The organism is Burkholderia sp. AU33423, from assembly GCF_002223135.1.
In the GTDB taxonomy this organism is placed as follows: Bacteria; Pseudomonadota; Gammaproteobacteria; order Burkholderiales; family Burkholderiaceae; genus Burkholderia; species Burkholderia lata_D.
On sequence record NZ_NKFH01000008.1, the window covers coordinates 113360 to 168794 of the forward strand.

58 protein-coding genes (2 of these 58 cut by a window edge) are annotated in these 55435 nt (G+C 67.2%); 36 read left to right on the forward strand and 22 right to left on the reverse strand.

What is annotated here, in order from left to right; genetic code table 11:
• From CFB50_RS31805 to CFB50_RS31820, 4 genes are all read right to left on the reverse strand, one after another.
• On the reverse strand, window positions 1-166 hold the beginning of the coding sequence (locus CFB50_RS31805; RefSeq protein WP_089448529.1) for an MFS transporter. 1214 nt of this gene lie to the left of the window's left edge; 166 of the gene's 1380 nt are visible here — the first part of the coding sequence; its start codon is at window positions 164-166; its stop codon lies beyond the left edge, outside the window.
• 86 nt (window positions 167-252) lie between these two features.
• Window positions 253-1182 carry an SMP-30/gluconolactonase/LRE family protein gene (locus CFB50_RS31810; RefSeq protein ID WP_089448530.1) on the reverse strand — a complete coding sequence of 310 codons (930 nt, stop codon included), beginning with the start codon at window positions 1180-1182 and terminating at the stop codon, window positions 253-255.
• A 21-nt stretch (window positions 1183-1203) separates the two neighbouring features.
• Window positions 1204-2151, reverse strand: coding sequence for an NAD(P)-dependent oxidoreductase (locus CFB50_RS31815; RefSeq protein ID WP_089448531.1), 948 nt, complete (start codon window positions 2149-2151; stop codon window positions 1204-1206).
• A complete protein-coding gene (locus CFB50_RS31820) occupies window positions 2151-2849 on the reverse strand; it encodes a methyltransferase (RefSeq protein ID WP_069252606.1) in 699 nt (232 codons plus the stop codon). The genes CFB50_RS31815 and CFB50_RS31820 overlap by 1 nt, the downstream gene beginning before the upstream one ends.
• Before the next feature lie 165 nt (window positions 2850-3014).
• On the opposite strand from CFB50_RS31820, the gene CFB50_RS31825 reads away from it, so the two are divergent.
• The 4 genes from CFB50_RS31825 to CFB50_RS31840 all read left to right on the forward strand — a co-directional run bounded on the left by CFB50_RS31825 (window position 3015) and on the right by CFB50_RS31840 (window position 6245).
• Window positions 3015-3725 carry an IclR family transcriptional regulator gene (locus CFB50_RS31825; RefSeq protein ID WP_069252607.1) on the forward strand — a complete coding sequence of 237 codons (711 nt, stop codon included), beginning with the start codon at window positions 3015-3017 and terminating at the stop codon, window positions 3723-3725.
• 187 nt (window positions 3726-3912) lie between these two features.
• Complete coding sequence (acuR, locus tag CFB50_RS31830; RefSeq protein WP_069252608.1) at window positions 3913-4551, forward strand: acrylate utilization transcriptional regulator AcuR; 639 nt, start codon at window positions 3913-3915, stop codon at window positions 4549-4551.
• A 46-nt stretch (window positions 4552-4597) separates the two neighbouring features.
• Window positions 4598-5581, forward strand: coding sequence for an acrylyl-CoA reductase (NADPH) (gene acuI / locus CFB50_RS31835; protein WP_089448532.1), 984 nt, complete (start codon window positions 4598-4600; stop codon window positions 5579-5581).
• Window positions 5582-5666: 85 nt separating this feature from the next.
• Window positions 5667-6245 carry a peroxidase-related enzyme gene (locus tag CFB50_RS31840; RefSeq protein ID WP_089448533.1) on the forward strand — a complete coding sequence of 193 codons (579 nt, stop codon included), beginning with the start codon at window positions 5667-5669 and terminating at the stop codon, window positions 6243-6245.
• Between the two features lie 52 nt (window positions 6246-6297).
• Here the strand turns inward: CFB50_RS31840 and CFB50_RS31845 are convergent, their stop codons facing one another.
• Entirely contained in the window at window positions 6298-6732 is a 435-nt protein-coding gene (locus CFB50_RS31845; protein WP_373452985.1) for a winged helix-turn-helix transcriptional regulator, read from the reverse strand.
• A 111-nt stretch (window positions 6733-6843) separates the two neighbouring features.
• Here CFB50_RS31845 and CFB50_RS31850 point away from each other — a divergent pair, with 111 nt between their 5' ends.
• Entirely contained in the window at window positions 6844-7464 is a 621-nt protein-coding gene (locus CFB50_RS31850; protein WP_089448535.1) for an FMN-dependent NADH-azoreductase, read from the forward strand.
• Window positions 7465-7576: 112 nt separating this feature from the next.
• Here CFB50_RS31850 and CFB50_RS31855 read toward each other — a convergent pair whose 3' ends face one another.
• Complete coding sequence (locus CFB50_RS31855; protein WP_089448536.1) at window positions 7577-8452, reverse strand: SDR family NAD(P)-dependent oxidoreductase; 876 nt, start codon at window positions 8450-8452, stop codon at window positions 7577-7579.
• A gap of 173 nt (window positions 8453-8625) precedes the next feature.
• Complete coding sequence (locus CFB50_RS31860; RefSeq protein ID WP_089448537.1) at window positions 8626-9204, reverse strand: TetR/AcrR family transcriptional regulator; 579 nt, start codon at window positions 9202-9204, stop codon at window positions 8626-8628.
• Window positions 9205-9406: 202 nt separating this feature from the next.
• On the opposite strand from CFB50_RS31860, the gene zwf reads away from it, so the two are divergent.
• Window positions 9407-10882: a glucose-6-phosphate dehydrogenase gene (gene zwf, locus CFB50_RS31865; protein ID WP_069252613.1), complete on the forward strand. Its 1476-nt coding sequence runs from the start codon at window positions 9407-9409 to the stop codon at window positions 10880-10882.
• 101 nt (window positions 10883-10983) lie between these two features.
• Here the strand turns inward: zwf and CFB50_RS31870 are convergent, their stop codons facing one another.
• A complete protein-coding gene (locus CFB50_RS31870; protein WP_089448538.1) occupies window positions 10984-11925 on the reverse strand; it encodes a LysR family transcriptional regulator in 942 nt (313 codons plus the stop codon).
• 111 nt (window positions 11926-12036) lie between these two features.
• On the opposite strand from CFB50_RS31870, the gene CFB50_RS31875 reads away from it, so the two are divergent.
• The 7 genes from CFB50_RS31875 to CFB50_RS31905 all read left to right on the forward strand — a co-directional run bounded on the left by CFB50_RS31875 (window position 12037) and on the right by CFB50_RS31905 (window position 18433).
• Entirely contained in the window at window positions 12037-13239 is a 1203-nt protein-coding gene (locus tag CFB50_RS31875; RefSeq protein ID WP_089448539.1) for an MFS transporter, read from the forward strand.
• 29 nt (window positions 13240-13268) lie between these two features.
• Window positions 13269-13592, forward strand: coding sequence for a MoaF-related domain-containing protein (locus CFB50_RS31880; RefSeq protein ID WP_089448540.1), 324 nt, complete (start codon window positions 13269-13271; stop codon window positions 13590-13592).
• A 13-nt stretch (window positions 13593-13605) separates the two neighbouring features.
• Complete coding sequence (locus tag CFB50_RS31885) at window positions 13606-14565, forward strand: TIGR03571 family LLM class oxidoreductase (protein ID WP_089448541.1); 960 nt, start codon at window positions 13606-13608, stop codon at window positions 14563-14565.
• Window positions 14566-14698: 133 nt separating this feature from the next.
• The gene (gene dkgB, locus CFB50_RS31890) at window positions 14699-15505 is read left to right on the forward strand and encodes a 2,5-didehydrogluconate reductase DkgB (protein ID WP_089448712.1); all 807 of its coding nucleotides are present in this window, start codon (window positions 14699-14701) and stop codon (window positions 15503-15505) included.
• Between the two features lie 71 nt (window positions 15506-15576).
• A complete protein-coding gene (locus CFB50_RS31895) occupies window positions 15577-16692 on the forward strand; it encodes an alkene reductase (protein ID WP_089448542.1) in 1116 nt (371 codons plus the stop codon).
• 22 nt (window positions 16693-16714) lie between these two features.
• On the forward strand, window positions 16715-17725 hold the full coding sequence (locus tag CFB50_RS31900; RefSeq protein ID WP_089448543.1) for an aldo/keto reductase: 1011 nt from the start codon (window positions 16715-16717) through the stop codon (window positions 17723-17725).
• A 171-nt stretch (window positions 17726-17896) separates the two neighbouring features.
• Window positions 17897-18433 carry a DUF3455 domain-containing protein gene (locus CFB50_RS31905; RefSeq protein ID WP_089448544.1) on the forward strand — a complete coding sequence of 179 codons (537 nt, stop codon included), beginning with the start codon at window positions 17897-17899 and terminating at the stop codon, window positions 18431-18433.
• A 120-nt stretch (window positions 18434-18553) separates the two neighbouring features.
• Here the strand turns inward: CFB50_RS31905 and CFB50_RS31910 are convergent, their stop codons facing one another.
• A complete protein-coding gene (locus CFB50_RS31910) occupies window positions 18554-19219 on the reverse strand; it encodes an O-methyltransferase (RefSeq protein ID WP_089448545.1) in 666 nt (221 codons plus the stop codon).
• Between the two features lie 48 nt (window positions 19220-19267).
• Here CFB50_RS31910 and CFB50_RS31915 point away from each other — a divergent pair, with 48 nt between their 5' ends.
• From CFB50_RS31915 to CFB50_RS31925, 3 genes are all read left to right on the forward strand, one after another.
• A complete protein-coding gene (locus CFB50_RS31915) occupies window positions 19268-19945 on the forward strand; it encodes a TetR family transcriptional regulator (protein WP_089448546.1) in 678 nt (225 codons plus the stop codon).
• 529 nt (window positions 19946-20474) lie between these two features.
• On the forward strand, window positions 20475-21863 hold the full coding sequence (locus tag CFB50_RS31920) for an NCS2 family permease (RefSeq protein ID WP_089448547.1): 1389 nt from the start codon (window positions 20475-20477) through the stop codon (window positions 21861-21863).
• A gap of 214 nt (window positions 21864-22077) precedes the next feature.
• The gene (locus CFB50_RS31925; RefSeq protein ID WP_089448548.1) at window positions 22078-22671 is read left to right on the forward strand and encodes a hypothetical protein; all 594 of its coding nucleotides are present in this window, start codon (window positions 22078-22080) and stop codon (window positions 22669-22671) included.
• Between the two features lie 44 nt (window positions 22672-22715).
• Here CFB50_RS31925 and CFB50_RS31930 read toward each other — a convergent pair whose 3' ends face one another.
• Together CFB50_RS31930 and CFB50_RS31935 are read right to left on the reverse strand one after the other, a co-directional pair.
• Window positions 22716-23117: a CopD family protein gene (locus tag CFB50_RS31930; protein ID WP_089448713.1), complete on the reverse strand. Its 402-nt coding sequence runs from the start codon at window positions 23115-23117 to the stop codon at window positions 22716-22718.
• Window positions 23114-23422: a DUF3817 domain-containing protein gene (locus CFB50_RS31935; protein WP_069252625.1), complete on the reverse strand. Its 309-nt coding sequence runs from the start codon at window positions 23420-23422 to the stop codon at window positions 23114-23116. Before CFB50_RS31935 ends, CFB50_RS31930 begins: the two co-directional genes overlap by 4 nt.
• A gap of 106 nt (window positions 23423-23528) precedes the next feature.
• On the opposite strand from CFB50_RS31935, the gene CFB50_RS31940 reads away from it, so the two are divergent.
• From CFB50_RS31940 to CFB50_RS31960, 5 genes are all read left to right on the forward strand, one after another.
• On the forward strand, window positions 23529-24476 hold the full coding sequence (locus CFB50_RS31940; protein WP_089448549.1) for a GlxA family transcriptional regulator: 948 nt from the start codon (window positions 23529-23531) through the stop codon (window positions 24474-24476).
• Between the two features lie 245 nt (window positions 24477-24721).
• The gene (locus tag CFB50_RS31945) at window positions 24722-25927 is read left to right on the forward strand and encodes an IS110 family transposase (RefSeq protein ID WP_069247589.1); all 1206 of its coding nucleotides are present in this window, start codon (window positions 24722-24724) and stop codon (window positions 25925-25927) included.
• A 151-nt stretch (window positions 25928-26078) separates the two neighbouring features.
• Window positions 26079-26999 carry a LysR substrate-binding domain-containing protein gene (locus tag CFB50_RS31950; protein WP_179254256.1) on the forward strand — a complete coding sequence of 307 codons (921 nt, stop codon included), beginning with the start codon at window positions 26079-26081 and terminating at the stop codon, window positions 26997-26999.
• A gap of 226 nt (window positions 27000-27225) precedes the next feature.
• On the forward strand, window positions 27226-28008 hold the full coding sequence (locus CFB50_RS31955) for an ABC transporter substrate-binding protein (RefSeq protein ID WP_089448550.1): 783 nt from the start codon (window positions 27226-27228) through the stop codon (window positions 28006-28008).
• A gap of 225 nt (window positions 28009-28233) precedes the next feature.
• A complete protein-coding gene (locus CFB50_RS31960; protein WP_069252629.1) occupies window positions 28234-29349 on the forward strand; it encodes a succinylglutamate desuccinylase/aspartoacylase family protein in 1116 nt (371 codons plus the stop codon).
• 129 nt (window positions 29350-29478) lie between these two features.
• Here CFB50_RS31960 and CFB50_RS31965 read toward each other — a convergent pair whose 3' ends face one another.
• Window positions 29479-30285, reverse strand: a complete 807-nt coding sequence (locus CFB50_RS31965) for a MetQ/NlpA family ABC transporter substrate-binding protein (protein WP_089448551.1) — start codon at window positions 30283-30285, stop codon at window positions 29479-29481.
• Between the two features lie 307 nt (window positions 30286-30592).
• Between CFB50_RS31965 and CFB50_RS31970 the strand changes: the two genes are divergently transcribed.
• The 10 genes from CFB50_RS31970 to CFB50_RS32015 all read left to right on the forward strand — a co-directional run bounded on the left by CFB50_RS31970 (window position 30593) and on the right by CFB50_RS32015 (window position 40162).
• Window positions 30593-31750, forward strand: a complete 1158-nt coding sequence (locus CFB50_RS31970; protein ID WP_069252631.1) for a porin — start codon at window positions 30593-30595, stop codon at window positions 31748-31750.
• A gap of 212 nt (window positions 31751-31962) precedes the next feature.
• Window positions 31963-32223 carry a DUF2866 domain-containing protein gene (locus CFB50_RS31975; protein WP_011353838.1) on the forward strand — a complete coding sequence of 87 codons (261 nt, stop codon included), beginning with the start codon at window positions 31963-31965 and terminating at the stop codon, window positions 32221-32223.
• 124 nt (window positions 32224-32347) lie between these two features.
• Window positions 32348-32731, forward strand: a complete 384-nt coding sequence (locus CFB50_RS31980; protein WP_089448552.1) for a DUF6232 family protein — start codon at window positions 32348-32350, stop codon at window positions 32729-32731.
• A gap of 199 nt (window positions 32732-32930) precedes the next feature.
• Complete coding sequence (locus CFB50_RS31985) at window positions 32931-33158, forward strand: hypothetical protein (RefSeq protein WP_089448553.1); 228 nt, start codon at window positions 32931-32933, stop codon at window positions 33156-33158.
• Between the two features lie 238 nt (window positions 33159-33396).
• Window positions 33397-35664, forward strand: a complete 2268-nt coding sequence (locus CFB50_RS31990) for a TonB-dependent hemoglobin/transferrin/lactoferrin family receptor (RefSeq protein WP_089448554.1) — start codon at window positions 33397-33399, stop codon at window positions 35662-35664.
• A gap of 49 nt (window positions 35665-35713) precedes the next feature.
• Window positions 35714-36805, forward strand: a complete 1092-nt coding sequence (locus CFB50_RS31995; protein ID WP_089448555.1) for a hemin-degrading factor — start codon at window positions 35714-35716, stop codon at window positions 36803-36805.
• On the forward strand, window positions 36802-37719 hold the full coding sequence (locus CFB50_RS32000; RefSeq protein ID WP_089448556.1) for a heme/hemin ABC transporter substrate-binding protein: 918 nt from the start codon (window positions 36802-36804) through the stop codon (window positions 37717-37719). The genes CFB50_RS31995 and CFB50_RS32000 overlap by 4 nt, the downstream gene beginning before the upstream one ends.
• Window positions 37720-37734: 15 nt before the next feature.
• Window positions 37735-38823 carry a FecCD family ABC transporter permease gene (locus CFB50_RS32005; RefSeq protein ID WP_089448557.1) on the forward strand — a complete coding sequence of 363 codons (1089 nt, stop codon included), beginning with the start codon at window positions 37735-37737 and terminating at the stop codon, window positions 38821-38823.
• 19 nt (window positions 38824-38842) lie between these two features.
• A complete protein-coding gene (locus CFB50_RS32010; RefSeq protein ID WP_069252637.1) occupies window positions 38843-39664 on the forward strand; it encodes a heme ABC transporter ATP-binding protein in 822 nt (273 codons plus the stop codon).
• A gap of 111 nt (window positions 39665-39775) precedes the next feature.
• Complete coding sequence (locus tag CFB50_RS32015; protein WP_089448715.1) at window positions 39776-40162, forward strand: VOC family protein; 387 nt, start codon at window positions 39776-39778, stop codon at window positions 40160-40162.
• A gap of 85 nt (window positions 40163-40247) precedes the next feature.
• Here the strand turns inward: CFB50_RS32015 and CFB50_RS32020 are convergent, their stop codons facing one another.
• Both CFB50_RS32020 and CFB50_RS32025 read right to left on the reverse strand, forming a co-directional pair.
• Window positions 40248-40859, reverse strand: coding sequence for a trimeric intracellular cation channel family protein (locus CFB50_RS32020; protein ID WP_089448558.1), 612 nt, complete (start codon window positions 40857-40859; stop codon window positions 40248-40250).
• 8 nt (window positions 40860-40867) lie between these two features.
• Window positions 40868-43000: a penicillin-binding protein 1A gene (locus tag CFB50_RS32025; protein WP_089448559.1), complete on the reverse strand. Its 2133-nt coding sequence runs from the start codon at window positions 42998-43000 to the stop codon at window positions 40868-40870.
• Window positions 43001-43238: 238 nt separating this feature from the next.
• On the opposite strand from CFB50_RS32025, the gene CFB50_RS32030 reads away from it, so the two are divergent.
• The 3 genes from CFB50_RS32030 (at window position 43239) to CFB50_RS32035 (ending at window position 45587) form a co-directional block, all read left to right on the forward strand.
• Window positions 43239-44033 (forward strand): aminoglycoside phosphotransferase family protein, encoded by a 795-nt coding sequence (locus CFB50_RS32030; protein WP_089448560.1) that lies wholly within the window; start codon window positions 43239-43241, stop codon window positions 44031-44033.
• A 246-nt stretch (window positions 44034-44279) separates the two neighbouring features.
• Window positions 44280-44456, forward strand: a complete 177-nt coding sequence (locus CFB50_RS39705; RefSeq protein WP_179254257.1) for a hypothetical protein — start codon at window positions 44280-44282, stop codon at window positions 44454-44456.
• A gap of 528 nt (window positions 44457-44984) precedes the next feature.
• Window positions 44985-45587, forward strand: a complete 603-nt coding sequence (locus tag CFB50_RS32035; protein WP_069252642.1) for a hypothetical protein — start codon at window positions 44985-44987, stop codon at window positions 45585-45587.
• 276 nt (window positions 45588-45863) lie between these two features.
• Here CFB50_RS32035 and CFB50_RS32040 read toward each other — a convergent pair whose 3' ends face one another.
• From CFB50_RS32040 to CFB50_RS32055, 5 genes are all read right to left on the reverse strand, one after another.
• Window positions 45864-46700 carry a bifunctional allantoicase/(S)-ureidoglycine aminohydrolase gene (locus CFB50_RS32040; protein WP_089448561.1) on the reverse strand — a complete coding sequence of 279 codons (837 nt, stop codon included), beginning with the start codon at window positions 46698-46700 and terminating at the stop codon, window positions 45864-45866.
• A gap of 874 nt (window positions 46701-47574) precedes the next feature.
• Window positions 47575-48021, reverse strand: a complete 447-nt coding sequence (locus CFB50_RS32045; protein WP_043181055.1) for a hypothetical protein — start codon at window positions 48019-48021, stop codon at window positions 47575-47577.
• 378 nt (window positions 48022-48399) lie between these two features.
• Complete coding sequence (locus tag CFB50_RS32050; protein ID WP_089448562.1) at window positions 48400-49059, reverse strand: methyltransferase family protein; 660 nt, start codon at window positions 49057-49059, stop codon at window positions 48400-48402.
• Window positions 49060-49221: 162 nt separating this feature from the next.
• Window positions 49222-49386: a hypothetical protein gene (locus CFB50_RS39710; protein ID WP_011353821.1), complete on the reverse strand. Its 165-nt coding sequence runs from the start codon at window positions 49384-49386 to the stop codon at window positions 49222-49224.
• 255 nt (window positions 49387-49641) lie between these two features.
• A complete protein-coding gene (locus tag CFB50_RS32055; RefSeq protein WP_059238668.1) occupies window positions 49642-50061 on the reverse strand; it encodes an HIT family protein in 420 nt (139 codons plus the stop codon).
• Window positions 50062-50356: 295 nt separating this feature from the next.
• Between CFB50_RS32055 and CFB50_RS32060 the strand changes: the two genes are divergently transcribed.
• Both CFB50_RS32060 and CFB50_RS32065 read left to right on the forward strand, forming a co-directional pair.
• Window positions 50357-51532 carry a hypothetical protein gene (locus tag CFB50_RS32060; RefSeq protein WP_179254258.1) on the forward strand — a complete coding sequence of 392 codons (1176 nt, stop codon included), beginning with the start codon at window positions 50357-50359 and terminating at the stop codon, window positions 51530-51532.
• Between the two features lie 192 nt (window positions 51533-51724).
• Window positions 51725-53125 (forward strand): serine hydrolase domain-containing protein, encoded by a 1401-nt coding sequence (locus tag CFB50_RS32065; RefSeq protein WP_089448563.1) that lies wholly within the window; start codon window positions 51725-51727, stop codon window positions 53123-53125.
• 89 nt (window positions 53126-53214) lie between these two features.
• On the opposite strand, the gene CFB50_RS32070 is transcribed toward CFB50_RS32065, so the two are convergent.
• From CFB50_RS32070 to CFB50_RS32080, 3 genes are all read right to left on the reverse strand, one after another.
• A complete protein-coding gene (locus CFB50_RS32070; RefSeq protein ID WP_069252645.1) occupies window positions 53215-53838 on the reverse strand; it encodes a glutathione S-transferase family protein in 624 nt (207 codons plus the stop codon).
• A gap of 72 nt (window positions 53839-53910) precedes the next feature.
• Window positions 53911-55410, reverse strand: a complete 1500-nt coding sequence (locus CFB50_RS32075) for a TIGR01777 family oxidoreductase (RefSeq protein ID WP_089448564.1) — start codon at window positions 55408-55410, stop codon at window positions 53911-53913.
• Window positions 55407-55435, reverse strand: the 3' end of a protein-coding gene (locus CFB50_RS32080) for a thiol-disulfide oxidoreductase DCC family protein (RefSeq protein WP_089448565.1). Its footprint extends 844 nt past the window's final position; only the last 29 of its 873 coding nucleotides appear in the window; its start codon lies off the right edge, out of view; it ends in the stop codon at window positions 55407-55409. The genes CFB50_RS32075 and CFB50_RS32080 overlap by 4 nt, the downstream gene beginning before the upstream one ends.

The window sequence follows — 55435 nt, forward strand, 5'->3', positions numbered from 1 at the left end:
GATAGCTGATCACGTAGCAGACGAAGATGAACGGCAGAATGCGCCGGAACGCCTTCGCGAGCGTGCGCTCGCTGGCCGCGTAATCGTCGCCGGCCAGGCGCTCCGCGGACGATGCGTCGGCACGCGGTACGTCATCGCCGGCACGCAGCGCGTGCGAAATGGTCATGCTTGTCTCCTTCGTCGCGCGACTGGCGGCGCGATCTTTCGGCATACGGGCGGGAAACCGGCGAGCGGCTTCCCGGTTCGCGGGTTTCAGTCCTTCTTCGCTGCCTGTTTCGGCAGCGGGCCGGCAATGCTCATGTCCGCTTTCAGGACCGAACCGGACGTCGATTCGGTGATGAAGAGCGTCTTCATGTCGGCGCCGCCGAAGCACACGCTCGTGAGCGACGCCCCTTTCGGTCCGGTCAGGATCTCGACGGGCTCCGCGCAGTGGTTGAGCACCCATACGCGGCCGAGCCCCGGATTCGCGACGAACAGGCGGCCTTCGAGATCGACGGTGAGGCCATCGGGGCCGCTCGGTCCGTATGACGTGAAGAACGGGCTGACCTTGGTGACGGAGCCGTCGGCCTGCAGCGGCATGCGCCACACCGCATTGCCGCGCGTCATCGCGACGAACAGCACCTTCTCGTCGCGTGACAGGACGAGCCCGTTCGGGCTCGGGCAGGTACCGAGCAGCATGTCGAGCTTGCCGTCGGGCGAGAGCCGATACACGCGGCCCGTCGGATCGTGCAGCCCGGTCTGCCCCTGGTCGGTGAAATAAATGTTGCCGGCCGAGTCGAACGTCAGGTCGTTCACGCCCTTGAAGCGCTCGGTGTTGCGGCGCTCGAGATACGGACGCACTTCACCGCGCTCGATATCGAGCAGCATCAGGCCGTTGCGGTAGTCGGTGATGATCAGGTGCGATGCGTCGAAGCGCTTCATCCCGTTGGGCTCGCCGTCGTATTCGACGACGAGATCCCAGTCGCCCGACGGCGAAATGCGGAAGATGCGCCCGTGCGGAATGTCGGTCACGAACAGATAGCCGTCCGGATCCCAGACCGGCCCTTCGAGAAAGGAGTCCGTGACCATTCCACCGCGATTCGCGCGCGCCCATTCCGTGCGGACGTCCGGCTTGCGAAACTTTTCCGGCATGCGCGTGAACACTTCGGCTTCGCGCACGTCGGGGTTCGTCAGATAAAACATGCGTACCTCGATGTCCAGGGTTCAAGCCGCGCTGTGCGCGCGTTCGTCGAGCACCGCGAGGATGTTGGCGGCCGCGCCCTTGCCCATGTTCACGTACGCGGCATCGCTCACGCCGCCGATATGCGGAGACAGAATCACGTTGGGAATCTGCTGGAACGGGTGCGGCACCGTCATCGGCTCGATGTCGAAGCTGTCGAGCCCGGCCGCACGCACGTGGCCGCTCGCCAGCGCGTCGGCAAGCGCGGCTTCGTCGATCAGACCGCCGCGCGCGGTATTGACGAGAATCGCGCCGCGCTTGAAACGCGCGAGCGTGTCGCGGTCGAGCATCCGGCGGTTATCGGCCGTCAACGGACAATGCAGCGACACGACGTCCGACTCGGCGTACAGCATGTCGAGCGGCACGAGCTTCACGCCGGCGGGCGCTTCCTTCGCGAACGGATCGAACGCGAGAACCTTCATGCCGAACGCGGCGCCGATCGCGGCCACGCGCCGGCCGATCGAACCGAGCCCGACGAGGCCGAGCGTGCGCCCGTCGAGTTCGACGGACTTGTGCGTCGACTTGTCCCAATGGCCTTCGCGCATGCGGATATCGAGCTGCGGAACCGACTTCGCACACGCGAGCAGCAGCGCCCATGCGTGCTCGGCGACGGCGGCCGCATTCGCGCCGACCGCGGCGCGCACCGCGATGCCGCGCACGGCAGCTGCGTCCTGATCGATCACGTCGATGCCGCTGCCGTGCTTCGAAATCACCTGCAGGTTTTCGGCGGCGTCCATGATGCGGGCGTTGATCTTGCCGTACCGGACGACGATCGCGACCGGCTTGTGCCTGGCGCAGAGCGCCACGATGTCGTCCTCGGTCGGTTGCTTGCCGGCGAACACGACGTCGAACTGCGCGAGCATCTCGAGCGCTTGCGGCGCAAGGTCGGCGGCGGTCACGAGGACCACGGGCTTGTGCAAAGCGGTCTGCATCACAGTGCCTCGCCTTCGGCCAGCATGCCGGCTGCGCGCAACTCCTTCTCGATCCAGCCCGGACGAAGGTCTCCCTTGTGAATCGCTGCGATACGCGCGGTTTCGACGTCGAGCTTCTTCTGCGCCAGATCGACGATACGCGCGACGTCGGCGCGCGCAATGACGACGACGCCGTCGGCGTCGCCGACCACCAGGTCGCCCGGATTCACCGCCGTGCCGCCCAGCGAGATCGGCGCATTCACGCGCCCCGCGATGCTTTTGGTCGGGCCGCACGGATTGAGGCCGGCCGAGAAGATCGGATAGTCGCCGTTGGCCAGTTCGTGCGCGTCGCGCACCGCGCCGTCGATGACGATGCCGGCGATGCCGCTCGCCTTCGCCTGCGCCGCCATGATTTCGCCGAGCAGCGCGCACGAGATGTCGCCCTTGCCGTCGACCACGACGACGTCGCCCGGTTTCGCAACGGCGAGCGCCGCATGGATCGCCAGGTTGTCGCCCGCGCGGACTTCGACCGTGACCGCGGGGCCGGCGACCTTCATCGTCGGCGACAACGGCCGCACGCGGCCATGCACCGTGCCGCGGCGGCCCGCGACGTCGGCCAGGATCGCGGCCTGGTAGCGCGCGGCAGCCTGAACGAGTTCCGGCGCGACGCGTTCGATGTCGCGCGTGATCGGAGAAGTGCTGGCGGATGTGTTGCTCATGATTCGACCTCGGGTTGAGTGTTGTACTATGTACAACGATGGTGTACATGGTGAAATCACTATAGCCAGAGGACACGTGTCATGGCACTGGCGTTTACCCTTTTACGTGGTAAACCAGCGTTTTACTCTGTACAATTCCGAGTGAATGTCGACGGGAGAGAAGAAATGGGAAACGACGGGGTCGTTGCCGTGGAAAAGGCACTTTCGCTGCTGGACTGCTTCAAGCCCGGCGCCGAATCGCAATCGCTCGCGACGCTGTCGCAGGCATCCGGCATGCACAAGACGACGGTCTATCGGCTGATGAACTCGCTGGAGCGAATGGGCTATGTCGTGCGCGCGCAGTCCGGCAACTATTCGCTCGGACATCGCGTGCTGTACCTCGGCAAGCTGTACGAGCAGTCCTTCCATCTGTCCACGGTGGTCGAACCGGCGCTGCATGCGCTGGCCGCGCTGACGAAAGAAAGCGCATCGTACTACGTGCACGACAACGGGCAGCGGCTCTGTCTGTTTCGGGCCGAGCCGTCCGAAGGCCTGCGTGAAACGCGGCTCGCGGGGACGATGCTGCCGCTCGATGACACGGCCATCAGCCAAGTGATCCGTTTCTGGGGACTCGGCGAACCGATCTATGACAAGCCGCCGGCACTGCCCCTCTTCACCGCGGGTGCGCGCGATGTGCACACGGCAGCGTTCGCGGTGCCGGTCTTCGGCGCCGGCGACAAGTTCATGGCGGCGCTGACGCTTTCCGGTCCTGCATCCCGCCTCAGTGTCGCGCACGAGTCGGGCGAGCTGGATCGACCGCAACTGGATGCGGCCGCCGATCTCTCCCGGAAGCTGGGGGCGAGTGTTGCGCTCTGCGAGAACGTCTACGGCACCTGATCGCTGCTTTGACACAGGCAGGGTCCAGGTCGACGCGCCGTTCGTCGCCTGACCGCGGACACGTTCGCACGACGCCACGCGCGGGCCGGGGCGTGACACCTGCAGCGCAGCACCGACGCGACGGCCCGTCCGACCGGCTCGGCACACGGGCCATTGATTTTCGAGACGAACGGTCTATTATTCGCACATGGACGTTCGAACTGATCCGCCTCGCCGTCGCGGCAGGCCACCAAAACAGCACGAGGACCTCGTCGCCACGCGGGACATGCTGTTGCGCACCGGGCTGGAAGTGCTCACCGAAAAGGGCTTCTCGGCCACCGGGCTCGACGAGATCCTCGGGCGCGCCGGCGTGCCCAAGGGCTCCTTCTATCACTACTTCGACAGCAAGGAAGCGTTCGGCCTCGAACTGATCGACCGCTACGCCGAGTTCTTCGCGCGCAAGCTGGACCGGCATTTCAGCGATCCGGCACGCTCGCCGCTGCAGCGTGTACGCGCGTTCGTCGACGATGCGCGGGACGGCATGGCCCGCTACGCGTACAGCCGCGGCTGCCTGATTGGCAATCTCGGGCAGGAAATGGGCGCGTTGCCCGAAAGCTTCCGCGAACGCCTGCGCATGACGTTCGAGGACTGGCAACGCCGCCTCGCCGAATGCCTGGCCGCCGCGCAGCAAGCCGGCGAACTGGCCGGGTCGGCCGATCCCGCCGAGCTGGCCGCATTCTTCTGGATCGGCTGGGAAGGCGCCGTGCTGCGCGCGAAGCTGGAGCGCAGCGACACGCCGCTGACCCTGTTCGCGCAGTTTTTCTTCAATGGACTACCGCGACGCTGAATTTTTTTTGCCATTAACTAGACGATCGGTCTAGAAAGGAGGACACATGTTTCAAGGCATCGTGATCGACAGGCATGAAACCGGGCAGCATGCCGGGCTCCAGACGCTGGAGGACGCGCAGTTGCCCGCGGGTAACGTGACGGTACGCGTGGGCTATTCGACGCTGAACTACAAGGACGGGCTGGCGATCACCGGCAAGAGCCCGGTGGTCCGCAAGTTCCCGATGGTGCCCGGCATCGATCTCGTCGGCGAAGTCGAAGCGAGCACGCACCCGGACTATCGCCCCGGCGATCAGGTCGTGCTCAACGGCTGGGGCGTCGGCGAAACGCATTGGGGCGGCCTCGCGCAGAAAGCCCGTGTCGACGGCGACTGGCTGGTGCCGCTGCCGTCCGCCTTTTCGCCGCAACAGGCGATGGCCATCGGCACGGCGGGCTACACCGCGATGCTCTGCGTGATGGCGCTGGAGCGACACGGCGTGCGCCCGAACGACGGCGAGATCGTCGTGACCGGCGCGGCAGGCGGGGTGGGCAGCGTCGCCACCGCTATCCTCGCCAAGCTGGGATACCGCGTCGTCGCGGTAACGGGCCGCCCCGCCGATGCCGACTACCTGCGGCAGCTCGGCGCGGCGGAGATCCTGGAACGGTCGCAATTCAGCGAGCCCGGCAAGCCGCTGGGCAAGGAACGCTGGGCCGGCGCGGTCGACGTGGCGGGCAGCCACGTGCTCGCCAACGTGTGCGCGACCACGCGGTACCGCGGCGTCGTGACGGCCTGCGGCCTGGCCGCCGGCTTCGATTTCCCCGCGACCGTCATGCCGTTCATCCTGCGCGGCGTTACGCTCGTCGGGATCGACAGCGTCATGTGCCCGCGCGCCGACCGGCTGGAAGCGTGGCGCCGGCTCGCGTCCGACCTCGACGTCGAGAAGCTGGGCGTGATCAGCCACCTGGTCGGCCTGGGCGACGTCATCCCGCTTGCAGGAGAATTGCTCAACGGCAAGGTGCGCGGCCGCATCGTCGTCGACGTCAACGCATGACGCCGCTGACGACCACCCGCGCTTCTTTGATCGGACGACGGCTCGCGCATCGAGTGCGCCCCCGCCGCGTTATCCAGGAGACCTCATGACCGCCGCAAACACCGCACCCATCAGCCGCTTTCCCGTGCCCGCGCTCGAAGACCTGCCCGAGGACAATCGCGAACGCATCGCGGCCGTCCAGGAAAAGTCGGGCTTCATCCCGAACGTATTCCTGACGCTGGCGCATCGCCCGGACGAGTTTCGCGCGTTCATGGCCTACCACGACGCGCTGATGGACAAGCCGGGCAACCTGAGCAAGGCCGAGCGCGAGATGATCGTCGTGGCCACCAGCAGCGTGAACCAGTGCCAGTACTGCGTGATCGCGCACGGGGCGATCCTGCGCATTCGCGCGAAGGATCCGCTGATCGCCGACCAGGTCGCCGCCAACTACCGCAAGGCCGACATCAGCGCCCGGCAGAAGGCCATGCTCGACTTCGCGATGAAGGTGTCGCAGGCCGCGCATCGGGTGGGCGAAGCGGACTTCGACGCGCTCAAGGCGCACGGCTTCGTCGAAGAAGACGTGTGGGACATCATGGCGATCTCGGCTTTCTTCGGCATGTCCAACCGCATCGCGAACGTGACGAACATGCGACCGAATGCGGAGTTTTACGCGCGGGGGCGTTGAGCGCACACGTCGTTCGGCCGCGCGGACGGGACGCGGCGGTATCGTCGCTCGCCTATCGACGCCGGTAAACGACGCCCTCGCCCGGCTCCGGCGCCGCATTGGCCGCCTCGTCGAAACGCTCGCGCGCTTGCGCGATCGGCTGCTTGTTTTTCTCCGCCCACCTGACGAGCGCCATCACGGGCTCCAGCAGCGTTGCGCCGAGCGGCGTGAGCGCATAGTCGACGCGCGGCGGAATCGTCGGGAACACCGTCCGCGTGACCAGCCCGTCGCGCTCCAGTCCGCGCAATGACAGCGTCAGCATGCGCTGCGAAATTCCTTCGATCTCACGTTTCAGCTCGTTGAAGCGCCGCGAACTATCGTTCAGCGTCGCGATGATATAGAGGCTCCATTTGTCGCCGATCCGGTCGAGGATCTGGCGGGTCATCTGGCAGTCGTTGTCGCTGGGTCGGGGCATGGTGACAGGAACATCGATGTGACTGGGGCACAACCCTGTGCGTTCTTGTGGGGCCCGGGCGCGAACCCTAGCATTCCACATGCTTTTCGGTAACTCAGTCATCAAAAGTTACCGGGTTCTCATCTTATCCCTAAAGGAACGCTCATGAGTCGCATCCTGCTGATCACCTCCAGCCCCCGCAGCACCGACAGCCTGTCCACGCGCTTCGCGCACGACCTCGCGCAGCAACTCGCGGCGCGCGACGCAAACAGCGCCGTGACCTTGCGCGATCTCTCCACCGATCCGCTGCCGCATATCGACGACGCATACATCGTCGGCCGCACGCTGCCGCCGGACGCGCGCAACGCGGAGCAAGCGCAGGCCGTCGAGCTGGCGCAAGCGCTGATCGACGAACTGCGCGCCGCCGACATCGTCGTGATCGGCTCCGCGATGACCAACTTCGGCCCGTCCACGCAGTTGCGCGCGTGGTTCGACCGCGTGATCTGGCCGCACGTCACGTTCCGCTACGGCGAAAGCGGCGTCGCCGGCACACTGGAAGGCAAGCAGGTCTATCTGGTAACCGCCAGCGGCGGCGTCTTTTCGGAAGGCCCGTATGCACCCTTCGACTACCAGTCCGGCTATCTGAAGCATCTGCTCGGGTTCATCGGGATGACCGACATCCGCGAAGTGCGCGTGGAAGGCACCGTGATGGGCGCCGATGCTGTGCAAGCGGCCATCGCAAAGGCCGGGCAGGACGTGCAGGCGCTGGTGGAACAGGCCGGTTGAGACAACGGCAGCGCCCGTCGATCGCACGGGCGTTACCGACCGATGCCCGCGTGCACGCGCCGGCATCGGTCATCCGCTCACTTCGCCCGTGCGGCCGGGCGAATGTCAGCGCTCACTCCAGCCCCTTCAGCGCCTCCAGCCCGTCCGGCAGCTTCGCATCCGGAAATTGCGTCGACAGCGTCGTGTCGCGCCACCGCGCGGCCTCTTCCGCGCGCTGCTTCTCCGCCTGCTCGCACACGAACAGCGCATCGCCGCCGAGCAGCAGGCGCATCGGCACGTCCTCGCGGCGCGACAGCTCGACGATCAGCGCCGCGATTCGTGCAGGATCGCCGACTTCGTGGCCGCCATACGCGCCGAGCAATTCGAGAATCTTCCCGACCGACGGCTGGTAGTCGGGCAGCAGACCGTCGATGTCGCGCTTCGCCTGCGCGGCCCAGTCGGTACGCATCCCGCCCGGCTCGAGCGTGCAGACGCGCACGCCGAACGGCGCGACCTCTTTCGACAGGACGTCGCTGAACCCGCCGACCGCCCACTTCGCGGCCTGATACGCGGACAACCCCGGCGTCGATGTGCGCCCGCCGACCGACGACACCTGGAAGATGTGCCCCGCACGCTGCGCGCGCATCGTCGGCAGCACCGCACGCGTCAGGTTGATCACGCCGAACAGGTTCGTTTCGATCTGGTCGCGGAAATCGTCGGCGCCCATCTGCTCGAACGGCGCCGTATGGCCGTAGCCGGCATTGTTCACGAGCACGTCGATGCGGCCGAACGCTTCGCGGGCGGCCGTCACCGCGCCCGCGGCGGCCGCTTCATCGGTCACGTCGAGCGCGACCGGCAGCAACCGATCGCCGTACCGCTCCACCAGATCCGCCAACCGCGCGGGATCGCGCGCGCCGGCCACCAGCCGGTCGCCCGCCGCCAGCACGGCTTCCGAAATCGCTCGCCCCAGGCCGCGCGCGGCCCCTGTTACCAGCCAGACTTTCGACATTTTCCACTCCTTGATCGTAGTGAAACCACAAAATGAATGATTACTCACTCATTAATAACGGCGATGTATCGGTCATTCGCGACCTTCATCGCCCTGCCTGAAACCCGCCGCCCGTCGTCGTCGCGGCACGTGAGCGTGTAACCGCACGCGCCAGCACGACCGCAACCCTTGCCTCACACCGCGTGCAACACGGCCCATAACGCGCGAAACCCGGCCTCCCGGTACGCATCGGCCCGCGCCGGATCACGCGCGACCGATTCCATCGCCGTTTCGGCAATCGACGTAAACAACGCCGCGCAGAACGTGTGCGCTTCGTCGGGATTCAGCGCGCCCGACGCGGCGACCTGCTCGCGCAACAGCGCATTGATCCCGCCGAAGCCTTCTGCGCCAGCCGCACGATGCGCGTCGTCGATGCGCCCGCTCACGCCCAGTTGCTGCAGCGCGCGCCGCCCGTCCGGGTTCGAGACGCCCCACGACACATAACCGTTCCACGCGTGCCGCAGCGCCTCCTCGACCGGCGCGCGCTCCGGGTAACCGGTCATCATCGCGTCGCGCATGTCCGCCTTCAGGCTCACGTACAGCGCGTTCAGCAACGCGTCCTTGGTTTCGAAGTACGTGAACACCGTGCCTTCCGCCACGCCGGCGAGCCGCGCGATACGCGCGGTCGTCGCGGTCGCACCGTCCTCGGCGAGCGCCCGTGCGGCGGCGGCCAGAATGGCTTCGTGCTTGTCGGGACTGCGCGGTCGGGCCACGTTCGATTCCTTTAATGAGTGAGCACTCAATCATAATGGGGCGATCATACGGAGCGCAAGTGCTGTTACATCCGGGGGAACCCATACGCAATCCATCAAAACCGTGCACTATTAGCGTTTTCACGTACTGGTGCGTTCACGTATCGGCGCCCGGTGCCTCGACGTTCGTTTCACGTTCCCCGTTTCAAACCGCGAACCTCCCATGACGAATCAGCCTACCCAGACCGGGGCCGACCGGCCCGTCGACATGATCATCTTCGGCGGCGGCGGCGACCTGGCCGCCCGCAAGCTGTTGCCCGCGCTGTACATGGCGCACCTGCACTGCAACCTTCCGCCCGACACGCGCATCATCGCGGTCGGCCGCCGCGACTGGGGCATCGACGGCTATCGCAAGTTCATGGACGAGCAGTCGCGCCCGTTCATCGACGAAAAGGCGTTCGATCCCGCGGCCTGGAGCCGTTTCCTCGACCTGTTCAAGTACGTGCTGATCGACGTGAACGCGCCGGACGACTACCTGCGGCTCGCGGAAGCGGCGCGCGGCGACGCGATCCGCGTGTTCTACCTGTCGACGTCGCCGGAGCTGTTCACCACCATCTGCAACAACCTGTCGGCCGCGCATCTCGTCGACAGACACTCGCGCGTCGTCCTCGAAAAGCCGCTCGGCCACGATCTCGCGTCCGCGAAGGCGATCAACGATGCGGTCGGCAAGCACTTCGAGGAATCGCAGATCTATCGGATCGACCACTATCTCGGCAAGGAAACCGTGCAGAACCTGATGGTGCTGCGCTTCGGCAACCCGATCTTCGGGCCGCTGTGGCAGGCGCCGAGCATCCGCAGCGTGCAGATCACGGTGGCGGAGACGGTGGGCGTCGGCAGTCGCGCGGGCTTCTACGACCATACCGGCGCGCTGCGCGACATGGTGCAGAACCACCTGTTGCAACTGCTGTGCATCGTCGCAATGGAGCCGCCGGTGTCGCTCGACCCGGACGCGGTGCGCGACGAGAAGCTGAAAGTGCTGCGCTCGCTGCGGCCGATGGCGGTGGCCGACGTCGCGCGCGACACGGTGCGCGGCCAGTACACGGCCGGCGCGGTCGACGGCCAGCCGGTGAAGGGCTATCTCGAGGAAGACAACGTGCCGGCGGACAGCCGCGCGGAAACCTTCGTCGCGCTGCGCGCGCACATCAACAACTGGCGCTGGGCGAACGTGCCGTTCTTCCTGCGCACCGGCAAGCGGCTGCAGCGCCGCCAGTCGGAAATCGTGATCGAGTTCGCGGACATGCCGTTCTCGATCATCCCGACCGGCCCGCGCCACTACAGCAACCGTCTCGTGATCCAGCTCCAGCCGGAAGAGTCGATCCAGCTGCAGATGCTCGCGAAGGAACCGGGCAGCGGGATGAACATGGTGCCCGTGAGCCTGAACCTCGACCTTCAGCAGGCGATTCCGGAGCGGCGCGCGGAAGCGTACGAGCGTTTGCTGATCGACGTGATCCGCGGCCGCCTCACGCACTTCATGCGCCGCGACGAGCTCGAAGCCGCGTGGTCGTGGGTCGAACCGATCCTCGACGGCTGGAAGCAGCTCGGCGACCGGCCGCGCCTGTACACGGCCGGCACGTTCGGGCCCGCAGCTTCGTCGGCGCTGCTCGCGCGCGACGGGATGTCCTGGTCCGAAGAGGCGTAACCGCCACGCGACGGCGTGCCCCGGTGGGGTACGCCCGATCGCACGTCAAATCCCGTATCAAACCGCACGGGGCGTCACCCGCCCCGTCGTCCTGCCGTCGCCTACCGCGGCTCCATCCACGACGCCGCCTTGCGCCGCCCCGGCGCATCGTTACCGCTGCCGCCCAGCGCCTCGATCAGGTAATCGACGAACGACGCGATCCGCGACGAGATCGCGGTATTGCGGTAGTACACCGCGTGGATCGGCTGCTCGACCTCGAACGTCTGGCGCGCGAGCACCTGCACGAGCCGGCCGGCCTCGCGATCCTGCGCGGTCATGAAATCCGACAGGCACGCGACGCCCGCGCCGTCGAGCGCGAGCTGCCGCAGCGTCTCGCCGCTCGACGAGCGGATGCCCGGCTCGATGCGGTACGGCTCGCCGTCGGCGCCGAGGATCGGCCACACGTTCAGCGATTCGGGCTGCGTGAAGCCGACCAGCGTGTGCTTGTCGAGATCCTCCACCTTGCGCGGCTGGCCGTGCGCCGCGACATACGCGGGGCTCGCGAGCATGCGTATCCGGCTGGTGCCGATGCGCCGGCTGTGCAGCGTCGAATCCTTCAGCCGGCCGATCCGGAACGCGACGTCGGTGCGCCGCTCCAGCAGGTCGATGATGCCCTCGTTGCTGTTCAGCTCCAGCTCGACCTTCGGGAAGCGTTCACGATAGCCGCGCACGAGCGGCACGATCACGTGCAGCATGAACGGCGTCGCCGCATCCACGCGCAGCCGCCCCGACGGCATCTCGCGCCGCGCGAGCATCTGCTCTTCCGCCGTCTCGACCGATTCGATGATCGCGCGCGCGTCCTGCAGGAACGCGTGCCCTTCCTCGGTCAGTTCGAGCCGGCGCGTGGTCCGGCGCAGCAGCGTGGTCTTCAGCTTCTCCTCGAGCCGCCCGAGCGTGCGGCTCGTCGCCGACACCGTGAGGTCGAGCTGCTGCGCGGCCGCCGTGATCGAACCGGAGTCGACCACGGCGGCAAAGGCCTGGAGTTCGTCGAGCGTAATCTTCATCGTTGCATTCTTGATTTCAAATCAAAACAATTTGGTTTATAAGCCTGTTTTTCAGCAAAAGTAAAGGCGGCACACTGCGCTCCATCCTCACCGGACCCTGGAGCACCCCTCATGCCACTCGCCCTGCTTGCGCTGACCATCAGCGCATTTGCCATCGGTACCACCGAATTCGTGATCGTCGGGCTGATCCCGACGATCGGCGCCGACCTCGGCGTCAGCCTGCCGTCCGCCGGCCTGCTCGTCAGCCTTTACGCACTGAGCGTCGCGATCGGCGCGCCGCTCCTCACCGCACTCACCGGCCGCGTGCCGCGCAAAACACTGCTCGCCGCGCTGATGGCGCTGTTCACCGTCGGCAACCTCGTGGCTTGGCAGGCGCCCGGCTACGAATCGCTGATCGTCGCGCGCATCCTCACCGGCCTTGCGCACGGCGTGTTCTTCTCGGTCGGCTCGATCATCGCGACCACGCTCGTGCCGAAGGAGAAGGCCGCCAGCGCGATCGCGACGATGTTCAGCGGGATGACCGTCGCGTTCGTCGCCGGCATTCCGCTCGGCACCTTCATCGGCCAGCACTTCGGCTGGCGCGCGACGTTCCTGGTCGTCGCGCTGTTCGGCCTCGTCGCATTCGTCGGCGCGGTGGCCTTCGTGCCACGCGGGTTGCCGCAAACGGCGCCCGCGCCGCTCGCCCGCCAGTTCCGCGTGCTCGCGCAGCCGCGCCTGCTGCTGGTCTATGCGATGACGGCCGTCGGCTACGGCGGCTCGCTGATCGCGTTCACATACATGGCGCCGCTGCTCGAGCAGATCGCCGGCTTCACGCCCTCGCAGGTCAGCCTCGTGCTCGTCGGCTACGGCGTGTCGGTCGCGTTCGGCAACGTGTGGGGCGGCAAGCTCGCGGACGCCGTCGGCCCCGTGAAGGCGCTCAAGCGGATCTTCCTGCTGCTCGCGATCGTGCTGCTCGCGCTCACCTTCACGATCCACGTCAAATGGCTCGCCGTGCTGACGATGCTCGCATGGGGCGCGGTGGCATTCGGCAACGTGCCGGGCCTGCAGGTGTACGTCGTCAAGCAGGCGCACCACTTCGCGCCCGACGCCACCGACGTCGCATCCGGCTTCAACATCGCCGCGTTCAACCTCGGCGTTGCAGGTGGCTCGGCACTCGGCGGCGTGATCGTCGCGCACGTCGGCCTCGGCCATACGCCGTGGATCGCGGCGGCCGTCACGCTCGGCGCATTCGCGCTCACCGCCCTGAGCGGTCGCCTCGACCGCAGCGCGGGCCTGCCGGAACGCACGGCGGAACCCGTCCAGCTCGCGCACTGAACGTCACTGTATTGCAGGAGTTTGCACACATGAATGCACCGACCCCACGCCCGCCGTTCGCCGGCAAGACGTTCGAAGTGCGCTACGACGGCCTCACCGCGCTCAACGCGTACGACGATGACGGCCGCCACATGCGCTACGAGATCACCGAAGGCCCGTACGCGGGCGCGAAGGGTGAAATCGAATACACGTGGCAGCACCTCGCCGGCGAAACCTACGCGATCTCGTGGCAGGAAGCCGACCGCGCGACGGTCGTGCATCTCGACGATTTCGCCGCCGGCACGTCGCGGTCTTTCTTCACCGCGTCGTCGCTCGATTTCTACCGGCTCGAAGGCAGCCTGCGCGCGATCTGAACGGAGCTCGACCATGTCCACTTCACTCACAGCACTCGACAAACTCGCCGACGGCGGCTTCAGCATCGGCCTCGAACTGCCGCTCGACAACGACTGGTCGCCGGCCGGCAACGCGAAACGCCAGCACGACCGTCGCTACCCCGGCGTACCCGACCTCGCGCTCCACGCGACGCTCGCGCAACGGGCCGATACGCTCGGCTTCCGCGCGCTCTGGGTGCGCGACGTGCCGGTGTACGACCCCGCGTTCGGCGACGCCGCGCAAGTGTTCGAAACCTTCTCGTATCTCGGCTACCTCGCCGGTATCACGAACGACATCCTGCTCGGCACGGCGGCCGTCGTGCTGCCGCTGCGCGAGCCGCTGCTCACGCTGAAATCGGCCGCGACGATCCAGGAACTGAGCGGCGGCCGCCTGATGCTCGGCGTCGCCAGCGGCGACCGGCCGGTCGAATATCCGCTGTTCGGCCGCGACTTCGCGTCACGCGGCGCGAATTTCCGCGACCAGATCGCGCTGCTGCGCGACGGCGCGCACGGGCACCTGCCGCCCGGCCTCGACGTGCTGCCTGCCGTCCGTACGCCGCTGCCGCTACTCGTCGCGGGTCTCGCGCAGCAGACGCCCGCGTGGATCGGCGAACACATGGACGGCTGCCTCGCGTATCCCGGCACGCCGGACGACCATCGGCACCGCGCCGCGAACTGGCGCGCGGTGGCCGGCGACAAGCCGTACGTGAGCTTCATCCACCTCGACCTCGCGGAAGATCCGCACGAACCGCTGCAGCGGCACCGCTTCGGCGCACGCGCGGGGCGTCTTGCGCTCATCGGGGAACTCGCGGCCATGCGCGAAGCGGGCGTGCAGCACATCGGCCTGCATTTCCGCCGCAACCGGCGTCCGCTCGACGAGACGATGGCCGAGATCGCGGCAGAGGTGCTGCCGGTGTTCCACGCGGATGAAAACGCACGCAAGCGCGTTGCATGACACCGCCCGAACCCACTCGCGATACTTGATTTCAGATCAAATATTTTTGACCTGCAACGGCGTTTATCTCACCAATCCAAAACGCCAGAATGACTTCCATAGCGAACCTGTTCCACTCTCCCAGGAGCACATGATGAGCAAGATTCCCGCATTCGGCCTCGGTACGTTCCGCCTGCAAGGCCAGGTCGTCATCGACTCGGTGCGCAATGGCCTCGAAGTCGGCTACCGCGCGATCGACACCGCGCAGATCTACGGCAACGAAGCCGAAGTCGGCGAAGCGATCGCCGCGTCGGGCGTGCGCCGCGACGAGCTGTTCCTCACGACCAAGATCTGGGTCGACAACTACGCGCCGGACAAGCTCGTGCCGAGCCTCGAGGAAAGCCTGCGCAAGCTGCGCACCGACCATGTCGACCTGACGCTGATCCACTGGCCGGCCCTCGACAACGGCGTCGCGCTCGACACGTTCATGACCGCGCTCGCCGATGCGAAGGCGCAGGGCCTCACGCGCCGGATCGGCATCTCGAACTTCAACATCGCGCTGACGAAGGAAGCGATCGCGGCCGTCGGCAAGGATGCGATCGCGACGAACCAGATCGAGCTGAGCCCGTACCTGCAGAACCGCAAGCTCGTCGAATTCCTGAACGCCGAAGGCATCCACGTCACGTCGTACATGACGCTCGCGTACGGCAAGGTGCTCGGCGATCCGGTGATCGGCGCGATCGCGCAGCGTCATGACGCGACACCCGCACAGGTCGCGCTCGCGTGGGCGTTGCAGCTCGGCTACTCGGTGATCCCGTCGTCGACGAAGCGCGAGAACCTCGCGAGCAACCTGCTCGCGCAGACGCTGCGCCTGACCGACGAAGACATGGCGCAGATCGCCACGCTCGAACGCAACGGCCGCGAAGTCGACCCGGCCGGCCTCGCGCCGAAGTGGGACTGAACACGCCACCCGCCACTCACATTCGATTCACCGCGGCCCGAAAACCGCGGCACCCACAGGACATCAGCACCATGACCCAGGACCCGCTTTTCCAACCGCTGCGACTCGGCGCGCTGACGCTGCCGAACCGCATCGTGATGCCGCCGATGACGCGCTCGCGCGCAACCCAGCCCGGCGACGAAGCCAACGAACTGATGGCCGCGTATTACGCGCAGCGCGCGAGCGCGGGCCTGATCGTCAGCGAAGGCACCTATATCGCGCCGCTCGGCAAGGGCTATGCATGGACGCCCGGCATTCACACGCCGTCGCAGGTCGCCGGCTGGCGCAAGGTGACGGACGCCGTGCATGCCGCGCACGGCCGGATCTTCGCGCAGCTGTGGCACGTCGGCCGGCTGAGCCACACGAGCCTGCTCGGTGGCCGGCAGCCGGTGTCGTCGTCGCCGCTCCAGGCGAAAGGCGTGAACGTGTTCATCGCGGGTGAAGACGGCAGCACGCCGGGCTTCGTGCAGGCGTCCGAGCCGCGCGCGCTGACGATCGACGAGATCTGCGAGATCGTCGATCAATACCGCGCCGCCGCGCGCCACGCGATCGAGGCCGGCTTCGACGGCGTCGAGCTGCACGGCGCGAACGGCTATCTCGTGAACCAGTTCATCGACTCGAATGCGAACACGCGCACCGATGCGTACGGCGGTTCGCTGGAAAACCGGCTGCGCTTCCTGCGCGAAGTCACGCAGGCGCTGATCGACGGCACGGGCGACGCGTCGCGCGTCGGCATCCGCCTCGCGCCGCTGACGACGCTGAACGGCTGCGTCGACGACGATCCGGAAACGACCTACCTCGCCGCTGCCAAGCTGCTCGGCGAACTCGGCGTCGGCTACCTGCACATCGCGGAAGCCGACTGGGACGACGCACCGTTGATGCCGGTCGAATTCAAGCGGCAGCTGCGCGCCGCGTTCCCGGGCGTGCTGATCTATGCCGGCGCGTACACCGCCGAGCGCGCACGCGAAGCGATCGCCGCCGGCTGGGCCGACCTCGTCGCGTTCGGCCGCCCGTTCGTCGCGAACCCCGACCTGCCCGAGCGGCTGCGCACGGGTGCTGCGCTCACACCGCACGACCGCAACACGCTGTTCGGCGGCGGCGAGCGCGGGCTGACCGATTATCCGACGCTGGCCCAGGCCGCGGCCTGAATCGGCCTACCCGAGAATCCCCATGAGAATCACGCTCCCTTCCCGCCTGGGCTTCGGCACCGCGCCGCTGGGCAACATGTACCGGGACATCCCGCACGAAGAAGCGCTGGCCACGGTCGACGCAGCGTGGGAAAGCGGTATCCGCTACTTCGATGCCGCGCCGCTGTATGGCGCCGGCCTCGCCGAGCTGCGCCTCGGCGAAGCGCTCGCGGGCCGCCCGCGCGACGCGTATTCGCTCGGCACCAAGGTCGGCCGGCTCGTCCTCGACGAACACGAGGACGCATCGCAACGCGATCTCGGCGAAAAAGGCGGCCTGTTCCGCCACGGGCTGCCGAACCGGATCGTCTACGACTACACCGAGGACGGCACGCTGCGCTCGATCGACGCGAGCCTCCAGCGGCTGCGCACCGACCGGCTCGACACCGTGTGGATTCACGACCCGGCCGTCGACTTTCACGGCGACGCATGGCGCGACGTGTTCGACGTCGCGATGTCGGGCGCGGCCAGGGCGCTCACGCGGTTGCGCGACGAGAAAGTCATCCAGGGTTGGGGCCTCGGCGTGAACCGCGTCGAGCCGTGCGAACTCGCGCTCGAACGCGCGGACCCCGACGGCTTCCTGCTCGCCGGGCGCTACACGCTGCTCGATCATGCCGGCGCGCTCGAACGGCTGATGCCGGAAAGCGCCGCGCGCGGGCTCGGCATCATCGTCGGCGGCCCGTACAACTCGGGCGTGCTGGCGGGCGGCACCCATTACGAGTATCAGCCGGCCACGCAGGCCATGCTCGACCGCGTCGCGCGCATCCGCCAGATCTGCGAACGATTCGGCGTCGATGTCCGCGCGGTGGCGCTGCAATTCTCGCTCGCGCACCCGGCCGTCGCGGCCGCGATCCCCGGCGCAAGCCGGCCCGATCGCATCGACGACAACCTGCGCCTTGCCGCGGTGTCGATCCCGGCCGAACTGTGGGATACGCTGAAGGCCGAACGCCTGATTGCCGCGCAGGCGCCGACGCCGGTTGGCCCGGATCGAGGTTGAATCGGGCCTGCGCGGCCGCGTCAGCCAGCGGCCGCGCATCCCGGGCCGCGCGCAATCGCAACGGCTATCGCCACGATCGCCATTTGCGCATTGCAGCCGGCGCAATTGGCGTCTAGCGTTTACGGGTTCGTCGACGAATACCCGTCACCCGACCCGAAAGGATGCCTCGCCATGCGAAGCCGCTTCCCGAAACGCCCCATGCTACCGGCCGCCGCGGCCTGCGTTGCACTCGCCTTCTGCGCGTCGTCCGCCCGCGCCGACGACTCCGCCGGCCTCGCGCCGCCCCAGCCGGCCACGCCCGTGCTGTCGACGACTGCGGCTGGCCTACAGGTCTACACGTGCGACTACGACGCCGGACACAAGCTCGCGTGGGTGTTCCAGCACCCGGAAGCGATGCTGTTCGACGCGAGCGGCACGCTGGTCGTCCGGCACGGCGCCGGGCCGTCATGGGAAGCGCTCGACGGCAGCCGCATTACCGGCAAGAAACTCGCGGAAGCGCCGAGCGCGCGCGCCGGCAGCATTCCGCAACTCCTGCTCGCCGCGACGCCGGCCGCAACGGACGCGAAGGCCACGGCCGGCACGCTCGCCGGCGTGCGCTTCGTGCAGCGGCTCGATACCGCGGGCGGCATGCCGCCGGATGCAGCGTGTTCGACCGAGCATGCGGTCGGCCGCTTTCCGTATTTCGCGCGCTACGTGTTCCTGAAGTAACGCGCGACGGCGCCCGAAGCACCGGGTGCCGTCGCGGCGGCGTCCTCCTCGCGCATCACATTGATCAGTCATCCTATTCTTGACGTACGGATGCCTGCCCTCGTTCAGGGTCCGCGAAGCTCAGCCGATCCGCATCGACAGCTCGACATCGCCGCCGAACGGCACTGACAGATAGCCGTTCTCCGGCGCGCGCACGTAAGCGAGATAGTCGGGGCTGAAATCGGCATTGTCGGCCACGACGAACGCGCCGGGCCGCAACCGCTGCTCGACGCGTGCAAGCACCTCCGGATACAGCGCCTTCGCACCGTCGAGCAGCAGCAGGTCGACCGAATCCGGCAGATCGGCGGCCAGCGTACGCAGCGCATCGCCCTCGCGGATCTCCACGAGATCGGCCAGCCCGGCTGCCGCCAGGTTCGCCCGCGCCCGCACGACCTTCGACGGTTCGAACTCGCTCGTGATCAGCCGGCCGCCGCCGTTGTCGCGCAGTGCGGCCGCGAGATGCAGCGTCGAAATGCCGAACGACGTGCCGAATTCGACGATCGACCGCGCGCGGCCGCTGCGCGCGAGCATGTACAGCAGCGTGCCCGTCTCGCGCGACACGGCGAGCGGATAGTCCTTCAGGCGCGCATACAAATCGGTATAGCCGGTCTTGCTGCGCATCAGCCGCGCTTGCTCGTCGCGCGACAGGCCCGCGAAGTCCGGGCTCGTCGCGGGCGACGAGGCGTCGGCTTCGTCAAACAGGCGCGCGAGCAGCGAGGCCAGCGGGTCGAGCGTCAGGGTGGTCATGCGAATCTCCGGGTTCAGGTTGAGTGCGTCGTTGCACCCGATTAGAATATGACGAACTATTCAGGTTTTACTATTCGCATTGACCAGCCGCCCATGACCGACCGCCCGAACGCCCGGATTACCACGCGCAAACAGCCTCAGCAGGCTCGCTCGACCCAGCTCGTCGAGGCCGTCCTCCAGGCCGCTGTTCAGGTTTTGGCGAACGAAGGCGCGCAGCGCTTCACGATGGCGCGCGTCGCCGAGCGCGCCGGCGTGAGCGTCGGCTCGCTGTACCAGTACTTCCCGAACAAGGCGGCCGTGCTGTTCCGGCTGCAGCATGACGAGTGGCGGCAGACGGCCGAGATGCTGCGCGGGATGCTGGAGGACGTGAACCGGACGCCGCCCGAGCGGCTGCGCACGGCCGTTCACGCGTTCATCCGTTCGGAATGTGACGAGGCGCGGATGCGCATCGCGCTCGACGACGCCGCGCCGCTCTATCGCGACGCCCCCGAGGCACACGAAGCGAAGGCGGCCGGCAACCGCATCTTCCAGGCGTTCATGCGCGAGGCGCTGCCCGATGCACCGGCCGCCACGCGCGAACTGGCATGCGACCTGATCACCACCACGCTCACCGCGGCCGGCAAGGCGTTTTCGGAAAGCGAGCGCTCGCCCGATGAAATCGACGCGTATTCGAACGCGATGGCCGACATGTTCCGCGCCTATCTCGACCATCTCGCGCACAATTGAGGCCGGGGCGCCGACGAAAGCCGCCCCTGCGCGATGGCACTCTCGTCCGAATGCAGGTTGCGCGCGGCGGCGGATCCCGTCACCGGCCCCTGCTTCCACCGGCCTGCCCGGCCACCATGAAAGACATTTGTAATTTCCGATGCATCCCCCGCTTCCCCTTTGCCCGTCGACCCCGCATTCAAATAATCGCCTTAACGGATTCGAACTAGGCGTATACACGCGTGTCGACGCGACGGAGCCCCGTTGCACGCCGATATAAGCGCTGAGACATGCGCTGCATGCTCTTCCCCCAATGGGACGTGATGGGCGGTTCGCCTAACCTTCGCTACGGCAAAGCGCACGTGACGGGGTCGCCCCCACAACGCGTCGCACGACGCGACACCCTCGCGATCGTTTCGATTCGCACGTAACGACACGGATCACGCGTCATTCGTCCCCACGACGTTGCCGACAATCCCAACTAGATACGAGACACCCTGACGACGGTTCGCTACGGGCCGTTTCAGCATGCTGATAAAGGAGCAAGCTCATGAGTGATACCCCGGTGCAGCCGACGGTCGGCGTCGGCGCGGAAGAAACTGACTTTGGCACCAAGGGAGTCATCGACCGGTACTTCGGCATTTCGTCGCGCGGCAGCACGCAGCGCCGCGAGATCATTGCCGGCGTCACGACCTTCCTCGCGATGGTCTATTCCGTGTTCGTCGTGCCCGGCATGTTCGGCAAGGCCGGCTTCGACACGAGCGCCGTGTTCGTCGCGGTCTGCCTCACGACCGCGTTCGGTTCACTGCTGATGGGCCTGTGGGCGAAGCTGCCGATCGCGATCGGCTGCGCGATCTCGCTGACCGCGTTCACCGCGTTCGGCCTCGTGCTCGGCAAGGGGCTGTCGCCGACGGTCGCGCTCGGCGCCGTGTTCCTGATGGGCCTCGTGTTCACCGGCATTTCCGTCACCGGCGTGCGTTCGTGGATCCTGCGCAACCTGCCCGCGGGCGTCGCGCACGGCACCGGGATCGGCATCGGCCTGTTCCTGCTGCTGATCGCGTCGAACGACGTCGGCCTCGTGATCAAGAACCCGGGCGCCGGCCTGCCGGTTTCGCTCGGCCAGATCACCGCGTTCCCGGTCATCATGTCGATCATCGGCCTCGCCGCGATCTTCGGCCTCGAAAAGCGTCGCGTGCCGGGCGGCATCCTGCTCGTCGTGATCGCGATCTCGATCTTCGGCCTGATCTTCGATCCGAGCGTGAAGTACCACGGCATCTTCGCGCTGCCGTCGCTGAGCGCACCGGGCCATGCGTCGCTGATCGGCGCGATGGACATCAAGGGCGCGCTGTCGATGGCCGTGCTGCCGAGCGTGCTGGCGCTGGTGATGACCGCCGTGTTCGACGCGACCGGCACGATCCGCGCGGTCGCGGGCCAGGCCGGCCAGCTTGACGAGAACGGCCGCATCATCAACGGCGGCCGTGCGCTGACCGCCGATTCGCTCAGCTCGATCTTCTCCGGCTTCCTCGGCGGTGCACCGGCGGCGGCCTACATCGAGTCGAGCGTCGGCGTGGCCGCGGGTGCGAAGACGGGCCTCGCGGCCGCCGTGGTCGGCCTGCTGTTCCTGGTCGTGATGTTCTTCTCGCCGCTCGCGGGCCTCGTGCCGTCGTACGCCACCGCACCGGCGCTGATGTACGTCGGCCTGCTGATGCTCGGCAGCGTGAGCAAGCTGCACATGGACGACATGGTCGACGCAATGTCGGGCCTCGTGTGCGCGGTGTTCATCGTGCTGACCGCGAACATCGTGACGGGCATCATGCTCGGCTTCTCGACGCTCGTGATCGGCCGCATCGCCAGCGGCGAATTCCGCAAGCTCAACGTCGGCACCGTGCTCATCGCGGCCGTGCTCGTCACGTTCTATCTCGGCGGCTGGGCGATCTGATCAGCGAATCGTACGCGACGTCGCCGGCAGAATGACGGCGCGCATCGGGACGACATCGTCTCCTCCACCATCATCGTTGATGGTCTCCAGGCCTGGGAACGCAAGTTTCCAGGCTTTTTTTGTTGATGGGGCGCAGTGCGGCGCACATCGCGGAAACGTCGCGGCGCGAATCCGCCCCCGGTGCTACGATCGGGCTTTGCCTTCGGGAGTCCCCATGAACGCGCTCGGCATCGTCTCCGAATCGAGCACCCGGACGTCGGCGCGCAAGCCGCCGTTCATCCCGTCGTTCGGCTTCCACGAAGTGCACGAATCGAAGCCGATCGATGCCGCGCCGGCGCGCATCATCGACACGGTCACCACGCTCGACATGCGCACGGATCCGATCGTCGACGCCCTGCTCAACGTCCGCGAATTCCCGGCTACCGTTGCCGCGTCGCTGCGCCCCGGCACCACACGCGTCGAACGCGAACGCTTCGGCCTCCATGCGTTCACGCCGCTGCATCGCGACGAAACGTCGCTGTCGCTCGGCCTGATCGGCCGTTTCTGGCGCCCGGACCCCGGCGTGCTGAAGATCGCCGACGCGGCGGCGTTCGTGCGGCACGACGATCCGCGCGATGCGAAGCTGGTGCTCCGCTTCGAAGTCGTCGGGCTCGCGTCGGGTGCGCACGTGCTGCGCACCGAAACCTTCGTGCATTGCCCGACCGCCCGCACGCGGCTGCTGTTCATGCCGTACTGGCTCGCGATCCGGATGGCGAGCGGCTGGATTCGGCGCCGGACGCTGACGGCGGTGGAGATGGCGCTGGCGTAGGGCCTTGCCACGCCGGCCATGACGGCACGCGCGGGCCATCCGCATCAAAACGGCTTGATCACCACCAGCCCGACGACGATCGCCGTCGCGGCCACGACCGCACCTGCCGCCTGCCCGAGCCACGGCGCCGGCACGACGACCAGATCGTCGCGCTCCATGCGCCGCAGCGTGCCGGCCAGGATCCCGTGCAGCGCCGACAGCGCGGCGACCACCCCGAGCTTCACCGACAACCACGCCGCGCCGAACCAGTGACCGTTCAGCGCCAGCGCGATCCCTGCCATCCAGACGAGCGCAAGCGCGGGTGCCGTCACCGTGCGGTCCCAGCGGCGCACGGCGCGATGCACGGCGAGGTTGGCGATGCGCATGCCGACGGACAGCATCAGCAGGCCGCCGACGAACGTGACCACGGCAACGACATGAACGGCCTTGAGCCACAGGTAGATCATTGCGCGTGCCTCCGGCGCGCGATCCATCCGGCACTCGTCAGGCCGACGAACGGCACGACGGCCGCCAGCACGAGCCGCGCGACCTCGGCCTTGCGCCACAGGCCGCTCGACGCGGTGCCGACGACCGCCCACACGTACATCGCGAACGCGATGCCGTGCACCGGGCCCATGATCGATACCGCGGCCGGATAACCGGCCAGGTGCTTGAGCGGCACGGCGACGCACACCAGCACGACGAGCGTGGTCGCCTCCAGCAACGACAGGTATTGCAGGTTCCGCAGCGCATTGCGATCGTCTTGTTGCATCGGCAGCCTCCAGGTTGGACTGCGGCGATTGTGGCGTGTGGTGCCGCTCGGGGCCATTGGCTAAAATGACATCTTTAAACGGATTCTGGCCAAGCCCTCGAACGCCATGCACACGGTCGCCGTTCTCGCCCTGCCCGATGTCGTCCCGTTCGATCTGGGTGTGGCGTGCGACACGTTCGCGCGCGTGCGTTCTCCCACCGTCGCGCAGCCCTACCGCGTCCGCGTGTGCAGCGAGCACGCGCGTGTCGCGGGCGACCTGTTCGACCTGCGCCCCCCGTTTCGTCTCGACGCGCTCGCCGATGCCGACACGATCGTCGTTCCCGGCACGTCGGTACCGCTCGCGCCCACGTCGCGCCCCGTGATCGCGGCACTGCGCGCGGCGGCCGCGCGCGGTTGCCGGATCGCGTCGATCTGCAGCGGTGCGTTCGTGCTCGCGGAAGCCGGGCTGCTCGACGGCCTGCGCGCGACGACGCACTGGCTCGCGGCCGCCGAACTCGCACGCCGCTATCCGCGCGTGACGGTCGACTCGAACGTGCTGTTCGTCGACAACGGGCAGATCCTGACGTCGGCCGGCGCGGCGGCCGGCCTCGATCTGTGCCTGCACATGATCCAGGCCGACTACGGCGCGGCGGTCGCCGTCGACGCGGCGCGCTGCGCGGTGGCGCCGCGCGTCCGCGAAGGCGGGCAGGCGCAGTTCATCGCACCGGAATGGCCGAGCGGCACCGACGGCCTGCAAGGGCTGATGGACTGGCTGCAGGCGAACCTGCGCAAGCCGCTCACGCTCGACGCGATGGCGCGCCAGGCGTCGACGAGCGTGCGCACGCTGACGCGGCGCTTCCAGGAACAGACGGGCACGTCGCCGCGGCAATGGCTGCAGACCGCGCGCGTAAGGCATGCGCAGCAATTGCTGGAAGTGACGGCGCTGTCGATCGAGCATGTCGCGACGGAGGCCGGCTTCGGTTCGGTCACCGCGTTTCGCGAGCGGTTCGCGCGCATCGTCGGCACGACGCCGCAGCGGTATCGCCAGGCATTCCGCGCGCGGTCCGGCGCATGATGCACACTGCACCGCCCCGTTACTATCTTCACGCCCCGATAATCGGGGCTTTGGCCAGCCAGACCCGGCATGATTCCCGCCCCCAGTCGCAGTCATGATCCGGGGGGTGTTGTCACCGGGTCTGGTGGGTGGCTGGTGATCGCTGATAGGGGTTTGGCCGGGATTTCCCGACGCCGTCCGTAACGTGGATGCCGAGACTTGCCACCGTTGTTGCAGGCCAATCCGTTCACTCTGCTCATACTTCGATGCAAGACACTCAACAACATGGCGCCGTCGATGTCTTCGTCGGCGTTGATGTCGGTAAAGGCCAGCATCATGCCGTCGCGCTCGACCGGAACGGCAAGCGCCTTTACAACAAGGCGCTACCCAACGACGAGGTCAAGCTGCGAGCCCTCATCACCGAGCTCAAGACTCACGGTCGACTGTTGTTCGTCGTCGATCAACCGTCCACCATCGGCGCGCTTCCTGTAGCCGTCGCCCGTGCTGAAGGCGTCCTCGTCGCCTATCTGCCGGGACTGGCCATGCGTCGCATCGCCGACCTACATGCAGGCGAAGCCAAGACCGATGCCCGCGATGCCGCGATCATTGCCGAGGCCGCTCGCTCGATGCCGCACACACTACGCTCGCTTCGGTTGGCAGACGAGCAACTCGCCGAACTCACCATGCTGTGCGGCTTCGACGACGATCTCGCGTCTCAGGTCACTCAAACCAGCAACCGCATTCGCGGCCTGCTCACCCAGATCCATCCGGCGCTCGAGCGCGTTCTCGGACCGCGCCTCGACCATCCGGCGGTGCTCGATCTGCTTGAGCGCTACCCCTCGCCAGCCGCGCTTGCCGCAACTAGCGAGAAGACGCTCGCCAACCGCCTGACCAAGCTCGCGCCTCGCATGGGCAAGAACTTAGCGGCCGAAATCGTTCAAGCGCTGAGCGAGCAAGCCGTGATCGTACCCGGCACGCAGGCTGCCACCATCGTCATGCCCCGCTTGGCCCAGCAACTCGCCGCCTTGCGCAAGCAGCGTGACGAAATCGCCGCCGAAGTTGAGCGGCTGGTGCATGCTCACCCTCTTTGGCCGGTCCTGACCAGCATGCCGGGAGTCGGCGTCAGGACCGCCGCCAGACTCCTGACCGAAGTCGCCCATAAAGCCTTCGCCTCGGCTGCTCATCTCGCGGCCTACGCTGGCCTCGCGCCGGTCACCCGGCGCTCAGGCTCGTCGATCCGAGGCGAACATCCATCCAGACGCGGCAACAAGGTGCTCAAGCGCGCCTTGTTCCTCTCCGCCTTCGCGGCATTGCGGGATCCTGTCTCGCGGGCTTACTACGCGCGCAAGATCCAGCAGGGCAAGCGCCACAACCAGGCACTCATCGCGCTGGCACGGCGACGCTGCGACGTCCTGTTCGCCATGCTGCGCGACGGCACCATTTACCAACCCAAGTCAGCCCCTAACGCTTGACGAAAGACATAGGGGCACCCCCCACCGCGCCCCGGCTCACGATACCTCGCCACGGTGGCGAAAAAACCTGCGCACGCAATCGTCAGGATCGCTACCGAATGCCGCCACACCCCATCGCCCGCCACAGCATCGCGCCAACCGGACCCGATCGATGACCCGCATCCGCAACCCCCTGAACCTCGCGCAGCTCCAGGCGTTCGTCTCCGCCGCGCATCACAAGAGCCTGCGCGCCGCCGCGCGCGAACTCGGCGTCACGCAGCCCGCGATCACGCACACGATCCGCGAGCTCGAAACGGCGCTGAACGCGGAACTGCTCGCGCGCAGCGTACGCGGCGTCGAGCTGACCGCGTGCGGCCATGCGCTGCTACCGCGCGCCGAGCAGCTGCTCGGCGACATCCGCCGCACGGTCGAGGCCGTCGAGCAGGTGAAAGGCGAGATGTCGGGGCGCGTGGCGGTCGGCACGATGCCGTCGATCGCACTCACCGCGCTGCCGCGCGCGGTGACGGCATTCCGCCAGTCGATGCCGAACGTGAGCCTGCATCTCGAGGAAGTGACAGTGCCCGACGCGCTCGCGCAATTGCGCAACGGCACGCTCGACATCGCTGCGATGCACCATGTGCCCGCGCTCGACCGCGATTTCACGCAATCGCCGCTGCTGTCGACCGAATTCACCGTCGTGATGCGCGAAGGCCACCCGCTTGCGCATGCGCGCCGGTTAGAGGAATTGCTCGATGCCGAATGGATCGTCACCGTCGGCGCCGAGCAGTTTCCGCACAGTGTGATGGTCGGGATGTTCGAGGCGCACGGGCTGCCGCTGCCCAAACGTTTACTGCGCTCGCCGATGTCGTTCGCGGTGACGCTCGGGCTCGTCGCGCGCTCGGACGTGATCGGCTGCTTCACCCGCCCGCTCGCCGAGATGGTCGCGCCGCTGGGCATCCGCACGGCCGAACTCGACGAGAGCATGCCGCACTTCGACCTGTCGATCATCGCGCGGCGCGACCTGCTGCCCACGCCCGCCGTGTCGCAATTCGTCACGTGCCTGCAGCGCGCGGTCAACGAAACGCTCGGCTGAATCGTTCCTGTGTCTGAAACGGCGGCGCCCGCAAGGCGCCGCCGCCGGGCCCGGTATCGGGGCTTGTCCTAGGCGCCCCGCCGGTATTTTGTCTTGATAATCTTCCGCACGTCGCGCGCCCGCATCGGGTGGGCGAAACGGACAGCCTGTCGCGAAGCCGCGCCGGGCCGAAGGCTTACGGCGCGGCACAACCGCGCACCCATCGAACAAAACGAGGAGTCACCGAGTGAAAAAGATTCTTGCGGCTGTGACCGTAGCCCTGCTCGCCGTATCGGCAGGCACCGCGTACGCGAAGGACTGGACGACCGTGCGGTTCGGCGTCGACGCAAGCTACCCGCCTTTCGAATCGAAAGGCGCTGACGGCAAGGTTGTGGGTTTCGACGTCGATCTCGGCAACGAAATCTGCCGCCGCATGAACGCGAAGTGCGTGTGGATCGAAAACGACTTCGACGGGATGATTCCGGCGCTGAAGGCCCGCAAGTTCGACTGCGTGCTGTCGTCGATGTCGATGACGCCGGCACGTCAGGAACAGATCGCCTTCTCGGCGAAGCTGTTCAACACGCCGACGCGCCTCGTCACGAAGAAGGGCACGGGCCTGATGCCGACGGCCGAATCGCTGAAGGGCAAGTCGGTCGGCGTCGAGCAGGGCACGATCCAGGAAACCTATGCGAAGACGTACTGGGCCTCGAAGGGCGTGAACGTCGTGCCTTACCAGAACCAGGACCAGGTCTACGCCGACCTGATCTCGGGCCGCCTGGACGGCGCGCTGCAGGACGCGGTGCAGGCTGAAATCGGCTTCCTGAAGACGCCGCGCGGCGCGAACTTCGATTTCGCCGGCAAGGACATCGACGATCCGAAGACGCTCGGCAACGGCGCCGGCATCGGCCTGCGCAAGGAAGACACCGACCTGAAGGCGAAGATCGACGGCGCGATCGCCGGTATGCGCAAGGACGGCACGTACGACAAGATCGCGAAGAAGTACTTCGATTTCGACGTCTACGGCAAGTAATCCGCCCGGCAAGCGCACGCTTCGCTTCGGCACGAACGGGCTCCGCAAGGAGCCCGTTTTTATTGCGGGGGCCGCACCGGCAGCGTTATTTTTTCCGCCCCAACCTGATGATTCTCAAAGAGAAACGGCGTGTTCTGGCGCCGGTTTGGTGGCGGTGAGGAAGGCAACGTACAATCGATCTTCCACGCACACCGGACATTCGCGGCTGCGCCGCACTCCCCCATCATGCAAACGCAGACCCATCCGCTGATTTCCCCCGCCGTCGGTACCGAACGCCAGATCACGAGCTTTCACTACGGCCCGCGCGGCGGCAAGAAGGTCTATATCCAGTCTTCGCTGCATGCGGACGAACTGCCCGGCATGCTGGTCGCCACGCTGCTGCGCCGCAAGATCGCCGCGCTCGAGACGGCCGGCAAGCTGCGCGGCGAAGTCGTCATCGTGCCCGTGCCGAACCCGATCGGCCTGTCGCAACACGTGTTCGGCGATCATCTCGGCCGCTTCGAGCTCGGCTCGATGCAGAACTTCAACCGCAATTTCTACGATCTCGCGGCGCTCGTGCTGCCGCGCGTCGAACACCGCCTGACTCACGACGCGCAGCACAACCTCGTCGCCGTGCGCGCCGCGATGCGCGAAGCGCTCGACGAGCAGAAGCCGCGCACCGAGCTCGATTCGCAGCGCCTCGCGCTGCAGAAGCTGTCGTTCGACGCCGATATCGTGCTCGACCTGCACTGCGACAGCGATGCGGTGATGCACCTCTACACGAATCCCGATCTGTGGCCGGACGTCGAGCCGCTGTCGCGCTACCTCGACGCGCAGGCGTCGCTGCTCGCGCTGAATTCGGTCGGCAACCCGTTCGACGAGATCCACAGCTTCTGCTGGTCGGATCTGCGCAACCGCTTCGGCGACCGCTTCCCGATCCCGAACGGCGCGATTTCCGTCACGATCGAGCTGCGCAGCGAGCGCGACGTGTCGTACGAGTTCGCCGAAAAGGACGCACAGGCGATCGTCGAATACCTGACCGAGCGTGGGGTCGTCGACGGCACGCCGGCGCCACTGCCGCCGCTCGCGCATCCGGCCACGCCGCTCGCGGGCACCGATCCGCTCGTCGCGCCGGTGTCGGGCGTGATCGTGTTCCGCACGCCGGTCGGCGTGATGATCGAGGCCGGCCAGGCCGTGGCCGACATCGTCGATCCCTTGACCGATCGCGTCGTCACACTGAAGAGCAGCGTGTCGGGCGTGCTGTACGCACGCCAGATCGTGCGCTTCGCGACGGCCGGCATGGAAGTCGCGCGGATTGCCGGCGCGACCGCGATCCGCACCGGTTCGCTGCTGTCGGCCTGAGCGGCCGGCCCGCGCGCCGGAGCACGGCGCGCATCGCGCTCACCCGCCCGCACCAACGAAATCGCCCGCTTGCGCGGGCGATTGGCTTTCCGGATCGTCGATATCCGACCATCCGGTACGTGAAAACGTTCAGAACGCCGGTATGATCGCGCCGCCGAACTTCTGGTCGATGAACTTGCGCACGTCGTCCGATTCATAGGCCGCGACGAGCTTCTTCACCCACGGCTTGTCCTTGTCCTGCGCGCGCACCGCGATCAGGTTCGCGTACGGCCCGCGCAGATCCTCGATCGCGATCGCATCCTTCACCGGCGTGAGCCCGGCCTTCACCGCGTAGTCGGTGTTGATCGACGCGGCATCGACGTCGGGCAGCGCGCGCGGCAGCTGCGCGGAATCAAGCTCGACGATCTTGATCTTCTTCGGGTTCTCGGCGATGTCGAGCGGCGTCGCGTTCACGCCGTTCGCGCCGACGCCCGCCTTCAGCTTGATCACCCCGTACTTCTGCAGCAGCAACAGCGCGCGGTTGCCGTTCGACGGATCGTTCTGGATCCCGACCTTCGCCCCCACCGGCAAGTCCTTCAGCGACTTGAGCTTTTTCGAGTAGAAACCCATCGGCGCCGTGTACGTGAGCCCGACGTTGACGATCTTGTAGCCGCGCTGCTTGATCTGGCTGTCGAGGAACGGCTGGTGCTGGAAGCCGTTCGCGTCGAGATCGCCGGAATCGAGCGCCGCGTTCGGCTGCACGTAGTCGTTGAATTCGATGACCTTGATCGCGAGACCTTCGCGCGCGGCGACCTTCGTCACCTCGGTCCAGATCTGGGCGTCGGGGCCGCTCATCGTGCCGATTTTCAGCGTTTGCGGGTCGGCGTGCGCGCCGGGCGCCGCGAATGCCAGCGCGGCGGCGAGTGCGCCGAGGCCGGTCAGGAATGAACGTCGCATGGTGTCCTCTGTCCCGTGTCGTTTGTTGGAACACGGATCGTGGCATGGGGCCGGAACGCCGCCAACCAAGCTTATTTCATGTGCATATTCCCGATTCCGATCGAATCTCAGTCTGAATCGGTATAACCACCGACTATACAAGCGGGCAGAATTCAGTGTCGCATCGACGCCACAGATTCTTCATATGACAGTCGCTGTCATATTCATTACGTGGCCCCTCGATAAAGTTGCCGCCGGTCCGTGAAAGCGCCCATAGAGAGCGCCGGAACCGCAACTGGACACGCCATTCATTCGCTCGGAGAACCCTTTGAACAAGAAACTGTTGACCATCGCCGCCCTGGCAGCAACGGCCGGCACGGCGCACGCACAAAGCAGCGTGACCCTGTACGGTGTCATCGATGCCGGTATCAGCTACGTGAACCACAGCAAGACCGCCAACGGCGGTACGGGCAAGCTGTTCAAGTACGACGACGGCGTTGCCCAGGGCAGCCGTTGGGGCCTGCGCGGCACCGAAGACCTCGGTGGCGGCCTGAAGGCGATCTTCGTGCTCGAAAACGGCTTCAACAGCGGTAACGGCACGATCGGTCAGGGCGGCGCGATCTTCGGCCGCCAGGCTTACGTCGGCCTGAGCCAGTCGCAATACGGCACGGTCACGTTCGGCCGCCAGTACTCGTTCTCGACCGACATCCTCGGCTCGAACTACTCGACCGGCGGCAACACGGTCGCGGGTAACTACGCGTACCACGTGAACGACCTCGACCAGCTCACGTCGAGCCGCATCAACAACGCCGTGAAGTTCCAGAGCGCGAACTACTCGGGCTTCACGTTCGGCGCGTTGTACGGCTTCTCGAACTCGACGGACTTCGCAGGCGCACCGGCGACGACGACGGGCACGACGACGACGGCAGGCTCGTCGCGCGCATACAGCTTCGGCCTGAACTACGCGAACGGCCCGATCTCGGTCGGCGCAGCGTACACGGACATCCGTTTCCCGAGCCAGTCGACGCCGGCGTTCTCGACGACGATCGCGAACATTGCGACCGGCAACGTCCGCGACCTGCGCACGTACGGCGTCGGTGGCCGCTACGTCTGGGGCCCGGCAACGGCATGGCTGCTGTGGACGCGTACGCAGTTCTCGACCGTGTCGGGCGCGGGCGGCACGTTCTACAACGCGTATGAAGCAGGCGCGAAGTACGCCTTCACGCCGGCGCTGTCGGGTGGCCTCGGCTACACGTACACGAACGCGACGCAGAGCGGCAATTCGTGGCACTGGAACCAGGTCAACGGTATCGCCGACTACGCACTCAGCAAGCGTACGGACGTGTACGGCCTGGTCGTGTACCAGCAGGCATCGGGCAAGGGCGTGCAAGCGCAGATCGGCTCGAGCACGAGCTACTTCAACACGTCGGGCACGGGTTCGAAGAACCAGATCGCCGCACGTATCGGTATCCGTCACAAGTTCTAAAGCATCCGCTTAACTCGCGGATCACGACGGCAAGAAGCGCCCCGCTCCACGCGGGGCGCTTTTTTATGTGCTTTTAAGTTTCGCTTAATTCTGGGCTGAGAGGATGCTCTCACCCCCCCTGTTGGCCGCCTGAACATCGGCGGCTTTTTTTTTGAACCGCCGACGGCGCCGCCATCGATTGCCCACAAGACAAGACAGGATCGGAGGCCATGATGATCGAAGATACCGTTTTCAGCCATCTGCACGCGATTCTGACGTGCCAACACTCGATGCCGGTCCAGAGCTGCCGCGTATCGGTCGAAATGCAGCGCCCGTGGGGCCGGCCATATCGCCTCGTCGAATGGACGATGCATCTCGACGCGCCCGCGCGGCGCCAGATCGTGCCGGCCGAATCGACCGACGAAGAGATCGCCGAGGTCGTCGCCTCGCACGTGCCGGGCCGGCTTTACGGCGACGGCCGCCTGCAGTTCTGAACGCCTTCCCGCTCCATCCGCTTCCCCGGTTTCACCCGCGCCGCACCCATCGTGCGGCAGTCGGTCTCGTTTGATGCCGCAACGAAACCTGCTACGCTGCGCGTTTTCGTCCACGCAACACACGATGGAAAACGCCTTCAACGAACGTGGCGTGATGATCACGCGCAACGGCCTGTCGGCCGCCGGGCAGGTATTCGCACTCCGTGACATCCGCCAGGTCGACGTCGTCAAGATTCCGAAGAACCGCCTCGTACCGTCGCTGATCTCGCTGATCGGCGCGGCCACCGCCGTCGCAGGCGGCATCGCCGGATCGAGCGCCGCGCTCGTCGTCGGCGTGATGCTCGTCGTGGTCGGCTATCTCTCATGGGCCACGCAGGACGTCACGTATCGCCTGATGGTCGAGATGCCCGACGGCAAGCGCGAAGCGCTGTCGAGTGTCGACGCCGCGTTCGTCGAACGCGTCGCGCAAGTCGTGCGCGATGCGCAGGCCGCGAAAGCGGCCGGCTGATTCCGTTCGCCTCCCTGCACGCTTCGATTCGCGGTGCTCCGGCCACGCGTGGCGCGTTTCGCGCCGCGCAACGGCAGCGTCGATTACCCCGTCGAATCGCATTCCGCCTCCTCGTCGCCCACACCGCGCCTGCGCTGCGACCGCCGACCGCCTAGTATGGAAATAGCGGCTCGCCGCCGCATCGTCCATGGAGGCCAGCATGAACGTCCAGACGCTGTCCGGCACGCTTCGCGCGCAGGAACTGCTGATCGTGTCGATGATCCGCGCGCTTCCCCCTGACACACGCCGTGCGCTCGTCGACCTCTACACCGAACAGATCGCGTTCGCCGAGCAGGCCGGCCTCGAAAGCCACAGCGATCGCGCGACGCACGACGCGTTCATCACGCATGCGCGCAACCTGCTGATCCGCATCGAAGCGCTGGCCTAGCCAGGCCCCGTTTTTTCCCGAATTTCCCGTCGTGGCTCGCCCGGGCCGCGCAGGTGAGCGCTCACCCACGCGAGCTGCTCTCCGTTCTTGTATTGATAATAATTCTCATTTACACTGGTAAAGTTATCAGTTTCCTTTCAATTCGCCGCTCGCCGCCTTCCGTGCGCGGGCGGGCCAGCCAGGTGAACGCGTCACCCAGCCAGCCTTCGGGCTTGTTTTCGTCAATGGGAGACCACCTGTGCATTGCTATACGCTGGCGCGGCGGCCGATCTGTGCCGCGCTGTTCGGCGCGTTCGGCCTGTCCGCCGCCACGGCTCACGCCGATTCGACGCCGCAAGGCGCCAACCTGCCTGCCGCCCTCCTCGTCGCCGCGTCCACGCGCGGCGACGCGGGACTGCTCGATCCCGTCACCGTCACGGCCAACCGCACCGCCACGGCCGCGAGCCGCACGGCGGCGTCCGTGTCGGTGATCACCGACGAGGATCTGGAAGAACAGCAGGCCACCAACATCAAGGACGCGCTGCGCTACGAGCCGGGCGTGACCGTGCGCCGCACCGCGTACCGGCCCGGCAGCGCCGCGCTCGGCGGCGGCCGCGACGGCGATTCGAGCATCAACATCCGCGGCCTCGAAGGCAATCGCGTGCTGCTGATGGAAGACGGCATTCGCCTGCCGAATGCGTTTTCATTCGGCCCGCTCGAGGCGGGGCGCGGCGACTACGCCGATCTCGACACGCTCAAGCGCATCGAGATCCTGCGCGGGCCGGCGTCGGCGCTGTACGGCAGCGACGGCCTGACCGGCGCGGTGAACTTCATCACGAAGGATCCGCGCGACCTGCTGTCGATCTACAACAAGCCCTATTACTTCTCGTTCCGGCCGAGCTACGACTCGGCCGACCGCAGCGTCGGTGCGACCGTGTCGGCCGCGGGCGGCAACGATCGCGTGCAGGGGATGATCATCGCCGACGGCCGGCGCGGCCACGAGGTCGACACGCGCGGCGGCAACAACTCGGCGAGCACGCTGCGCACCACGTCGAACCCGCAGGACGTCTATTCGGAATCGCTGCTCGGCAAGCTCGTGCTGACGCCCACCACGCGCGACACGATCAAGTTCACCGCCGAAACGGTGCGGCGCCGCGTGAGCACCGACGTGCTGTCGGCGATCAGCCCGCCGACCACGCTCGGCCTCACGACCTACGACCGCCTCGAGCGCAACCGCTTCAGCGTCGACTACGACTTCCACGACGACGCGTTCCGCTGGTTCCAGACCGCGCACGTGCAGTTCTACTACCAGGACGCGAAGCAGGACCAGTACGCGTTCGAGACACGCGGCCGGGCGGCTTCGCGCTCGCGCGACAACCAGTACAAGGAGCGCACGTTCGGCGGCTCCGCGTTCGCCGAAAGCGGTTTCGCGACCGGCCCGTTCGCGCACAAGCTGCTTTACGGCGTCGACGGCAGCGTGTCGCGCGTGACGAACATGCGCGACGGCACGGTGCCGGGCGTCGGCGAGGCGTTCCCGAACAAGGCGTTCCCCGACACCGACTACACGCTGTTCGGCGCGTTCGTGCAGGACCAGATCGGCTACGGCCGCCTGCTCGTCACGCCGGGCCTGCGCTTCGACACGTACCGGCTGAGCCCGACCGAGAACGATTCGCTGTTCACCGGCAAGGCCGTGTCGACGAGCGCGAACGAACTGTCGCCGCGCGTCGCCGTGCTCTACGAGATCACGCCCGCGGTCATTCCGTACGTGCAGTACGCGCACGGCTTCCGCGCGCCGACGCCCGACCAGGTGAACAGCAGCTTCTCGAACCCGGTGTACGGCTACACGTCGATCGGCAATCCGAACCTGAAGCCCGAGACGAGCGACACGTTCGAAGCGGGCCTGCGCGGCAAGTCCGGCACCGGCTACGGCGTCGTGCGCTACAGCGCCGCTGCCTTCACGGGCCGCTACCGCAACTTCATCTCGCGCACGACGATCGCCGGCAGCGGCCGGCCAACCGACCCGTTCGTGTTCCAGTACGTGAACTTCGCCGACGCACGCATTCACGGCCTCGAAGGCCGCGCCGAATGGGTGATGCCGAACGGCATCACGCTGAAGACGGCGATGGGATTCACGAAGGGTTCGACGCAGAACGACGGCGCGGCCAGCCAGCCGCTGAACACCGTCAATCCGTTCTCGGCCGTGTTCGGCGTGCGCTACGAGCCGACCGAGCGCTGGTACGTGCAGACCGACCTGCTGTTCCAGGCCGCGAAACGCGACAAGGACATCGACAAGTCCGACTGCTCGAACAAGGCGTGCTTCTCACCGCCGTCGTCGTTCGTCGTCGACCTGCGCGGCGGCTACCGCTTCAACAAGCACGTGAGCGCGACGATCGGCATCCGCAACCTGTTCGACCGGAAGTACTGGAACTGGTCGGACGTGCGCGGCATCGCAGCCGATTCGCAGGTGCTCGATGCCTATACGTCGTCCGGACGCACGGTCGCCGTCAGCATGAAAGTGGATTTCTGATGCGCGCCGCCCGCGCTGCCACCCCAACCGTTACTTGAAGGAGTCCGACATGATGCAATCCGCCCTTCCCGGTCAACCGGCCACGCCGGCCCGCGCGGCCGCCGCGCTGCGCGACGCGTTCATCAAGCTCAAGACCGAGCGCCAGTTGCGCAACCGCGACGTCGCGCAGGCGCTCGGCGTCAGCGAAGGCGAGGCGCTCGCCGCGTTCGTCGGCGAGCACGTCGTGCGGCTCGACGCGCGCTTCCCGGCGATGTTCGAGGAAATGCCGCGCCTCGGCCGCGTGATGGCGCTCACGCGCAACGACACGGCCGTCCACGAAAAGGATGGCGAGTACGCGCAGATGAGCCACGACGGTCCCGTCGGGCTCGCGCTCGGCGATATCGACCTGCGCATCTTCTATCGTCATTGGGTATCGGCGTTCGCGGTGCGCGACGAGACCGCGCACGGCGCGCTGAAGAGCCTGCAGTTCTTCGACGCGCAGGGCCATGCGATCCACAAGGTCTACCTGCGCGCGCACAGCGACCACGCGGCGTACGACGCATTCGTCGAGCGCTGGCGTGCGCCGTCGCAGGAGCCGGGTCTCGACGTCACGCCCGCCGCGCCGAAAACGCCCGAGCGCGCCGACACCGAGATCGACGTCGCCGGCTTCCGTGCCGCGTGGGACGCGATGACCGACACGCACCAGTTCTTCGGGATCACGCAACGCTTCGGCGTAAGCCGCATGCAGGCGCTGCGGCTCGCCGATCCGCAATACGCGTATCCGGTCGAAACCGCGCATGCGCTGCGCCACGTGCTCCAGCAGGCCGCGCAGAGCGGCCAGCCGATCATGGTGTTCGTCGGCAATGCAGGGATGATCCAGATCCATACGGGCCCCGTCGCGAACGTGCGCGAGGTCGGCGCATGGATCAACGTGCTCGACCCGGGTTTCAACCTGCACGTGCGCGAAGACCTGATCGCCGCCGCGTGGGTCGTGAAGAAGCCGACCAGCGACGGCATCGTCACGTCGCTCGAACTATTCGACCGGCAGGGCGACCACGTCGCACTGCTGTTCGGCGAGCGCAAGCCCGGCAAGGTCGAACGTGACGACTGGCGCACGCTCGTCGCGACGCTGCCGGCCGCGGCACGCGGGGGCGCACGGTGAGCGCGCGGCCGTTCGATCCGCGCCGCCGCGCGCTGCTGGCGAGCGCGGCGGCCGGCGCGCTCGCGGGCGCGCTGCCCGGCAGCGTGCTCGCCCAAAGTGCGCAAGCCGCACCGAAACGCGTGGTCGTGATCGGCGGCGCACTCGCGGAAACCGCGTTCGCGCTCGGCGGCGCGGAAACGCCGCGCTACCGGCTCGTCGGCGCCGACACGACCTGCACGTACCCCGACGCCGCAAAGCGGCTGCCGAAGGTCGGCTACCAGCGCGCGCTGTCGGCCGAGGGGCTGCTGTCGCTGCGCCCCGATCTCGTGCTCGCGTCGGCGGAAGCCGGCCCGCCCACCGCGATCGCGCAAGTCAAAAACGCCGGCGTTGCCGTAACGACGTTCGATGAACGCCACGACGTCGAATCGGTCCGCGCGAAGATCACGGGCGTCGCGCAGGCGCTCGACGTGCGCGACGCGGGTGCCGCGCTGCTGCAACGTTTCGACCGCGACTGGCAGGCCGCGCGCGATGCGGTCGCTGCCCGTGCGCCCGGCGGCGCGCAGCCGCCGCGCGTGCTGTTCGTGCTGAACCATACCGGCAACCAGGCACTCGTCGCCGGCCAGCGCACGGCCGCCGACGCGATGATCCGCTACGCGGGCGCGCGCAACGCGATGCAGGGCTTCGATCACTACAAGCCGCTGACGACCGAGGCGCTGGCCGCCGCCGCGCCCGACATCGTGCTGATCTCCGACGAAGGGCTCGCGGCGGTCGGCGGCCGCGCCGCGCTGCTCGCGACGCCCGGCTTCGGCGCGACGCCGGCCGGCCGCGCGCAGCGCGTGGTGGCGCTCGACGCGCTGTTCCTGCTCGGCTTCGGCCCGCGCCTGCCGCTCGCCGTCACGACCCTGCACCGACGCCTGTCGGATGCGCTCGCCTGATTCCGGACTGCCCCGATGCCCGCTCACGCTTCGCCTTTCCCCGCATCGTCGCCCGCGTCAAGCGCCGGCGCCGCGCGCATCAGCACGTCGCGCCGTTTCGCGCCGTTCGCGCTGGCTGCGCTCGCCTGCCTCGTGTGCGCGATGTCCGTCGTCGCGCTGTGCGTCGGCGCCTATCGTATTCCGCTCGCGGAAGCCTGGGCCGCGCTGACCGGCGATGCGACCGCGCAGCAGGCGCGCGCGGTGCTGTTCGACATCCGCGCGCCGCGCGTCGCGCTCGCGCTGCTGGTCGGCGGCGGCTTCGGCGCGACCGGCGCCGCGATGCAGGCGCTGTTCCGCAACCCGCTTGCCGATCCGGGGCTCGTCGGCGTGTCGAGCGGCGCTGCGCTCGGCGCGACGACGATGATCGTGCTCGGCCCCGCGCTCTTTGCCGCGCACGTGAGCGCAGCCGCGTTGCCCATCGCCGCGTTCGCGGGCGCGCTCGCGGTCGCGGCGCTCGTCTACCGGCTCGCCGCGTCGCGCGGCCGGCTCGCACTGCCGCTGCTGCTGCTCGCCGGCATCGCGATCAACGCGCTGGCCGGCGCGGCGATCGGGCTCCTCACGTTCGTCGCCGACGACGCCCAATTGCGCTCGCTCACGTTCTGGAGCCTCGGCAGCCTCGGCGGCGCGCAATGGTCCGCACTGGCAGCCGTCGCGCCGTGCGTCGCGATCGGCTGCGCGCTGCTCGCGCGCGAACGCAACGCACTGAATGCACTGCAGCTCGGCGAAACCGAGGCGCTGCACCTCGGCGTACCGGTGCAGCGGCTGAAGCGGCGCGTGCTCGTCGCGGTCGCGCTCGCGGTCGGCGCGCTGGTGTCGTGTGCGGGCATCATCGGCTTCATCGGGCTCGTCGCGCCGCATTGCGTCCGGCTCGCGTGCGGCCCCGACCAGCGCATCGTGCTGCCGGGCGCCGCGCTGCTCGGCGCGCTGTTGACGCTCGCCGCCGATCTCGCCGCGCGCACGGTTGCCGCGCCCGCCGAAATTCCGCTCGGCGTGCTGACCGCGCTGCTCGGCGCACCGTTCTTTCTCGCGCTGCTGTGGAAGAGCCGCGGCGCGCTCGGCGGCTAACCCTTCTGTTACGACGCCCATGCTGACCGCCCACCACCTCGACGTCGCCCGTCGGCACAACGCGATCCTGCGCGACCTGTCGCTGTCGATCGAACCCGGTCGCGTGACCGCGCTGCTCGGCCGCAACGGCGCGGGCAAGAGCACGCTGCTGAAGACCTTCGCCGGTGAACTCACCGGCGGCGTCGCGCCGAACGGCGTGCGCGTGACCGGCGACATCACGCTGAACGGCGAACCGCTCGCGCGCATCGACGCGCCGCGGCTCGCGTGCCTGCGCGCGGTGCTGCCGCAGGCCGCGCAGCCGGCATTCCCGTTCAGCGTCGACGAAATCGTGCTGCTCGGCCGCTATCCGCATGCGCGGCGCAGCGGCGCGACGTCGCATCGCGATCGCGAGATCGCGTGGTGCGCGCTCGAACGCGCGGGCGCGGATGCGCTCGTCGGCCGCGATGTCACGACGCTGTCGGGCGGTGAACTCGCGCGCGTGCAGTTCGCCCGTGTGCTCGCGCAGCTGTGGCCCGATGACGAAGCGGCGGAAAGCGGCCCGCGCTACCTGCTGCTCGACGAGCCAACCGCCGCGCTCGATCTGTCGCATCAGCACCGCCTGCTCGAAACCGTGCGTGCCGTTGCACGCGAATGGCAGCTCGGCGTGCTCGCGATCGTGCACGATCCGAATCTCGCCGCACGGCACGCGGATACGATCGCGATGCTCGCCGATGGCACGATCGTCGCGCACGGCACGCCGCGCGACGTGATGACGCCGGCCCATATCGCGCGGTGCTACGGATTCGCGGTGAAGATGGTGGACACCGGCGACGGTGCGCCGCCGGTGATGGTGCCGGCGTAGCGCGGGCGTGTGTCGCATGAGCATTGCGTCGCTAGATGCGCTGCCCTATCGATAGCAATGACCGTCACAACGCATCATTCGCGCTTCGCGCATCCCTTCAAGGAGACTCACGTGCCGCTTCCGATGACCCGCGTCATCCTGTACGTCCAGGACGTCGCATCGCTCAAGTCGTTCTACCAACGGTATTTCGATCTGCCTGTCATCGAGGAAATCGAAAACGAGTGGGTCGTGCTCGGCGCAGGCACCGGCGAACTCGCGCTGCATCTCGCCGGCCCGGCGTACCGCCACGCGGTGACCGCTCACACGGACGCGCGCGCTGAAACCAGCCACGTGAAGTTCGTGTTCTCGATCGGCCAGGGCATCGGCACGCATCGCGACCGGCTGGCCCGCAGCGGTGTGACGGTGCGCGATCTCAAGCGCCATGATGGGTTCGCGTACACGATGTACGACGGCATCGATCCGGAAGGCAACGTCTTCCAGGTGATGCAGACCGACTGACTGTCCGTTCGGCCTGGGCGTTCACTCAAACGCCCGGGCCCGCATCGCCCTCGTCCGGCGCTGCGTGAACGGCAAGTCTCCCGGCTCAATGCTCGAGATCCGCCGCGCCGAACGTCCGCATCTTCCAGCCGAGCCGCACGGCGAGCATCCGCATCGAGAATCCGGCCGCCAGCGCGACGATCGTCGCGAACCCCGCATCGATGCCGAGATGCTGCATCCCGACATAGAGCCCGCCCGTGACGAACGCGACGCTCGCATACAGCTCCTCGCGCAGGATCAGCGGCATCTCGTTGCACAGCAGGTCGCGCAGCATCCCGCCGCAGACACCCGTGATCGCACCGGCCAGCACGACGATGATCGGCGCGGTGCCCGTCGACGCGCCGACGTCGCAGCCGATGATCGTAAACGCCGCGAGGCCGATCGCATCGACGGTGACGAACAGCGTCTTCATTCGCGTGACATGCCGTGCGGCCCACGACGCGACGGTGGCCGCGACCAGCGTGATCACCAGGTACTCGGGATGTGCGATCCAGCCGAGCGGATAGTGGCCGAGCAGCACGTCGCGCACGGTGCCGCCGCCGAGCGCCGTCACCGCACCGACGAGCGCGAGCCCGAAGCGGTCCATCCCGCGGCGCATGCCCATCAGCGCCCCCGACATCGCTTCCGCGACGATTGCAATCAGATAAAGCGTATGCATGGTGCGCGTCAGTCATCCGTCCGGAACAGGTCGAGCACGCGTTCGCGCTCGGCCGCATCGACCGCCGCAGGCATCGGCTCGGCAGGTTTGCCGTTGTTGCCCGGCGCGTCGGATGCACCGGCCACCGCCGCCGCCCCGCCGCACGCGAAGCGGCTGCGGATGTACGACGGCACGGCGGCCGTGCACGCGCCGCGCGTGTATTCGGCGTAGACGAAGTCGCCGTCGACGAGCGCGACGTCCTGCGGCGGCGTTGCCTCGACCGGCGTACGCCCGTCGACGGCCGTCTTCATGTAGTCGAGCCAGACCGGCAGCGCGAGCGACGCACCGGTCGCACGCCCCATCGGGCGCGGCGTGTCGTAGCCGAGCCACGCGACCGCGACGATGCCCGACGAGTAGCCGGCGAACCACACGTCCTTCGACCCGTTCGACGTGCCCGTCTTGCCGGCCGTGTCGTCGCGGCGCAGCGCAAGCGCGCCGCGCGCGGTGCCGGACTTCACGACGTCGCGCAGCATGCTGTCCATCACGAATGCGTTGCGCGCCGACACGACGCGCTCGCCTGCCGGCGCCGTCGCCTCGTACATCGCGCCGCCGTGACGCTGCTTCACCGACAGGATCAGGCGCGGCTCCATCCGCGTGCCGCCGTTCGCGAACACGCTGTACGCGCTCGCCAGTTCGAGCGGCGTCACGGCGCCCGCGCCGAGCGCGAGCGGCAGCGACGCCGGATTGCGCTGCGCGTCGAAGCCGAAGTGCACCGCGTGCTGCTGCACGTAGCGCGCGTCGGTGGCCTGCATCAGGCTGACCGCCACCAGGTTCTTCGAGCGCATGAGCCCGCGCCGCACCGGAATGAAGCCCTCGTAATTGTTGGCGAAATTGCGCGGGCGCCACGGCCGCGCGCCGGTTTCCTCATGCGTGAGCGTGCGCTGCGTATCGTCGACGAGCACGCCCGGGAAGTAGCCCTTTTCCAGCGCCGCCGAATAGACGAACGGCTTGAAGCTCGAGCCCGGCTGGCGATACGCCTGCAGCGCATGGTCGAACACGTTGCGGTTGAAATCCGCGCCGCCGACGAGCGCGAGCATGTCGCCCGTTGCCGCATCGAGCGATACCAGTGCGCCTTCGAGGCCGTTGCGCGCATCGCGCTTCGCGCGCGGCTGGCGGCTCAGCGTGCGTGTGAGCGATGCTTCGGCCGCGCGCTGGTCGCGCATCGAGATCGTCGTCGTCACGTCGAGGCCGAGCGTATAGGCATCGTCGTGAAAACGCTCGACCATCATCCGGCGCGCGCGCTCGGCGACGTACGGCGCCGCGATGATCCCCGGCGGCGGCGTGGTGGCCAGCGCGATCGGCGCGTCGACGGCCGCGTGATACGTCGCGTCGTCGAGCTGGCCGAGCGCATGCATCCGGCCGAGCACGTAGTTGCGCCGCGCGGTCGCGCGTGCCGGATTGACGACCGGGTTGAACGCGGACGGCGCCTTCGGCAGCCCCGCGAGCACGGCCGCCTCGCCCGCGCTCAGCGCGTCGAGCGGCTTGCCGAAATACACGTTCGCGGCCGCCGCGAAACCGTACGCGCGCTCGCCCAGATAGATCTCGTTCATGTACAGCTCGAGCAGCTTGTCCTTGCTGTATTCGCGTTCGAGCTTGGTCGCCATCAGGATCTCAGCGAGCTTGCGGCTCAGCACCTTGTCGCGCGTCAGGTAGAAGTTGCGCGCGACCTGCATCGTGATCGTGCTGCCGCCCTGCCCCGGCTGCCCGGTCACGACGTTCGCGAACGTCGCACGCGCGAGGCCGTTGAAATCGACCGCGCCGTGCTGGTAGAACTTCGCGTCTTCGGCCGCGAGCAGCGCCTGCCGCATCAGCGGCGGGATGCGTTCGAGCGGCACGAACTCGCGCCGCTCGACGCCGTATTCGGCCAGCAGGTCGCCGTCGCGCGAGAAGATCCGCAGCGGCAGCGCGGGACGGTACACGGCGAGGTGCTCGACGGACGGCAACTGCGTCCAGATGCGCTGGATCGTCCATGCGCCGATGCCCGCGCATGCGACCGTCAGGCCGAGCAGCGCGCCCGCGAGCGTGCGCCACACGCGGCGACGGCGTGGCGGCGGCGGCGGCGGGGCAGGTGGCGGCGGCGGGGATGAGGTGTGGTCGGTCAAGTCGGGCTCCTTCTTCGATGCTGCGACGGCCGGTGCGCGAGCGGCACCGACTGGTCACGAAAGGCGCGCATTGTCGAAGGGATGGCGCGAAACCGGAACATTCTTTAGCCAAAGTTTGGCTGGCTAAATTTTATTTAGGAAAGTGCGCGTGGGCCGTTCACGTCGCATCTGCGACCGCGTGACGCACCATTGGACGCACCGTGCTGCGCGCGAGCCGGTTCGGCGGTAGCATCGAGTGATGTTCGATCGATACCTGGGCCTGTGGGGCCTCGTTCCCGACGGCGGCCCGATCCTGACCGCGAGCGGCGGCCTGCTGCCCGTCGTCTGGCAATCGCGGCCGGCGATGTTGAAAGTCGCTACCTGCGACGAAGAGCGTCGCGGCAATGCGCTGATGTCCTGGTGGAACGGGCAAGGCGCCGCGCACGTGTGGCTGCACGACGGCGATGCGATTCTGCTCGAACGGGCGCAGCCGGAGCCGACGCTGGCCGGTTTTTCGGCTTCAGGCCACGATGACGACGCGATTCGCATCGCCTGCGGCGTCGTCGAGCGACTGCATGCGCATCGTGCGCCGGAGCCGCCGTCGGTCGTGCCGCTGCACGACTGGTTCCATGCGCTGCTGTCGGATGCTTCCGGCAGCGACGTGCTACACCACTCGGCAACGGTCGCGCGCCAGCTGCTCGCCGGGCCGCCTGTCGATGAAGTCGTCCTGCACGGCGACATCCATCACGGCAACATCCTCCATTTCGGCGATCGCGGCTGGCGTGCGGTCGACCCGAAGGCGCTACGCGGCGATCGCGCGTTCGACTACGCGAATTTGTTCTGCAATCCGTCGCACGATATTGCGGTCGATCCCGTGCGCTTCGAGCGGCGTGTCACGCTGGTGGCCGAGGCGGGGAAGCTTGATCGCCGCCAGCTGCTGCAGTGGATACTCGCGTGGTCGGGCTTGTCAGCGGTGTGGCTGATCGAGGACGGGCTGCTGCCCGACACGCGGTTGCAGGTCGCGACGCGCGCGGCGATCACGCTCGGCCTGTAGTGGTACGCACCGACCACGAAAGCAAGGTTCATCGCGAATTCCTTGAGCATACGGGGAAAGCCGGCTGCTCTCGGCCATCGTCTGCCGTTCGTCCAGGTGTGCCGTGTGGCGCCGGATCCGTCGGTTCAGCACCGGACAGCGGACGCTCACCGAATCAATGGCGGCATATCATGCGCGGCCAAAGTCGATCATTACGTCTCCCTTACCCTCTTGTCGGGCGCCCCGCCCAGCCAACCGGAATCGGCCATGAAGTTTCATCCGCGTTTCCGCCGCCACGGTCAAATTCCGGTTGCCGATCTTCGACGCCACGAGTCTCTTCTCACCGGAATTTCGAGCAGTCGATATTGCTCAATTCAACATATGAAAATTTCACAACGTGCATTGTTGCCTGCGACCCTTTCAGCGTTTTTCAAGGAAATGTAAAAGGATTCGGCGCGTCGATCGCGACTCGATGGAAATAGTAACAATACGGCATCCCCCCTGTCCGGGTGAGCCACGCCCGGGTCGAACCCTTCGCCGCGCCCATTTGTCGCACCCGCCCTTCTTTGCATTTCGTTACAAGTCGGGTTGATTCGTTGCGGACACATCCCGTAAATTTTGCGGGTCGTCCGGCGGCATCCGGCAGTCGGGCGATGTTTCATTCTGCCTATCACGCCATGCCGGATACCCGACAGTTCGCCATCCGACCCTGCAAGCCCGCACGCCGTGCGGACTCCAGCGGTCGAACTCGCAATGAGTATCGATTCGACTGTAAGCAGTCCGACAGGACCCCGACGATCCGTAATCGGGTCGCCGAGTCGTTCTTGTCATGCATGACTTAAGCCGGCGTAACAGCAGGATTCGTGGTCTTATTTTAATACTTTAATCGCACTCCTAATTTATTGAGGAGAATCAACCGGGTTTTTGACGGTACAAATTAAATTTGCGCATTGCGCGAACGAGGACAGAAAAATGGAATTCGTACGGTTGGGTATTGTCTTTATTCATCTCATCGCCTGCTGTGTCGCGATTGGCCTCGTGCTGACCAGTGACATTGCGATGGTCAAGCGGCTTTTGGATTCCGACGCACCCGAGGATCTCGACCAGGTCCACCTGGCCAGTCTGCAGCGCACCGTCACGTTGGCGCTGACGGTGCTTTGGATCACCGGCATTGCGATCATTGCGTTCGACATGCGGACTCAGGGCCTCACGTACCTCCACAATCCCAAACTCCAGGCCAAGATCGGCATCGTCGCCTTGCTGACCTTCAACGGTATCGCCTTGCACTCGATGGTCCTCCCGGCATTGCAAAAAGTGGGCTCCTTGCTGGAGCTTTCCTTTGAACGGCGTATGGTTGCCATTTTCGCTGGCGTGATTTCCGCAGTGTCGTGGTTCTATGCGGCGATGCTGGGCGTCGGGCGCCCATTGAGCTGGAAGTATTCGTTGTTCCAGATCCTGGCCGCGTACCCTGTACTGATTGCCGGCGGAATCGCCACCATGTTGTTCATCACGGCACTGGCGAAATCCAGGAAGCCCCTTGAACAGCAGCACACCGAAAAGATCGCAGCTTATTGATCGCCGACACCCGAGGGATGCGTACGACTCGCGGCAGTATGCATCCCGTTGCCCCACAATCCGCGCTTCGGCTAAAGCGGGATCGCGGATTCCCGGACGCAGGCGACGCGCTCGGCGGTCATGGTTCCCTGGAAGCGGCCGGAGGCACTGCACGGGCCTGAAGGGCAGCAACGGGTCGGCAAACGACATCCGCGACAATCCATCAAGCACAAAAAAGCCCGCCGGTATTCCCCGGCGGGCTTTCACATTCGACTGATCCGACTGCTTGAACGACGCTTAACGCGCCGGGTTCAGCAACAGGTTCATGTGACGGTTCACGTCCTTGTACAGCAGATAACGGAAGCGGCCAGGGCCACCCGAATAGCACGCCTGCGGGCAGAACGCGCGCAGCCACATGAAGTCACCGGCTTCGACCTCGACCCAGTCCTGGTTCAAGCGATACACAGCCTTCCCTTCGAGCACATACAACCCGTGCTCCATCACGTGCGTTTCAGCGAACGGAATCACGCCGCCCGGCTCGAACGTCACGATGTTCACGTGCATGTCGTGGCGCATGTCGCTCATGTCGACGAAGCGCGTCGTCACCCATGCACCGTTGGTGCCCGGCATCGGGATCGGCTCGACGTCCTGCTCGTTGGTCACGAAGGCTTCCGGCAGCGGAATGCCGTCGACGGCCTGGTAGTGCTTGCGCACCCAGTGGAAACGCACCGCGGCATCGCTGACGTTGTGCAGCGTCCAGTCCGCACCCGGCGGAATGAACGCGTAGCCGCCCGGCTTCAGCACGTGCTTCGTGCCTTGCAGCGTCAGCTCGGCTTCGCCTTCGACGACGAACAGCACGGCTTCGGCGTGCTTGTCCTGCTCGGGCTTGTCGCTGCCGCCGCCCGGGTTCACTTCGACGATGTACTGCGAGAAGGTTTCCGCGAAACCCGACAGCGGACGGGCGATCACCCACAGGCGCGTGTTCGTCCAGAACGGCAGCCAGCTCGTGACGATGTCGCGCATCACACCCTTCGGGATCACCGCGTACGCCTCGGTGAACATCGCGCGATCGGTCAGCAGATCGGTCTGCGGCGGGTGGCCGCCATGCGGCGCGTAATACGTTGTCTTAGACATAGTGCATCCAGGCAATGGGTTGGTCCGGCCCCGGGTGCCAACGGCATCGGGCGGCACGTACGCGCGTGGGGCACGCATGCGGCGGCGGGATATCGTTGCCGGGGTGGCTTGAAGACGCATGCGCCTTCGTTCGGTCGGCCAGGCTTCGCGACGGGTTCGTCCGGTTCATCGGACGCGGCGGCCCATGCTTGTGGGGCCGGCAGCCAGGCCGCGGCGCTCGCGATCATGCGGCAAGGCGCGGCCAGCGGCACGGTGCGATGCCGTACGCGAGCATCGCCGACGATAGCGAAGTCGTTCGCAATCGACCAATTAAATGTTGCGATGGATTCCATTCGATTTCCCACTACTCGCCGGCAGCCGCGATACGCGGTGAGGAAGGGCGAAGCGACGCTCCGGCTATCAGGGAAATCCTGACGGGCGGGGCAACGCGCACGTTCGCCGGGACGCAAAAGGCGCGGGCGAATAACCGCAGCTGTTCCCGTTGCGCGCGCGGTTCGCGATAAACCTGGTTACGCCGATTGGAGTGCGACGACGTGCGTACGGCAGCAAGCCGCACCGCGCCAATCATGAGCCATCGCGGGCCGCCCGCAGAACGGACCAACGGAAATCGAACGGAACACGAATGCTATCGGCACGCCTCGGACGCATTCAGTCGCGAGAGACGGTGTAGTCGGAAAACGGGGAAATACAGCGATGAGGGAAACTTGCCGGCCCGTCGATCGGGCGTCTGGCCGCGGCTGAGGAAGCCGGAAAGGGTTCGCCGGTCTGGCCGGCGATGACGGCCCGGCAGGCCGCCGGGCCGAATCTCGCGTCGGGTGCCGACGCCGTCGGCGCGCCGGTGCGCCATTCGCGCACCAAGCCGCGCCAGCGGCGATCAGTCCCAGTCGCGGTGGTGGTGATGCTTGCGGTGACGATAGCCACGATCGCCGCGACCGCCGTAATCACGCTCGTACGAGCTGCGCGACATGTTGCCGCCGAGCGCCGCGCCGGCGCCGCCGCCGACAGCCGCACCCAGCAGGCCGCCCGTGCGGCCGCCCATCGCATTGCCTGCCGCGGTACCTGCGCCGCCGCCGAGGGCGCCGCCGATGATCGCGCCGGTGCGCTCGCGACGGTTCGACGTCACCGCGCCACCCGCGCCGCCGCCGATGGCACCGCCGATCACCGAGCCCGTGCTGCCGCCGAGCGCACCGCCGACCGCTGCGCCGGCTACCCCGCCGAGCGCGCCGCCAAGCGCGTTGTTCATGTCACCTGCCATGGCCGGCAGTGCAGTCGCGCCGGTCAAAGCGGCGACGACGAGAGCGGGGGCGATTTTCTTCCACATTCCCGTATTCTTCCTTGTTCGCAATCTGGTTATTGAAGGTCCGCTCGGTACGACGATCTGAATCGATCGACGTCCGGTCAGGCATTGTGCCGAACCGCGGACCAATTCATTTCAATGAGCTTGCGGCGAAGAATAGCACCGGTCCCACATCCTTGCCGTGGACATTCTGGTAACAAGTTGTTTACGAATAAGCGCGTTCGAACGGCCGCGCCGGAATGCCCGCAAACCCGCGCCAGTATTGGCTTCGCCGAGGGTCCGGCGCGGCGGAACGACAGGCCGGCCATGTACGGCGTCGCACGTTTGCGACACACGTGGCAACACATCGGGAACGAATCGTGGGCGGCGCCCGAAACGGCGGCGGGGAAGAGATGAAGGGGGTCAGTACACGCCGGGCAGCAGACGCCAGGTCCGCGCGTAATACGCGTCGTATTCGGCGCCGAATTGCGCACGCAGCAGCGCCTCCTCGGAGCGGATGCGTGCGACGAGCGGCACCATCGTCAGCACGACCAGCAACAAGCCGACACCCGAGCGGAATGCCAGCGCCCACCCGACCGAATTGACGACCAGGCCGAGATAGCTCGGATTGCGGATGCGGCGGTAGATGCCGTCGGTCACGAGCGTATGGCCCGGCTGGATCGCGACGAGCCCGCTGAAGCGCTTGCCGAGCACGAATACGGGCCAGATGCGCAGCACGCCGCCCGCGATGTAGAGCACGACGCCGATCCAGCGCACCGCATCGCCGCCGAACGTCCAGAAATCGAGCCGGTCGGTCAGCGCCGGCAGGTACGCGAGCAGGAACCCGCTCACCCCGAACGCCGCGAGCACCCAGCGGTTGTCGCGATTCTCGCGCTCGCCGCTGCTCAGGTTGCCTTCGGTGAACAGCGCGGCGACGGCCATCGCGAGCGTCGCGACGACGACGACGGTCAACGGTGGATGCGAGAAGAAGGCCGCGAACCCGCCGCCGCCGAGCACCGCGAGTCCGAGATAGACGAGCGTGGCGATGGCGGACGCGACTGCGACCTTGCGGGTGACTGTCATGGCGGCCTCACCGGAGTACGGAATGCACTTTCCTGTGAAGTATAGGAAGCGCGCGCACGCCGTGCAGCGCACCGTCGTTATGCGTGACGCGAATCCGCTGGAGTCGTCCGGCGGACGCGGCGCGCCTGACCGATGCGGCCAGCACCTGCGCCCGGGGCCCGATCAGCGGATGCGGAAGTTGCCGCCGATCCCGACGCTGACGGGCGGCGCGTAATACGCCGGCGCATAGCCGTAGTAGGCCGGCGCGGGCGCGTAGCCGTACGGCGGCGCGACGTAGCAGCCGGACAGGCCGCCGATCAGGGCAAGCGTGATGAGAAGTCTGGTCATGGCTCGATTCCCGGCGCGAAAGACGAATGGCACCTCGCGAAAGCCGTGCTGCCGCGAAGGGCGGCGGCCGGCACGAAGAGGCGATCCGCCCTTCCTGTCGCTCGGTGAAGCAATGCGCGGAGTCTAGCGCCGGGGTGGCCGAGCCGAGTTTCGTCGGCGGTTACACGTGTTACCTCGCATGACCGCTGAAACAGGCGTTGGCACGGCGGCTGGCCGGTGCGCCATGCCGCGCCGTCGCCGCGTGCAATCGCCGCGTTACACGAAACGCGCGCGAATGCGCTGTGCAAGCGTTTCGAGCGTCGCCGCGTCGGCAATTTCGCGCGCATGCATCCGCAACTCCGCGCCTTCCCAGCGCGGGATCACGTGGAAGTGCACATGCGGCACCGTCTGGCCGGCGGCCGCGCCGTTGAACTGGCCGATGAACACGCCGTCGGGCTCGAGCGCCGCGCGCACCGCGGCCGCGACGCGCTGCGTCATGCGAATGCCGGCCGCCGCCGCGTCGCCGGACAACTCGAAGATCTGCGCGGCCGGCTCCTTCGGGATCACGAGCACGTGGCCGTCGGCCTGCGGCATCAGATCCATGATCGCGAGGGTCGCGTCGTCTTCCGCGACTTTCACGCACGGCAGTTCGCCGCGCAGGATCTTGGCGAACGGGTTGTTGTTGTCGTAGGACATGGCGTTTTCCGATAACGGTTGGACTGGGAGAGTGGGAAAGCGATGCCGGACGATTATCGGTCGACGGCGGGTCGGATTTCAACTTGTCAGGTCGCATAGCCCTTACGGCGAACAATAGCCGCCGGCTCGCCTGCAACATCGGTAACGGAATGGAATATCCGGCCGTCGCCGTCCGTTTATTTCGAGCGTGGGTTCACGCGGCAACAGCACGATCGCGAACCCGCGCCGGACACCCGTCGGCTGCGCAAGCCGGCAGCCGGGATGACTGCTCGCGATCATCAACCGGAGTCATGCCATGGACCCTCTCCCCTCCTGTCGTTCCCCCGCCGCGCCCGTCCTTGCGGTTGATCCGCCGGTCGTCGCGCGCGTCCGGCGCACGCTTGCGCACTCGCTATGCCGCGCGGCATGCGGTGCCGGGCTGGTCGCGCTATCGTCGGCTTTCGCATGGGCCGGCGGCAGCGACATCATCTTGCCGATTCCATCGTTCACCGCGTCGACCGTGCCCGCCAACGGCGACGTCAATCCGTACGGCATCGCATTCGTGCCGCGCGGCGTGCCGAGCTGGAGCACGCTGAAACCCGGCGACGTCGTCGTGTCCAACTTCAATTCGGCGTCGAACACGCAAGGCACCGGCACGACGATCGTGAAGCTGTCGCCCGGCAAGACGCCGGCGGCCTTCTTCCAGGGCAGCAATCTCGGCCTGACGACCGCGCTCGTGGTGCTGCGCAGCGGCTTCGTGCTGGTCGGCAACGTCCCGGCGCCGGACGGCAAGACCGTCGTGCCGCCGGGTTCGCTGCTCGTCATCGGTCCGCAAGGCAATCTCGTCACGCAACTCAGCAGTGCGGCGCTGCTCGACGGGCCGTGGGACATGACCGTGATCGATCGCGGCCAGCGCGTGACCGCGTTCGTGTCGAACGTGCTGAACGGGACGGTCTCGCGCATCGAACTCGCGATCGGCGACAACGGCGTCACGATGCTGCCGGGCTCGCGCGTCATCGCGTCGGGCTACGTGAATCGAACCGATCCCAGCGCACTCGTCGTCGGTCCGACCGGCCTCGCTTACGACCCGAACATCGACGTGCTGTACGTCGCGTCCACCGGCGACAACGCCGTGTTCGCGATCCAGAACGCGGCGTCGACGAATCGCAACGGGGGCGTCGGACGGATGATCTACTTCGACGCGGCGCACCTGCACGGCCCGCTCGCGCTGGCGCTCGCACCGAACGGCCATCTCGTGACCGCGAACGGCGACGCGGTCAACGCCGACCCGCAGCAGCCGAGCGAGATCGTCGAATTCACGGTGGACGGCCGCTTCGTCGCGCAGATGCAGGTCGACACCGTTGCAGGGGCAGCGTTCGGCCTGGCGTTCGGGCGCGGCAGCAAAGGCCAGCTGGAATTCGCAGCCGTCGACGACAACACGAATACCGCGACGGTCTGGACCCTGCGCTCCGACAACAACAACGCGCAGTAACGCGCCGCCTGGACGGGCCGCATGCGGCCCGTTCGCCCCAAACGATCGACACACACGAGTCACACACGCCGGGCACCTTGCGCGCTGTCGGCGCCGCCCGGCGTCGCACGCACCCGCGATTGCCACCGCCGGCCCGAACCTGCGACACTGCCGGTTCATGTTCTGCCTGCCGACAATCGAGGACGCTCGCGCATGACGATCCCCTTCAAGAAGCTGATCCTGCGCGGCGTCGCGCTCGCCGTCGTCGCGGCGGTCGGCTACACGGGCACCATGTTGTCCCGGCTCGCGCCGATCGCGACCGGCTATGCGGCGAAGGCGCTGTGTTCCGGCGTGTACGTGTCGGGCCGCCCGGCCGCGTCCGTGATCGACGTCGACATCATGGCCGGCGTGCATCCGCTGCTGAAACTGGTGCACCCGTCGATCGATCCCGACCATCATCGCGCGACGGCGACCTTCGCCGGCTTCGCCGAACGCGAAGCCGACTTCCGGCCCGGGCTCGGCTGCACGCTCGCGCTCGGGCCGTCGCCCGGCGCGTTGCCGGCCGCGCTGCCGCCCCTCCCCGATCCGCCGTCCACACAGCCGGCACCGGCCACGCCGCCGGCCGGCATCGACGCGCAGAAGCTGCAGACCGCGCTCGACCGCGCGTTCGACGAGCCCGATCCGGCGCGGCCGCGGCGCACGCGCGCGGTCGTCGTGATGTGGCGCGGCCAGGTGATCGCCGAACGCTATGCAACCGGCTTCACCGCCGACACGCCGCTGCCCGGTTGGTCGATGACGAAAACCGTCACGGCCGCACTGGTCGGCACGCTCGTCGCGCAGCACAAGCTATCGCCCGATACGTCGGCGCTGCTGCCCGAATGGCGCGGCAGCGGCGATCCGCGCGCGGCCATCACGCTCGACGAGCTGCTGCGGATGACGAGCGGCCTGCAATTCAACGAGGACTACGACGACCCGCTGTCCGACGTCGCATTGATGCTGTACGCACAACCCGATACCGCGCGGTTCGCGTCGGCGAAGCCGCTCGCTGTGACACCCGGCACGCGGTGGTCCTACTCGAGCGGCACGAGCGCGATCCTCGCGCGCGTGATGCGCGACGCACTGGGCGGCAGCGACGGCGACTACCTCGCGTTACCGCGCCGCGCGCTATTCGCGCCGCTCGGGATGCGCAGCGCGGTGTTCGAGCCCGATGCGTCCGGCACGCTCGTCAGTGCGTCGTACATGTATGCGAGCGCGCGGGACTGGGCGCGCTTCGGGCAGCTGCTGTTGCAGGACGGCGTGTGGGACGGGCAGCGGCTGCTGCCGGAAGGCTGGGTGCGTTACCTGACGCGCACGACGCCGCAGTCGGCGCGCCAGGAGTACGGCGCGCAGCTGTGGGTCAAGGTGCCGGAGCCGTTCAACGATCGCGATCCGCATGCGGTCGCGATGCCGGCCGACGCGTTTCATGCGGTCGGCCATGAAGGCCAGTTCGTCAGCGTGGTGCCGAGCCGGCAACTGGTGGTCGTGCGACTCGGGCTGTCGCGGCCGGAATCCGCGTGGAATCACGAGGCGTTTCTCGCGCGCGTGCTCGACGCGGTGCCCGCGCCCGGTGCGTGACGACGGGCCCGCGGGCTCATGCATGCCGGTCATGACGCGGGTGCGACGGCGATTGCAACGCCGCCGCACCGCGCACTACCGGCGCGGCATCACGGGTTCGCGCTGCCCGCGTATTTCTGGAAGCCTTCGCGCGTCGCGAGACGTTCGATATAGCGCTTCGCCGCCGGGAAATCCGGATGCTCGAACGGCGTGCCGAACCAGCGGTTCACCGACAGGCCGATCGGAATGTCCGCGAGCGTGAAACTGTTGCCGGCCACGTACGCGCCAGTCGCCTCGAGCTGCGCGTTCAGCACCTGCATGTGCTTCGTCCAGCCCGCGATCGACTGCGCGATGCCGGCCGGGTCCTGGTGATCGGGCGATTTGCGCACGAGGCCGAGGAACGCGCCGACCCACGAGCGGTTCAGGTCCGCGCCCTGCCAGTCGATCCATTGATCGACCCGCGCGCGCGCCTGCGGCTCGGCCGGATACAGCGCGTCGCCGCCATAGCGGTTCGCGAGGTAGCGGATGATCGTGTTCGATTCCCAGAGCACGAAATCGTCGTCCTTGATGACGGGCACGAGACCGTTCGGATTCAGCGCGAGATAGGCCGGATCGTTGGTCGTGCGGAAGCCCGCGCCCCAGTCTTCCTGTTCGAACGGCAGGTTCAGCTCGGTGCATAGCCACAGCACCTTGCGGACGTTGATGGACGGGATCTTGCCGAGGATGTGCAGCATGCAGTCTCCTTGTGAGGTCGGATGCGGAGCACCCGGGACGCACGACAGGTCCCGAATGCGTTCACGTCGAATTTATACACGACCTCGGCGCAAACGACAGGCCGTACGCGGAAAATCCGCATGCGGACGATTCGTCAGGTCACGCAGCGCATGCTCGGCCGTCGGGAACCGGAACATGAATCCGTCCTGATGCAGCCGCGCCGGCATCACCCGCTGGCCGTCCAGCAGCAGCTCGGCCATCTCGCCCATTGCGATACGCAGCGGCGCGGCCGGCACGCGCAGCCAGGCCGGACGATGCAGCACCTTCGACACGACCTGCACGAACTCGCGCTGGGTCAGCGGCGCGGGCGCGACCGCGTTGTAGACGCCGTGCATGCCCGGGTTCGCCATCGCACGCGCGATGATCCGCAGCACGTCGTCCCGGTGGATCCAGCTCACCACCTGCGTGCCGTCGCCGAAGCGCCCGCCCATCCCGAAGTAGTGCGGCAACAGCATCGGGCGCAGCGCGCCGCCGGGGCCGAACACCACACCCAGCCGCAGCACCACCGAACGAACGCCATGGCGTTCGAGCGGCTGCGCGGACTGCTCCCACCGCCGGCACAGCTCGGACATGAAGCCGGTGCCGGCGCTGCTGCCTTCGTCGAGCCGCTGGTCGCCAGGGCGCACGCCGTAGTAACCGATCGCCGATGCCTGGATCCACGTGCGCGGCTTGACCTCGGCGGTCTCGACCCAGCGCATCAGCGATTCCGTGACGCCGACGCGGCTCGCGAGCAGCACCGCCTGCCGGCGCTTGCTCCAGCGTGCACCGAGCACCGGCGCGCCCGCGAGATTGATGACCGTGTCGAAACGCTCGTGCGGCTGCAGCTGTTCGACCGACGTGATGCTACGCACGCGGCCGTGAAACTGATACGCCGCGCGCAGCGGATCGCGGGCCAGCAACGTGACCGCATGCCCCGCATCGAGCAGCTGGTTCACGAGGGTTTCGCCGATGAAGCCGGTCCCGCCGGTGACGAGCACGTTCCCCGGCGGCTGCCCCGCGAACGGATTGGCAACCGGCGCGCGTCGCGCGATCCGGCAGGCCGCGATTCCGTCGCGGATTCCCGAGACCGTTACGCCGACGGCAAAGAGGCTCAGCACCCAGCCGCGCCAGCCGAGATCGAGCGCCTGCAGCGCGGTCGGCTCGTGCGCCCACGCGGCCAGCTGCATCGCGATCATTCCGAACAGCGCGCCACCGTTGACGGCCAGCAGCGTGTGCAGCACGCGTTCGGTCGCCGGCAATTTGCGGCTCTGGTCCTCGACGATGAAATCCCACAACGTCAGCACCACCTCGACGACGACCACCGCCGCGAGGGCCGCGACCCACGCACCGTGAAAGGCGACGTTCGCGATCGATGCGAATACGAGACCGTAAAGCACGGAGCGCACCGCGTGAATCGCCAGCTCGAGCCGCGCGCCCGGGCTGTGCGGCAGATCCTGCGTGAGTTCGTGGTGATAAAGCGTATCGAATGCGCCCATCGCACCCTGCACGATCAGCAGGTTGAGCGCCCAGTCGAAAGCGGGCAAGGTGTTCATACGGTGTCCCTCCTCCAAAGCCAGA

Excerpts from the sequence above, each read along its gene's own strand:
- CFB50_RS32065 (WP_089448563.1), top strand. The coding sequence starts at position 51,725 with ATGACGATCCCCTTCAAGAAGCTGATCCTGCGCGGCGTCGCGCTCGCC.
- CFB50_RS31945 (WP_069247589.1), top strand. The coding sequence starts at position 24,722 with ATGCAAGACACTCAACAACATGGCGCCGTCGATGTCTTCGTCGGCGTT.
- CFB50_RS31905 (WP_089448544.1), top strand. The coding sequence starts at position 17,897 with ATGCGAAGCCGCTTCCCGAAACGCCCCATGCTACCGGCCGCCGCGGCC.
- CFB50_RS31825 (WP_069252607.1), top strand. The coding sequence starts at position 3,015 with ATGGGAAACGACGGGGTCGTTGCCGTGGAAAAGGCACTTTCGCTGCTG.
- CFB50_RS31975 (WP_011353838.1), top strand. The coding sequence starts at position 31,963 with ATGATCGAAGATACCGTTTTCAGCCATCTGCACGCGATTCTGACGTGC.
- CFB50_RS31915 (WP_089448546.1), top strand. The coding sequence starts at position 19,268 with ATGACGAACTATTCAGGTTTTACTATTCGCATTGACCAGCCGCCCATG.
- CFB50_RS31815 (WP_089448531.1), bottom strand. The coding sequence starts at position 2,151 with ATGCAGACCGCTTTGCACAAGCCCGTGGTCCTCGTGACCGCCGCCGAC.
- dkgB (WP_089448712.1), top strand. The coding sequence starts at position 14,699 with ATGAGCAAGATTCCCGCATTCGGCCTCGGTACGTTCCGCCTGCAAGGC.
- CFB50_RS31875 (WP_089448539.1), top strand. The coding sequence starts at position 12,037 with ATGCCACTCGCCCTGCTTGCGCTGACCATCAGCGCATTTGCCATCGGT.
- CFB50_RS31965 (WP_089448551.1), bottom strand. The coding sequence starts at position 30,285 with ATGCGACGTTCATTCCTGACCGGCCTCGGCGCACTCGCCGCCGCGCTG.
- CFB50_RS32055 (WP_059238668.1), bottom strand. The coding sequence starts at position 50,061 with ATGTCCTACGACAACAACAACCCGTTCGCCAAGATCCTGCGCGGCGAA.
- CFB50_RS31920 (WP_089448547.1), top strand. The coding sequence starts at position 20,475 with ATGAGTGATACCCCGGTGCAGCCGACGGTCGGCGTCGGCGCGGAAGAA.
- CFB50_RS31810 (WP_089448530.1), bottom strand. The coding sequence starts at position 1,182 with ATGTTTTATCTGACGAACCCCGACGTGCGCGAAGCCGAAGTGTTCACG.
- CFB50_RS32075 (WP_089448564.1), bottom strand. The coding sequence starts at position 55,410 with ATGAACACCTTGCCCGCTTTCGACTGGGCGCTCAACCTGCTGATCGTG.
- CFB50_RS32040 (WP_089448561.1), bottom strand. The coding sequence starts at position 46,700 with ATGTCTAAGACAACGTATTACGCGCCGCATGGCGGCCACCCGCCGCAG.
- CFB50_RS31985 (WP_089448553.1), top strand. The coding sequence starts at position 32,931 with ATGAACGTCCAGACGCTGTCCGGCACGCTTCGCGCGCAGGAACTGCTG.
- CFB50_RS32045 (WP_043181055.1), bottom strand. The coding sequence starts at position 48,021 with ATGTGGAAGAAAATCGCCCCCGCTCTCGTCGTCGCCGCTTTGACCGGC.
- CFB50_RS31880 (WP_089448540.1), top strand. The coding sequence starts at position 13,269 with ATGAATGCACCGACCCCACGCCCGCCGTTCGCCGGCAAGACGTTCGAA.
- CFB50_RS31950 (WP_179254256.1), top strand. The coding sequence starts at position 26,079 with ATGACCCGCATCCGCAACCCCCTGAACCTCGCGCAGCTCCAGGCGTTC.
- CFB50_RS32010 (WP_069252637.1), top strand. The coding sequence starts at position 38,843 with ATGCTGACCGCCCACCACCTCGACGTCGCCCGTCGGCACAACGCGATC.
- zwf (WP_069252613.1), top strand. The coding sequence starts at position 9,407 with ATGACGAATCAGCCTACCCAGACCGGGGCCGACCGGCCCGTCGACATG.
- CFB50_RS31980 (WP_089448552.1), top strand. The coding sequence starts at position 32,348 with ATGGAAAACGCCTTCAACGAACGTGGCGTGATGATCACGCGCAACGGC.
- CFB50_RS31820 (WP_069252606.1), bottom strand. The coding sequence starts at position 2,849 with ATGAGCAACACATCCGCCAGCACTTCTCCGATCACGCGCGACATCGAA.
- CFB50_RS31855 (WP_089448536.1), bottom strand. The coding sequence starts at position 8,452 with ATGTCGAAAGTCTGGCTGGTAACAGGGGCCGCGCGCGGCCTGGGGCGA.
- CFB50_RS39710 (WP_011353821.1), bottom strand. The coding sequence starts at position 49,386 with ATGACCAGACTTCTCATCACGCTTGCCCTGATCGGCGGCCTGTCCGGC.
- CFB50_RS31850 (WP_089448535.1), top strand. The coding sequence starts at position 6,844 with ATGAGTCGCATCCTGCTGATCACCTCCAGCCCCCGCAGCACCGACAGC.
- acuI (WP_089448532.1), top strand. The coding sequence starts at position 4,598 with ATGTTTCAAGGCATCGTGATCGACAGGCATGAAACCGGGCAGCATGCC.
- CFB50_RS31885 (WP_089448541.1), top strand. The coding sequence starts at position 13,606 with ATGTCCACTTCACTCACAGCACTCGACAAACTCGCCGACGGCGGCTTC.
- CFB50_RS32035 (WP_069252642.1), top strand. The coding sequence starts at position 44,985 with ATGGAATTCGTACGGTTGGGTATTGTCTTTATTCATCTCATCGCCTGC.
- CFB50_RS31910 (WP_089448545.1), bottom strand. The coding sequence starts at position 19,219 with ATGACCACCCTGACGCTCGACCCGCTGGCCTCGCTGCTCGCGCGCCTG.
- CFB50_RS31870 (WP_089448538.1), bottom strand. The coding sequence starts at position 11,925 with ATGAAGATTACGCTCGACGAACTCCAGGCCTTTGCCGCCGTGGTCGAC.
- CFB50_RS32030 (WP_089448560.1), top strand. The coding sequence starts at position 43,239 with ATGTTCGATCGATACCTGGGCCTGTGGGGCCTCGTTCCCGACGGCGGC.
- CFB50_RS31935 (WP_069252625.1), bottom strand. The coding sequence starts at position 23,422 with ATGCAACAAGACGATCGCAATGCGCTGCGGAACCTGCAATACCTGTCG.
- CFB50_RS31930 (WP_089448713.1), bottom strand. The coding sequence starts at position 23,117 with ATGATCTACCTGTGGCTCAAGGCCGTTCATGTCGTTGCCGTGGTCACG.
- CFB50_RS31925 (WP_089448548.1), top strand. The coding sequence starts at position 22,078 with ATGAACGCGCTCGGCATCGTCTCCGAATCGAGCACCCGGACGTCGGCG.
- CFB50_RS31895 (WP_089448542.1), top strand. The coding sequence starts at position 15,577 with ATGACCCAGGACCCGCTTTTCCAACCGCTGCGACTCGGCGCGCTGACG.
- CFB50_RS32020 (WP_089448558.1), bottom strand. The coding sequence starts at position 40,859 with ATGCATACGCTTTATCTGATTGCAATCGTCGCGGAAGCGATGTCGGGG.
- CFB50_RS31960 (WP_069252629.1), top strand. The coding sequence starts at position 28,234 with ATGCAAACGCAGACCCATCCGCTGATTTCCCCCGCCGTCGGTACCGAA.
- acuR (WP_069252608.1), top strand. The coding sequence starts at position 3,913 with ATGGACGTTCGAACTGATCCGCCTCGCCGTCGCGGCAGGCCACCAAAA.
- CFB50_RS32060 (WP_179254258.1), top strand. The coding sequence starts at position 50,357 with ATGGACCCTCTCCCCTCCTGTCGTTCCCCCGCCGCGCCCGTCCTTGCG.
- CFB50_RS39705 (WP_179254257.1), top strand. The coding sequence starts at position 44,280 with ATGAAGTTTCATCCGCGTTTCCGCCGCCACGGTCAAATTCCGGTTGCC.
- CFB50_RS31995 (WP_089448555.1), top strand. The coding sequence starts at position 35,714 with ATGATGCAATCCGCCCTTCCCGGTCAACCGGCCACGCCGGCCCGCGCG.
- CFB50_RS31900 (WP_089448543.1), top strand. The coding sequence starts at position 16,715 with ATGAGAATCACGCTCCCTTCCCGCCTGGGCTTCGGCACCGCGCCGCTG.
- CFB50_RS32050 (WP_089448562.1), bottom strand. The coding sequence starts at position 49,059 with ATGACAGTCACCCGCAAGGTCGCAGTCGCGTCCGCCATCGCCACGCTC.
- CFB50_RS32070 (WP_069252645.1), bottom strand. The coding sequence starts at position 53,838 with ATGCTGCACATCCTCGGCAAGATCCCGTCCATCAACGTCCGCAAGGTG.
- CFB50_RS32005 (WP_089448557.1), top strand. The coding sequence starts at position 37,735 with ATGCCCGCTCACGCTTCGCCTTTCCCCGCATCGTCGCCCGCGTCAAGC.
- CFB50_RS31940 (WP_089448549.1), top strand. The coding sequence starts at position 23,529 with ATGCACACGGTCGCCGTTCTCGCCCTGCCCGATGTCGTCCCGTTCGAT.
- CFB50_RS31840 (WP_089448533.1), top strand. The coding sequence starts at position 5,667 with ATGACCGCCGCAAACACCGCACCCATCAGCCGCTTTCCCGTGCCCGCG.